This window comes from Streptococcus sp. HMSC057G03, assembly GCF_001808745.1.
GTDB classification, from domain to species: domain Bacteria; phylum Bacillota; class Bacilli; order Lactobacillales; family Streptococcaceae; genus Streptococcus; species Streptococcus parasanguinis_Z.
The window spans coordinates 224,623-282,293 of record NZ_KV794423.1 but is presented as its reverse complement, the minus strand read 5'-3'; the positions used below and the strand labels follow the sequence as shown (position 1 = coordinate 282,293).

Annotated in this window: 48 protein-coding genes, 1 tRNA gene, 1 other RNA gene and 1 pseudogene; 42 read left to right on the top strand and 9 right to left on the bottom strand. The window is 43.5% G+C overall.

All coding sequences use genetic code 11. The annotated features are described in order from the left end of the window. Positions 1-4: 4 nt before the first annotated feature. From nrdG to HMPREF2686_RS05195, 17 genes are all read left to right on the top strand, one after another. Positions 5-610 carry an anaerobic ribonucleoside-triphosphate reductase activating protein gene (nrdG, locus tag HMPREF2686_RS05275; protein ID WP_045760018.1) on the top strand — a complete coding sequence of 202 codons (606 nt, stop codon included), beginning with the start codon at positions 5-7 and terminating at the stop codon, positions 608-610. A gap of 187 nt (positions 611-797) precedes the next feature. Further along, entirely contained in the window at positions 798-2,267 is a 1,470-nt protein-coding gene (locus HMPREF2686_RS05270) for an LCP family glycopolymer transferase CpsA (protein ID WP_024055170.1), read from the top strand. After that, positions 2,264-2,995 (top strand): capsular polysaccharide biosynthesis protein Cps4B, encoded by a 732-nt coding sequence (gene cps4B, locus HMPREF2686_RS05265; protein ID WP_024055171.1) that lies wholly within the window; start codon positions 2,264-2,266, stop codon positions 2,993-2,995. The genes HMPREF2686_RS05270 and cps4B overlap by 4 nt, the downstream gene beginning before the upstream one ends. A gap of 44 nt (positions 2,996-3,039) precedes the next feature. After that, on the top strand, positions 3,040-3,735 hold the full coding sequence (locus HMPREF2686_RS05260) for a Wzz/FepE/Etk N-terminal domain-containing protein (protein ID WP_024055172.1): 696 nt from the start codon (positions 3,040-3,042) through the stop codon (positions 3,733-3,735). A 12-nt stretch (positions 3,736-3,747) separates the two neighbouring features. Further along, positions 3,748-4,440, top strand: coding sequence for a tyrosine-protein kinase (locus tag HMPREF2686_RS05255; RefSeq protein WP_023919867.1), 693 nt, complete (start codon positions 3,748-3,750; stop codon positions 4,438-4,440). Between the two features lie 19 nt (positions 4,441-4,459). Then, on the top strand, positions 4,460-5,836 hold the full coding sequence (locus tag HMPREF2686_RS05250; protein WP_024055173.1) for a sugar transferase: 1,377 nt from the start codon (positions 4,460-4,462) through the stop codon (positions 5,834-5,836). 38 nt (positions 5,837-5,874) lie between these two features. Beyond that, entirely contained in the window at positions 5,875-7,047 is a 1,173-nt protein-coding gene (gene cps2T / locus HMPREF2686_RS05245) for a beta 1-4 rhamnosyltransferase Cps2T (protein ID WP_024055174.1), read from the top strand. 2 nt (positions 7,048-7,049) lie between these two features. Next, positions 7,050-8,198: a glycosyltransferase family 4 protein gene (locus HMPREF2686_RS05240; protein WP_049474179.1), complete on the top strand. Its 1,149-nt coding sequence runs from the start codon at positions 7,050-7,052 to the stop codon at positions 8,196-8,198. Between the two features lies 1 nt (position 8,199). Next, positions 8,200-8,841: a DUF1919 domain-containing protein gene (locus HMPREF2686_RS05235; RefSeq protein ID WP_049506870.1), complete on the top strand. Its 642-nt coding sequence runs from the start codon at positions 8,200-8,202 to the stop codon at positions 8,839-8,841. Continuing rightward, a complete protein-coding gene (locus HMPREF2686_RS05230) occupies positions 8,838-9,809 on the top strand; it encodes a DUF6625 family protein (RefSeq protein ID WP_049496413.1) in 972 nt (323 codons plus the stop codon). Before HMPREF2686_RS05235 ends, HMPREF2686_RS05230 begins: the two co-directional genes overlap by 4 nt. Beyond that, complete coding sequence (locus tag HMPREF2686_RS05225) at positions 9,802-10,872, top strand: glycosyltransferase family 2 protein (protein WP_049506872.1); 1,071 nt, start codon at positions 9,802-9,804, stop codon at positions 10,870-10,872. The genes HMPREF2686_RS05230 and HMPREF2686_RS05225 overlap by 8 nt, the downstream gene beginning before the upstream one ends. Before the next feature lie 33 nt (positions 10,873-10,905). Continuing rightward, positions 10,906-12,054 carry a hypothetical protein gene (locus HMPREF2686_RS05220; RefSeq protein WP_049506873.1) on the top strand — a complete coding sequence of 383 codons (1,149 nt, stop codon included), beginning with the start codon at positions 10,906-10,908 and terminating at the stop codon, positions 12,052-12,054. 2 nt (positions 12,055-12,056) lie between these two features. Next, entirely contained in the window at positions 12,057-13,472 is a 1,416-nt protein-coding gene (locus HMPREF2686_RS05215) for a flippase (protein ID WP_049496502.1), read from the top strand. 10 nt (positions 13,473-13,482) lie between these two features. Beyond that, complete coding sequence (glf, locus tag HMPREF2686_RS05210) at positions 13,483-14,583, top strand: UDP-galactopyranose mutase (RefSeq protein WP_049506875.1); 1,101 nt, start codon at positions 13,483-13,485, stop codon at positions 14,581-14,583. Continuing rightward, entirely contained in the window at positions 14,580-15,572 is a 993-nt protein-coding gene (locus tag HMPREF2686_RS05205) for a stealth family protein (protein WP_049496403.1), read from the top strand. Before glf ends, HMPREF2686_RS05205 begins: the two co-directional genes overlap by 4 nt. Positions 15,573-15,582: 10 nt before the next feature. Continuing rightward, positions 15,583-16,635 (top strand): glycosyltransferase, encoded by a 1,053-nt coding sequence (locus HMPREF2686_RS05200; protein ID WP_049496400.1) that lies wholly within the window; start codon positions 15,583-15,585, stop codon positions 16,633-16,635. 142 nt (positions 16,636-16,777) lie between these two features. Continuing rightward, on the top strand, positions 16,778-19,540 hold the full coding sequence (locus HMPREF2686_RS05195; RefSeq protein WP_049506878.1) for a GBS Bsp-like repeat-containing protein: 2,763 nt from the start codon (positions 16,778-16,780) through the stop codon (positions 19,538-19,540). Between the two features lie 26 nt (positions 19,541-19,566). On the opposite strand, the gene HMPREF2686_RS05190 is transcribed toward HMPREF2686_RS05195, so the two are convergent. After that, entirely contained in the window at positions 19,567-20,430 is an 864-nt protein-coding gene (locus tag HMPREF2686_RS05190) for an RluA family pseudouridine synthase (protein WP_049506880.1), read from the bottom strand. 103 nt (positions 20,431-20,533) lie between these two features. Here HMPREF2686_RS05190 and pbp2a point away from each other — a divergent pair, with 103 nt between their 5' ends. Beyond that, entirely contained in the window at positions 20,534-22,768 is a 2,235-nt protein-coding gene (pbp2a, locus tag HMPREF2686_RS05185; protein WP_049514444.1) for a penicillin-binding protein PBP2A, read from the top strand. 40 nt (positions 22,769-22,808) lie between these two features. Here the strand turns inward: pbp2a and HMPREF2686_RS05180 are convergent, their stop codons facing one another. Continuing rightward, complete coding sequence (locus HMPREF2686_RS05180; RefSeq protein ID WP_049472712.1) at positions 22,809-23,723, bottom strand: KPN_02809 family neutral zinc metallopeptidase; 915 nt, start codon at positions 23,721-23,723, stop codon at positions 22,809-22,811. A gap of 144 nt (positions 23,724-23,867) precedes the next feature. Here HMPREF2686_RS05180 and rpmG point away from each other — a divergent pair, with 144 nt between their 5' ends. From rpmG to nusG, 3 genes are all read left to right on the top strand, one after another. Further along, a complete protein-coding gene (gene rpmG, locus HMPREF2686_RS10180; RefSeq protein WP_003009043.1) occupies positions 23,868-24,020 on the top strand; it encodes a 50S ribosomal protein L33 in 153 nt (50 codons plus the stop codon). A 9-nt stretch (positions 24,021-24,029) separates the two neighbouring features. Beyond that, positions 24,030-24,206, top strand: a complete 177-nt coding sequence (gene secE / locus HMPREF2686_RS05175) for a preprotein translocase subunit SecE (protein ID WP_003002261.1) — start codon at positions 24,030-24,032, stop codon at positions 24,204-24,206. Between the two features lie 187 nt (positions 24,207-24,393). After that, the gene (nusG, locus tag HMPREF2686_RS05170; protein ID WP_003002077.1) at positions 24,394-24,930 is read left to right on the top strand and encodes a transcription termination/antitermination protein NusG; all 537 of its coding nucleotides are present in this window, start codon (positions 24,394-24,396) and stop codon (positions 24,928-24,930) included. A 50-nt stretch (positions 24,931-24,980) separates the two neighbouring features. On the opposite strand, the gene HMPREF2686_RS05165 is transcribed toward nusG, so the two are convergent. Together HMPREF2686_RS05165 and HMPREF2686_RS05160 are read right to left on the bottom strand one after the other, a co-directional pair. Beyond that, positions 24,981-25,739 (bottom strand): hypothetical protein, encoded by a 759-nt coding sequence (locus tag HMPREF2686_RS05165; RefSeq protein ID WP_070449500.1) that lies wholly within the window; start codon positions 25,737-25,739, stop codon positions 24,981-24,983. 144 nt (positions 25,740-25,883) lie between these two features. Continuing rightward, positions 25,884-25,954, bottom strand: a tRNA-Cys gene (locus HMPREF2686_RS05160). A 253-nt stretch (positions 25,955-26,207) separates the two neighbouring features. Here HMPREF2686_RS05160 and rpsB point away from each other — a divergent pair. Together rpsB and tsf are read left to right on the top strand one after the other, a co-directional pair. Next, positions 26,208-26,990 carry a 30S ribosomal protein S2 gene (rpsB, locus tag HMPREF2686_RS05155; RefSeq protein WP_003002189.1) on the top strand — a complete coding sequence of 261 codons (783 nt, stop codon included), beginning with the start codon at positions 26,208-26,210 and terminating at the stop codon, positions 26,988-26,990. Between the two features lie 82 nt (positions 26,991-27,072). After that, positions 27,073-28,113, top strand: a complete 1,041-nt coding sequence (gene tsf / locus HMPREF2686_RS05150) for a translation elongation factor Ts (protein WP_070449498.1) — start codon at positions 27,073-27,075, stop codon at positions 28,111-28,113. 77 nt (positions 28,114-28,190) lie between these two features. On the opposite strand, the gene HMPREF2686_RS05145 is transcribed toward tsf, so the two are convergent. Beyond that, entirely contained in the window at positions 28,191-28,661 is a 471-nt protein-coding gene (locus HMPREF2686_RS05145; RefSeq protein ID WP_070449496.1) for a COG2426 family protein, read from the bottom strand. 169 nt (positions 28,662-28,830) lie between these two features. Between HMPREF2686_RS05145 and HMPREF2686_RS05140 the strand changes: the two genes are divergently transcribed. After that, on the top strand, positions 28,831-29,352 hold the full coding sequence (locus HMPREF2686_RS05140; RefSeq protein ID WP_003001978.1) for a Dps family protein: 522 nt from the start codon (positions 28,831-28,833) through the stop codon (positions 29,350-29,352). Between the two features lie 78 nt (positions 29,353-29,430). Here HMPREF2686_RS05140 and HMPREF2686_RS05135 read toward each other — a convergent pair whose 3' ends face one another. After that, on the bottom strand, positions 29,431-30,048 hold the full coding sequence (locus HMPREF2686_RS05135; RefSeq protein ID WP_049474192.1) for a hypothetical protein: 618 nt from the start codon (positions 30,046-30,048) through the stop codon (positions 29,431-29,433). A gap of 240 nt (positions 30,049-30,288) precedes the next feature. Here HMPREF2686_RS05135 and HMPREF2686_RS05130 point away from each other — a divergent pair, with 240 nt between their 5' ends. The 14 genes and pseudogenes from HMPREF2686_RS05130 (at position 30,289) to HMPREF2686_RS05065 (ending at position 50,274) form a co-directional block, all read left to right on the top strand. After that, positions 30,289-37,149, top strand: coding sequence for an Ig-like domain-containing protein (locus HMPREF2686_RS05130; RefSeq protein ID WP_070449494.1), 6,861 nt, complete (start codon positions 30,289-30,291; stop codon positions 37,147-37,149). 102 nt (positions 37,150-37,251) lie between these two features. Beyond that, positions 37,252-40,962, top strand: coding sequence for an alpha-L-fucosidase (locus HMPREF2686_RS05125; protein ID WP_070449492.1), 3,711 nt, complete (start codon positions 37,252-37,254; stop codon positions 40,960-40,962). A 216-nt stretch (positions 40,963-41,178) separates the two neighbouring features. Continuing rightward, entirely contained in the window at positions 41,179-41,643 is a 465-nt protein-coding gene (locus HMPREF2686_RS05120) for a CtsR family transcriptional regulator (protein ID WP_003009029.1), read from the top strand. Then, a complete protein-coding gene (locus HMPREF2686_RS05115) occupies positions 41,644-44,073 on the top strand; it encodes an ATP-dependent Clp protease ATP-binding subunit (RefSeq protein WP_070449490.1) in 2,430 nt (809 codons plus the stop codon). Positions 44,074-44,082: 9 nt separating this feature from the next. Continuing rightward, positions 44,083-44,571, top strand: a complete 489-nt coding sequence (locus HMPREF2686_RS05110) for a hypothetical protein (RefSeq protein ID WP_003002175.1) — start codon at positions 44,083-44,085, stop codon at positions 44,569-44,571. Beyond that, entirely contained in the window at positions 44,549-44,956 is a 408-nt protein-coding gene (locus tag HMPREF2686_RS05105) for a DUF4430 domain-containing protein (protein ID WP_024055408.1), read from the top strand. Before HMPREF2686_RS05110 ends, HMPREF2686_RS05105 begins: the two co-directional genes overlap by 23 nt. Before the next feature lie 164 nt (positions 44,957-45,120). Beyond that, positions 45,121-45,846 (top strand): hypothetical protein, encoded by a 726-nt coding sequence (locus HMPREF2686_RS05100; protein ID WP_037608145.1) that lies wholly within the window; start codon positions 45,121-45,123, stop codon positions 45,844-45,846. Between the two features lie 164 nt (positions 45,847-46,010). After that, entirely contained in the window at positions 46,011-47,072 is a 1,062-nt protein-coding gene (locus HMPREF2686_RS05095; RefSeq protein ID WP_070449487.1) for an AAA family ATPase, read from the top strand. A gap of 10 nt (positions 47,073-47,082) precedes the next feature. Next, positions 47,083-47,274 (top strand): annotated as a pseudogene (locus tag HMPREF2686_RS05090) (hypothetical protein); the annotation flags it as partial. 24 nt (positions 47,275-47,298) lie between these two features. After that, complete coding sequence (locus tag HMPREF2686_RS05085) at positions 47,299-48,075, top strand: NUDIX domain-containing protein (RefSeq protein WP_070449484.1); 777 nt, start codon at positions 47,299-47,301, stop codon at positions 48,073-48,075. Positions 48,076-48,244: 169 nt separating this feature from the next. After that, a complete protein-coding gene (locus HMPREF2686_RS05080) occupies positions 48,245-48,439 on the top strand; it encodes a helix-turn-helix transcriptional regulator (RefSeq protein ID WP_070449482.1) in 195 nt (64 codons plus the stop codon). 15 nt (positions 48,440-48,454) lie between these two features. Next, positions 48,455-48,997, top strand: a complete 543-nt coding sequence (locus tag HMPREF2686_RS05075; protein WP_070449480.1) for a DUF6773 family protein — start codon at positions 48,455-48,457, stop codon at positions 48,995-48,997. A gap of 10 nt (positions 48,998-49,007) precedes the next feature. Next, positions 49,008-49,343 (top strand): hypothetical protein, encoded by a 336-nt coding sequence (locus tag HMPREF2686_RS10685; RefSeq protein ID WP_045759986.1) that lies wholly within the window; start codon positions 49,008-49,010, stop codon positions 49,341-49,343. 244 nt (positions 49,344-49,587) lie between these two features. Beyond that, on the top strand, positions 49,588-50,274 hold the full coding sequence (locus HMPREF2686_RS05065; RefSeq protein WP_070449477.1) for a YoaK family protein: 687 nt from the start codon (positions 49,588-49,590) through the stop codon (positions 50,272-50,274). Between the two features lie 317 nt (positions 50,275-50,591). Here the strand turns inward: HMPREF2686_RS05065 and dusB are convergent, their stop codons facing one another. Continuing rightward, positions 50,592-51,569 (bottom strand): tRNA dihydrouridine synthase DusB, encoded by a 978-nt coding sequence (gene dusB, locus HMPREF2686_RS05060; RefSeq protein ID WP_049515988.1) that lies wholly within the window; start codon positions 51,567-51,569, stop codon positions 50,592-50,594. Continuing rightward, the gene (gene hslO, locus HMPREF2686_RS05055; protein WP_070449475.1) at positions 51,556-52,428 is read right to left on the bottom strand and encodes an Hsp33 family molecular chaperone HslO; all 873 of its coding nucleotides are present in this window, start codon (positions 52,426-52,428) and stop codon (positions 51,556-51,558) included. Before hslO ends, dusB begins: the two co-directional genes overlap by 14 nt. 111 nt (positions 52,429-52,539) lie before the next feature. Here hslO and HMPREF2686_RS10370 point away from each other — a divergent pair, with 111 nt between their 5' ends. Then, entirely contained in the window at positions 52,540-52,668 is a 129-nt protein-coding gene (locus HMPREF2686_RS10370) for a hypothetical protein (RefSeq protein WP_006595453.1), read from the top strand. Between the two features lie 252 nt (positions 52,669-52,920). On the opposite strand, the gene gshAB is transcribed toward HMPREF2686_RS10370, so the two are convergent. Beyond that, positions 52,921-55,176, bottom strand: a complete 2,256-nt coding sequence (gene gshAB, locus HMPREF2686_RS05045) for a bifunctional glutamate--cysteine ligase GshA/glutathione synthetase GshB (RefSeq protein WP_070449473.1) — start codon at positions 55,174-55,176, stop codon at positions 52,921-52,923. Positions 55,177-55,472: 296 nt separating this feature from the next. Here gshAB and HMPREF2686_RS05040 point away from each other — a divergent pair, with 296 nt between their 5' ends. From HMPREF2686_RS05040 to ffs, 3 genes are all read left to right on the top strand, one after another. Further along, positions 55,473-56,765 carry an adenylosuccinate synthase gene (locus tag HMPREF2686_RS05040; protein WP_021154044.1) on the top strand — a complete coding sequence of 431 codons (1,293 nt, stop codon included), beginning with the start codon at positions 55,473-55,475 and terminating at the stop codon, positions 56,763-56,765. A gap of 219 nt (positions 56,766-56,984) precedes the next feature. Then, a complete protein-coding gene (tadA, locus tag HMPREF2686_RS05035; RefSeq protein ID WP_049474207.1) occupies positions 56,985-57,497 on the top strand; it encodes a tRNA adenosine(34) deaminase TadA in 513 nt (170 codons plus the stop codon). Between the two features lie 39 nt (positions 57,498-57,536). After that, an RNA gene (gene ffs, locus HMPREF2686_RS05030) (signal recognition particle sRNA small type) lies at positions 57,537-57,632 on the top strand. Positions 57,633-57,671: the final 39 nt, after the last annotated feature.

Here is a 57,671-nt window from a genome sequence, read left to right as displayed (position 1 = left end):
AAGGATGACATGGAATACACCAAAACCAGGCGAATGGAAGAGTGAGGAACTGAGTCAAGGGCGCATCATTGATTACAAGGCTTTTAACTTTGTCGATGGCGAAGGGGTGCGCAATTCCCTTTATGTGGCCGGGTGCATGTTTCACTGTGAGGGTTGTTACAATGTAGCGACCTGGTCTTTCAATGCAGGCATTCCCTATACCCAAGAGTTAGAAGAGCAGATCATGGAAGATCTGGCCCAACCCTATGTCCAAGGCTTAACCTTGCTAGGAGGAGAGCCATTTCTTAATACAGGTATTCTTTTACCCCTTGTAAAACGTATTCGGAAAGAATTGCCGGAAAAAGATATCTGGTCATGGACGGGCTACACTTGGGAAGAAATGATGTTAGAAACGCCTGATAAACTGGAGCTCTTGTCGCTGATTGATATCTTGGTCGATGGACGGTATGATAAGAGCAAACGCAACCTCATGTTGCAGTTTCGTGGGTCTTCCAACCAGCGGATTATTGATGTTCAAAAATCATTGAAAGAAGGAAAGGTTGTCATCTGGGACAAGCTCAATGATGGCAAGGAAAGTTTTGAGCAAGTCAAGCGGGATGATCTTTTGTAGGATCTTCAAAAACCGGGTGTTTCACCCGGTTTTTTTGGATTCTCTGCATAAGTATACAAGGGATTTTGCTTATTTTAGAAAGCGCTTACTTCCCAAATGTCCATAACGGACAAAAAAGTGATAATTAATGCATTTTTTGCTAAAAATATGTTACAATAAATATGATTAGGACTAATTGGAGGTATTTATGTCACAAAGGAGACGGAGTCGTCGTTCAGAACATAAGTGGGGGCAATTGCGAATCATTAATTCCGTATTGCTTATTTTTTTGCTTATGACTGCAAGTTGGGCGACCTATACCATGTTGGCCAATAACATCTTGGCTTTTCGCTATGTCAATGTTCTCGTGATTGCACTACTAGCTCTTCTCTTGCTCTTGTCAGCTTGGTTTGTGATCAAAAATCAGGCCAAAAAGACAACTTTGGTCCTGCTTCTTGTCGGCTTATTGGCTAGTTCAGGAGTTTTGTTTGCTAGTCAACAGCTGCTAAATCTGACGAGCAATGTCAATGGCCATTCTAACTATACAGAGTTTGAGATGGCTGTCTATGTCAAGAAAGACAGTGACATCAAAGACATCAAAGAAATCAAGGAAGTGGTGGCACCAAAGGGCAACAATAATGAAGCCAATCTCACGGCCCTCTTGGACAATATCAAAAAGACCAAGGGTCAGGAAATTTCTGTAGTGGATGCACCGACTTATCTAGATGCCTATAAGAGCCTGCAAGAAGGGAATGCTTCTGCCATGGTGCTCAACAGTACCTTTGAAGATACTATCGCTGCTGAAGATGCCGACTATGCGAAGAAGTTGAAGAAAATCTATTCCTACAAGATTCGAAAAGAAGTGGCAGCAACGAGCAAGGTGTCTGCCAATGCGGATGTCTTTAACATCTATGTCAGCGGGATCGATACCTATGGCCCAGTAACTTCGGTTTCTCGATCAGATGTCAATATCATCATGACCGTCAATCGGAAGACCAAGCAAGTTCTGTTGACAACGACGCCGCGGGATGCCTATGTACCGATTGCAGATGGTGGTAACAACCAAAATGATAAGTTGACCCATGCGGGGATCTACGGTGTGGATGCTTCCATTCATACCCTTGAGAATCTCTATGATATCAAGCTCAACTACTATGTTCGTCTCAATTTCACGTCCTTCCTCAAGTTGATTGACCTTCTAGGGGGGATCGATGTGGAAAATGACCAAGAATTCACGAGTCTTCATGGCAAGTTCCATTTCCCAGTTGGAAAGGTTCATTTGAATTCAGAGCAAGCCCTCGGTTTTGTCCGAGAACGCTACTCTCTCCAAGGTGGCGACAATGATCGTGGGAAAAACCAAGAAAAAGTCATTGCGGCCATTATCAAAAAGTTGACCTCTACCAAGGTCTTAAGCAACTACAATGAGATTATCGGAAACCTCCAAGATTCTGTCCAAACCAACATGCAGTTGCCGACTATGATGAACTTGATCAATACCCAGTTAGAAACAGGTGGTTCTTATGAGGTGACTTCTCAAGCGATTACCGGTCAAGGACGAAATGACTTGCCGTCTTATGCTATGCCTGGTTACAACCTCTATGTCATGGAGTTGGATCAAGCCAGCTTGACCAAGGCTAAGGAAACCATTCAAAAAGTAATGGAAGGAAAAGAAAAATGATTGATATCCACTCGCACATCGTCTTTGATGTGGATGATGGACCAAAGACAAGAGAAGATACACGTGCCTTATTGGAAGAAAGCTATCGCCAAGGGGTACGGACCATTATCTCCACTTCTCATCGTCGCAAGGGGATGTTTGAAACTCCAGAAGAAAAAATTGCAGAAAATTTTCAAGAAGTGAAAAAAATTGCGGCAGAGGTCGCGCCAGATTTGACGATTCATTACGGGGCAGAGATCTACTTTACCAATGATGTCTTGAAAAAACTGGAAGAAAAGATCATTCCACGTTTGGCAGAGACGCGCTTTGCGCTGATTGAATTCAGCATGGGAACACCTTATAAGGAGATCCATACGGCCTTGGACCGTTTGCTCCATCTAGGTGTGACACCGGTGGTGGCCCATATCGAGCGCTACAAGTGCTTGGAGAAAAATGAGGAGCGCGTGCAAGAGATGATTGACATGGGCTGCTACATGCAGATCAATAGTTCCAGTGTTCTCAAGCCTCGCCTCTTTGGGGATGAACAAAAACAACTGAAAAAACGAGCTCGGTACTTCTTAGAAAAAGACTTAGTGCACTTTGTTGCCAGTGATATGCACAATGTGGATAAACGACCGCCTTATATGGCAGAAGCCTATCGCTTGATCAAGGAAGAATACGGAGAACAACGAGCACAAGCTCTCTTTGTCAGCAATCAAGAACTCTTGTTAGCGGATGAATTAATCTAACCAGAAAACAGGTGGAGAGATCCACATGAAGGAGTAATTAGGAAATGAACAATCAAGAAAATCAAGCAGTGGAAATTGATGTTTTCGCTATGCTGAAGACCCTATGGAAACGCAAGTTTTCGATCGTTTTGGTCGCTCTTGTCTTTGCCATTGCAGCATTTGGCTACAGTGCCTTTTTAGCCAAGAAAGAATACCAAAGTACTAGCCGAATCTACGTGGTCAGTCGCCAAAATCAAGACAACAATGCCTTGACAAACTCTGATTTGCAGGCGGGTTCTTACTTGGTTAAGGACTACCGTGAGATCATTCTTTCTCAAAATGTTTTGACGCAAGCCATCGAAGAATTGAAACTCGATATGACACCGGCTGAGTTGTCGAAAAAGATCAGTGTATCCGTTCCGACAGATACTCGTATCCTTTCGATCACGGCTAAGGACGGAGATCCAAAAGAAGCAGCTCGTATTGCCAATGGCCTTCGGAATGTAGCAGCTGAAAAGATCATTGCTGTGACCAAGGTGTCAGATGTTACGACCTTGGATGAAGCAGAAGTGCCTCAATCACCTTCTTCACCAAATATCCGACGCAATGTCCTTCTTGGCTTTATTGCTGGAGCAGGCCTCATGGTGGTTCTCATGGTCGTAGTAGAAGTCTTGGATGATCGTGTCAAGAGACCAGAAGATATCGAAGAGCTGATGGGCTTAACCTTACTTGGTATTGTGCCAGATATTAAGAAACTGTAGACTGGGGATCGCATGAATACGTTAGAAATTTCAAAAAATAAATTACAAGAAATTCGGAAGGCAGAAGAGTACTTCAATGCCCTAGCGACGAATATCCAATTGAGTGGGGTGGACTTAAAAGTCATCGCCATCTCATCTGTTCAAGAAAATGAAGGGAAATCAACCACTTCAACCAACTTGGCCGTTGCCTTTGCGCGTGCGGGTTACAAGACCCTCTTGGTCGACTGCGATATCCGGAACTCTGTCATGACAGGGGTTTTCCGTAGCCGGGATAAGATCCAAGGCTTGACCGACTTCTTATCTGGTCGTAGCCAATTGGACCAAATCTTGTATGCGACTGATTTTCCAAATTTGGATATCATCGAGTCTGGACAGGTAGCGCCAAACCCAACAGGTCTCTTGCAAAGCAAGAACTTCACTGTGATGATGGATGCCTTGCGTGAGCATTTTGACTACATCATTGTCGATACGCCTCCAATCGGGGTCGTGATTGATGCGGCCATTATCGCCCAACGCTGTGATGGAACTGTCTTGATCACAGAATCTGGTGCCAATGGACGCAAGGCTGTCCAAAAGGCTAAGGAACAATTAGAACAAACAGGCACCCCTTTCTTAGGAGTCGTGCTCAATAAATTTAACATTAAAGCTGCTGAGTATGGTTCATACGGTGGATATGGATCTTACGGAGAGTACGGGAAAAAGTAAAGAATAGGATCGAGGGAAAATGGGAGAAGAAAGAATCGAACTGGAAAAATTAAATATTGTTCTCTTTCAAAGTTTAGCTGTCCTATTTTCGGCTTACATTGTGAGTCTTTTTAAGGATGCAGAATACACGTCGCAGACAATTGCCATTCTCTATCTCTTGCATTTTGTATCCTTTTACATTAGCAATATTGCCTATCGTTTTTATAGCAGAGGCTATCTAGATGAGCTCTTTCAGGTCTTGAAATACAATGTATTTTTCGCTGTTGGGATCACCTTTACCTCTTTTATGCTCGATGGGGTCTTTTCCATCTCTCGTCGGGGGATGATCTACTTCTTTCTTTTCAATACGTTTTCCGTCTATATCATGGATCTCTTGCTCAAGAGATACCGGAAGTCTGTTTCACCACGGAGGAAAAGCTCGCGAAAGATTTTCCTGATTACAGCGACTAGCCGGATGGAAAAGGTATTTGATATTTTGCATTTGCCTAGCCTTTATCATGGAGAACTAATCGGTGTCACTGTCATGGATGATACGGATTTTACCCATTCGGGTGTACGGGTGGTGCAGCCGGATCAAATGATGAACTTTGTGACCAAGGAAGTGGTGGATGAAGTGTTTATCAATCTGCCAAGTGAGGACTACAATATTAGTGATTTCGTCTCGGAGTTTGAGAGTATGGGGATCGATGTATCGGTCAATCTCAATGCCTTTAACTTCGCTTCCTTGGGCAATAAACGGGTTCGAGAAGTCGGGGGACTAAGTGTCGTCACTTTCTCAACCAATTTCTATAAACCAAGTCACGTCTTTGCTAAACGTCTCTTAGATGTTGTAGGCGCCCTCTTTGGTCTCTTGATTTGTGGACTAGTGAGTATCGTTTTGGTCCCTCTAATCCGCAAAGATGGTGGACCTGCCTTCTTTGTACAGAAGCGGGTCGGAAAGAACGGACGGTATTTTAACTTCTATAAATTCCGCTCTATGCGCGTGGATGCCGAAGAGATTAAAAAAGATCTGATGGCGCAAAATACCATGACAGGTGGCATGTTTAAGATGGAAAACGATCCACGGGTAACACCAATCGGACGCTTTATCCGTAAGACCAGTCTGGATGAATTGCCACAATTTTACAATGTTCTGATCGGCGATATGAGTCTAGTCGGAACTCGTCCTCCAACGGTAGACGAATACCAAGACTATACGCCAGCCCAAAAACGCCGCCTCAGCTTCAAGCCCGGGATTACAGGCCTTTGGCAAGTGAGCGGACGCAGTGAGATTACAGATTTTGACGAAGTGGTCAAACTCGACGTTGCATACATGGATGGTTGGACGATCTGGAGAGATATTCAGATCCTGCTCAAGACCGTGAAGGTTGTACTTAGAAAAGAAGGAGCGAAGTAGGAAAATGCCTACTTCGTCCTTTCCATGTTAGGAGAAAAATGACACAATCAATTTATATCGTTGGTTCCAAAGGGATTCCAGCAAAATATGGTGGTTTTGAGACCTTTGTTGAAAAGTTGACAGAATTCCAACAAGATAAAGATATCCAGTATTATGTAGCTTGTATGCGGGAGAATTCAGCCAAATCAGGGATTACTGCAGATACTTTTGAACATAACGGTGCAATTTGCTACAACATTGATGTCCCTAATATTGGTCCTGCACGTGCCATTGCTTACGATATTGCAGCACTTAATAAGGCGATTGAAATCGCAAAGGAAAACAAGGACCAGGCACCAATCTTTTATGTCTTGGCTTGCCGGATTGGTCCTTTTATCTCAAAAATTAAAAAGAAAATCAAGGCGATCGGTGGGACCCTCATGGTCAATCCGGATGGTCATGAATGGCTTCGCGCGAAATGGAGTCTCCCAGTCCGTAAGTATTGGAAATTTTCTGAACAACTCATGGTCAAACATGCCGACCTGTTAATCTGCGATAGCAAGAATATTGAAGCCTATATCCAGAAGGATTACGCTAAGTATCAGCCACAGACGACCTATATCGCCTATGGAACGGATACAAGCAAGTCTAGCCTGAGTAGAGAAGATGAGAAAGTAGGGACTTGGTTTGCGGACAAGCAAGTCTCTGAAGGGAATTACTACCTTGTCGTAGGTCGCTTTGTACCCGAAAACAACTATGAGGCCATGATTCGTGGCTTTATGCAGTCCAGTTCCAAAAAAGATTTTGTCCTGATTACCAATGTAGAGCAAAACAAGTTCTATGAACAGTTGCGTAAAGATACAGGATTTGATCAAGACCCTCGAGTGAAGTTTGTCGGAACTGTTTATGATCAAGAATTGCTCAAATACATTCGTGAACATGCCTTCGCTTATTTCCATGGTCATGAGGTAGGTGGTACTAATCCATCCCTTCTTGAGGCGCTCGAGTCTACTAAACTCAACCTCTTGTTAGATGTTGGCTTTAACCGTGAAGTCGGTGAAGATGGTGCTCTCTATTGGAAGAAAGATCAATTGGCACATGTCATTAATCAGGCTGAACAATTGGATGAACAAGCTATCGAAGATCTTAATCAACAATCAAGTCAACGGATTGCGGATGCTTTCACTTGGGAAAAGATTGTCACAGACTACGAGAAAGTATTTAAAGGTTAGAAATGCAGAAAATATTATATCTTCACGCTGGTGCCGAAATGTATGGTGCTGACAAGGTGTTGTTGGAGCTTATTAAGGGTTTGGATAAAGATGCTTTTGAAGCACACGTTATCTTACCCAATGATGGTGTCTTAGTTGGTGCATTGGAAGAGGTTGGGGCTAAGGTAAAAGTCATCGACTATCCAATTTTGCGCCGGAAATATTTTAATCCAAAAGGGATTCTTGAGTACTTTGGCTCCTATAACCGTTACTCCAAACAAATTGCTCAGTATGCTAAAGAGAATGGGATTACTCTCATTCACAACAATACAACTGCGGTACTTGAGGGCATTTACCTCAAGCGGAAGTTAAAACTTCCTTTGATTTGGCATGTGCATGAAATTATCGTTAAACCTAAAGCGATTTCTGATTTCATCAACTTTTTGATGGGGCGCTATGCGGATACCATTGTGACCGTTTCAAATGCCGTTGCTAATCATGTCAAGCAGTCTCGTTTTGTCAAAAATGACCAGGTTCAAGTCATCTATAATGGGGTCGACAATGCCGTCTATCATGAAATCGATGCTGGCTCTGTCCGTGACCAATTTGGGATCGCACAGGATGCCTTGGTTATCGGTATGGTTGGTCGAGTGAATGCCTGGAAAGGTCAAGGCGACTTTTTAGAAGCTGTGACGCCAATCTTACAGGCCAATTCAAAAGCAGTAGCTTTTCTAGCAGGGAGTGCATTTGAAGGTGAAGAATGGCGCGTGGATGAGCTGGAAAAAGCTATTTCAGAGTCACCAGTAGCTAGCCAAATCAAGCGAATCGATTATTATAGTAAGACAACAGAACTCTATAATATGTTTGATATCTTTGTCTTGCCAAGTACCAATCCAGATCCTCTACCAACTGTAGTTCTCGAATCAATGGCTTGTGGCAAACCTGTAGTCGGCTACCGTCATGGCGGTGTCTGTGAAATGGTGCAGGAAGGTGAAAATGGCCTTCTTGCCACACGAAATCAGCCTGCAGAATTGTCTAAAGCTATTCAAGAATTGGCTGATAACACCGAGAAGAGAGAGCAATTTGGCAAGGCCTCTGTCAAACGCCAAAAAGAACTCTTTTCATTACAAAGTTATATTCGTAATTTCTCAGAACAATATAAGAAGTACTAATATGAACAGTGAAACACTAAAAAATAAATTAAAACCAATCGTTTATCCAATTATTAATTTTATTCCTCGGCGAAGACTCAAGAATAAAAACTTTACGATCATATGCGATAATTGTTGGGCTGGAAAAGTATATCAGGAGTTGGGCTTGCCTTATCAAACACCATTTGTAGGGATGTTTGTCTTTTCGCCTGATTATATCAAGATGCTCAAGAATTTAAAACACTATTTGAGTGGAAACATCCCCTTGAAATTTGTTCAGGAATCGAAATATATCAAAGACTTTGATAACGCCTACCCTCTTGCAATTCTTGATGATATTGAACTTCATTTTTTGCATTATGCAGATGAAGAAGAAGCAACTCAAAAATGGAACCGCCGTTTGAAGAGAATGCATTGGGATAATTTGTATTTCAAGTTCAATGACAATGATGCTTGTACTTATGAGCTGATGAAAGAGTTTGAAGAGCTTCCATACAAGAGTAAGGTGATTTTCTCTTCAAAGAATTATAGTGACCTACCTTCATTGGTCCACTTTAAATCAGCTGAAAAGCAAGGACACGTTGGCATCGATTTGAAAACGTACCACCGTTATTTTAATGCTGTTACTTGGTTGAATAAGGGTGGAGAGGATCTAACTAAATGAAAAGAATAAGACTTATTATTCCATATTTCGGAAGACTTCCAAAATTTTTCCCTTATTTTTTGTTAACCGCCAAACGTAATCAAAAGATTGATTTCTTAATTTATACGGATCAAAAGGTTGAACAATTTGACATTTTAAATGCTAAAAATATAGAATTTGTAACTCTTTCTTTTGATGAGTTAAGAGAGAAAGTTCAGTCTAAGTTTGATTTTAAAATCTCTCTTAAAACACCTTATAAATTATGTGACTATAAAGTTGCTTATGGGCTTATCTTTGAAGAAGAATTAAAGGGTTATGATTACTGGGGCTTTTGTGACACAGATGTTTTACTTGGAGATATTTACCAATTTCTAGAAGAGCATAGATTTTTTGAGAAAGATTATGCTCGATATGGTCTTTTAGGTCATTTACAAATATTTAAAAATACACAAGATGTTAATCATGTATTTATGTCTGGGCAAGGTTTAAACTATCGATTAGATTATCATAATGTCTTTACTAGTGAGCAAAATTTTATTTTTGATGAGGCAGAAGGTATCCAAAAGCTTTTTGAAAAAAGTCATTTCAAACAACTGCAAGATAAGTTTTTTGATGATATTGATATTAGTCATTTCTCATTTCGGGAATATGGTGAAAACGAACCGAAACGCTACTATTTTTGGTCAGAGGAAAATGGTTTGGAATCGATAAATTTAATCGATAGTGATATAGTGGTTAAGCGTCCTCTATATGCACATTTCCAAAAGAGGATGATCAAATGTCCTGAGTTTAAATTGGTTGATTCATTTTATGTTATACCAAATCAATTAGTTATTGGAGAGAAAATTTCTAAGCAAGAGCTAGTAGAGGTGACAAGAAATAAATTCTATTGGGAATATATTAGATCAACAATGTTAAAGAAATTAAAAAAAGAAAAATGGACACTAGAATTTATTCGTCATAAATTAAGGATGAAGAGTAATGAATAATATAGATTTGAGTATTATTGTTCCAGTATTTAATGTTGAAGGTTATTTAAAAAGAGCCCTAGATTCCATACTTATGCAATCGTCGCCAATCAATTATGAAATTGTGTTAATTGATGACGGTTCAAGTGATAATAGCGGTGCGATTTGTGATAAGTATCAAAATAATTTTTCTAACGTTTGTGTTAGGCATATTGAAAATAACGGAGTGTCAGAAGCTAGGAACTTAGGTATTTCTTTGTCGAGAGGTAATTATTTATTTTTTATGGATCCTGACGACTTCGTATCTGAGGATTTCTTTGAAAAAATATTTCCTACCCTCAATGATAAATGGGATGTTCTTTGTTTTGGCTACAATGAAATTAAAGAAAATAAGGACACTATTTTGTCTTGTCGCCCTCATTTGTATACGCGTTGTGGTCTTCTTGGAAAGAATGAATTTAGAAATGAATTTATAGAGTTATTCAAAACTGATATGATGTACAATGTTTGGTCAAGAATCTATAACAAGTCATTTATTTTAAAACACGATATTCAGTTTCCTAGTAAACCAATAGGAGAGGATACTTCATTCAATTTTCAAGTTTATCGACATTTAAATACCATTCAATTTATTGATTCGATTCTTTATAATTATATTGCTGGTAGAAGCGGTTCAGCATTGACCAGTTTTCATCCTAGAAGAATCGAAATACAATTAGATGAACTTCAAGCATTGCAAGAATTACTTGAAAAGTTCCAAATAGAAGATGCCACATTAATTCAGGAAATTAAGACAAAAATTATTGTAAGTGCAGCCTTTCAAATTTCTAATTTAAATGCGAGAAGGAAAGAAAAGATAGAATTACTGCAATCTGTTATTACTAATAAAGCTTTTGATCATATTTTTTCAGGAAATAGGAATCAAATGATTGGGTCTTATAAGACCTTATTAAGACAGCGAGATATTTCTTCTTTTCTTAGAAGATTGAGTATTGATCTTCTCACCCAAAAAAAATTTCGGACAGTCATCTTTATTGAAAAAATGAAAATGAATCCAATTTTACGTAAAATTGCTTTTAAATAGGTGTAGCTATTTTATTAAGAGTAAAAAGGTATTATGTTAAAAATTAAGTTTGAGAACCTTTTGGTTATTCTAGTATTGACTCTTATTGTTGGGTACGATACTCTTATGACAACAATGTTAAACAGAATAATCCCAAATCTTCCGGTTGTTTTATTAATCTGTTTTTCATTATTATTATGTTTTAGATTTTTGTATATAAAAAAATTCACGTTCTTTTATATCTTAACTGCTATTTTATTACTACTAACAAGTTCTATCGTATTCATGCATACGGGCGGGACTAATTTCCTACTTTATTCATTATTGATTTTGTTATTATATGATGCAGATATTGATGTTATCTTAAAAACATACGTTATTGTGTCAGGAACGATAGTGTTCGGAGTGTTCTTACTTTCAATTCTAGGAGTTATTCCTAATTTACAATTTGCTCAGGTCCGTTCGTCTGGCCTTGTGATTAGAAATTCCTTTGGTTTCATTTATCCAACTGACTTTGCGTCTCACTGTTTTTATTTATTTATTGCTTGGGGATATGTACTACGGAAAAAGTTCATCATACTACGAACCTTGGTAGGTATTAGTTTAGCATTTTTTATCATCAAATTTTGTGATGCTAGGTTAAATGCCCTTTCTGTACTTGTAGCAACTGTCATTTTTATTGTTATGTATGTTACTAAAGAAAGAAAATTTAAAATTTATGGGATCCTACCTTATTTTGCAGCTATATTTTCTTTCTTAATGTTTTACTTATCGTATTTCTTTACCTGGTCTTCTTCATTATTTGTGAGTTTGAACAACTTATTCAGTATGAGGTTATTTTTAGGGAAAAATGCAATAGAGACCTATGGATTACATTTGTTTGGAGCAACCGGGGTTAAGTTTATAGGATATGGCGGCACAACAGAATCAGTATACAGTTATAACTATGTAGATTCCTCTTATATTCAAATGTTATTTTACTACGGAGTTGTTCCTGTAGTATTACTGGTATTGATTTATGTACTTGCATCAAAGAGAATTTATAAACAGGGTATGTTCCTATTCTTAGCTTTATTATCGCTTATTACAATTAATTGTATGATAGAAGCTTTTTGGATAAGACCAGGATATAATATTTTTATTTTTACACTTTTTGCTAGCCTTGTGCCAGTTCAATACAAAATAAAAGATAGAATTGAATGATCATGAAAGTTCTTAAAAATTACGCCTATAATCTCTCCTACCAGTTACTGGTGATTATCTTGCCGATTATCACCACCCCTTATGTGACGCGGGTCTTTAGTTCAAATGACTTGGGGACCTATGGCTATTTCAACTCCATTGTTACTTATTTTCTCCTTTTGGCGACGCTAGGAGTGGCCAATTATGGAACTAAGGAGATTTCAGGACACCGGAAAGATATTCAAAAGAATTTCTGGGGGATTTATACCCTTCAGTTGGGGGCTACGATTTTATCCCTTACCCTCTATGTTCTTTTATGTCTAACCCTTCCTTCTATGCAAAACCCTGTGGCCTATATTTTGGGGCTCAGTTTAGTTTCAAAGGGACTAGACATCTCCTGGCTCTTTCAAGGATTGGAAGATTTCCGCAAGATTACGGTTCGAAATATCACGGTCAAACTGGTTGGAGTCATCTCCATCTTCTTGTTTGTCAAATCTGCTAATGATCTTTATCTCTATGTATTCTTACTCACCATCTTTGAACTGTTAGGTCAGCTTAGCATGTGGTTGCCCGCACGTGAATTTATTGGGAAAGTCCATTTTGATATGGCCTATGCACGGGTGCATTTAAAACCGGTCATTTTGCTCTTTTTACCTCAGATTGCCATTTCCCTCTATGTCACCTTGGACCGGACTATGCTTGGGGCTCTTGCCTCTACAAAGGATGTGGGGATCTATGACCAGGCCTTAAAATTGGTCAATATTTTGTTAACCTTGGTGACTTCACTGGGGAGTGTCATGTTGCCTCGGGTATCGAGCCTCTTATCCTCAGGGGACCACAAGGCTGTCAACAAGATGCACCAAATGTCTTTTTTGATTTACAATTTGGTCATTTTTCCGATTATTGCCGGCATGCTGATTATCAATGATGATTTTGTTCAATTCTTCCTAGGGAAGGATTTCCAAGATGCACGTTATGCCATTGCCATCATGATTTTTAGAATGTTCTTTATCGGATGGACCAATATCATGGGGATTCAAATTCTAATCCCTCACAATAAAAATAAAGAATTTATGATTTCGACTACTGTACCTGCCATTGTCAGTGTCGGATTGAATCTCATCTTCCTACCAAAACTGGGCTTTATTGGAGCTGCGATTGTGTCAGTGTTGACAGAAGCTTTGGTATGGGGGATTCAACTCTACTTCACACGAACTTATCTTAAAGAAGTGCCGATTATGGGCTCAATGATGAAGATTGTGTTCGCTTCAGGCCTCATGTATGGTCTTTTGCTACTAGTCAAGTTCATCGTCCACCTTTCGCCGACGCTGAATGTCGTTCTCTATGCTGGCCTAGGTGGGGTCATCTATGGGACCTTGATTTTGCTCCTCAAAATAGTGAATGTGAAAGAGTTGAAACAGCAATTAATAAAAAAATAGGGAGACAACTATGTACGATTATCTGATTGTTGGTGCTGGTCTATCGGGGGCAATTTTTGCTCATGAGGCAACCAAGCGTGGCAAAAAAGTAAAAGTGATTGATAAACGGGACCACATTGGTGGTAATATCTATTGTGAAGAAGTTGAAGGAATCAATGTTCATAAGTACGGTGCCCACATTTTCCATACCTCAAACAAAAAGGTTTGGGATTATGTCAACCAATTTGCTGAATTTAACAACTATATCAATTCACCGGTAGCTAATTACAAGGGCAGCCTCTACAATCTTCCCTTCAACATGAATACCTTCTATGCCATGTGGGGGACAAAGACTCCTCAAGAAGTCAAAAACAAGATTGCGGAGCAAACGGCGGATATGAAAGATGTTGAGCCTAAGAACTTGGAAGAACAAGCGATCAAGTTGATTGGTCCGGACATCTATGAAAAGTTGATCAAGGGCTATACAGAAAAACAATGGGGACGTTCTGCAACAGACCTTCCACCATTTATCATCAAACGTCTTCCAGTTCGCTTGACCTTTGATAACAACTACTTTAATGACCGTTACCAAGGGATTCCAATCGGTGGTTACAACGTCATCATTGAAAACATGCTGGGTGATATAGAAGTAGAACTTGGGGTTGATTTCTTTGCCAATCGTGAAGAGCTTGAAGCTTCAGCTGATAAAGTTGTCTTTACAGGGATGATTGACCAGTACTTTGATTACAAACATGGTGAGTTGGAGTATCGCAGTCTTCGTTTTGAACACGAAGTCTTGGACGAGGAAAACCATCAAGGGAATGCGGTCGTCAACTATACAGAGCGTGAGATTCCTTATACTCGAATCATTGAGCATAAGCACTTCGAGTATGGTACACAACCGAAGACGGTGATTACCCGTGAATACCCAGCTGATTGGAAACGAGGCGATGAGCCCTACTATCCAATCAATGATGAAAAGAATAATGCGATGTTTGCCAAGTACCAAGAAGAAGCTGAGAAAAATGACAAGGTTATCTTCTGTGGACGCCTAGCAGACTATAAATACTACGATATGCATGTGGTTATTGAGCGTGCTCTAGAAGTCGTTGAGAAAGAATTTATTAAATGACACAAGAAAAAATTGATATCGTGGTTCTTTGGGTCGACGGAAGTGATACGGAGTTTATCCGCGAGAAACAAGCCGTGACAGGTCAAATGTCAAAAATAGACCAAGAAATCGACGGAGAGCAACGTTATCGTGATTACGGTATTTTTAATTACTGGTTTCGAATGATTGAAAAGCATGCTCCTTGGGTGAATAATGTTTATCTAATTACCAATGGGCAAAAGCCTGACTGGTTAAATTTGGAGCATCCAAAACTTAAGTTGATCACTCATAGGGAATTTATGCCTGAAGCTTACCTTCCTTCATATAATTCAGCAGCAATTGAGCTAAATCTTCATCGTATTGAGGGCTTATCAGAACATTTTATCTACTTCAATGATGATATGTTCATGATAAAGGATACTCAACCTTCCGATTTTTATAAGAATGGACAACCCAAGCTTTTAGCAGTATACGATGCTTTAGTTCCATGGTCACCATTTACAAATACTTATCACAATAATGTTGAGTTGATTTATCGCCATTTTCCTAATAAGAAGGCTATGAAATCCTCTCCTTGGAAATTTTTTAATTTTCGTTATGGTTCCTTGGTTTTGAAAAACTTGTTACTCTTACCATGGGGACCGACGGGTTATGTGAATCAGCATTTGCCTGTACCGATGAAGAAGAGTACTTTGTCACATTTGTGGGACATCGAAGGTGAAACTTTGGATAGAACATCCAGAAATAAGATTAGAGATTATGGGGTAGATGTCAATCAATACGTTTGTTCTAACTGGCAAATTGAAAGTAATCAGTTTTATCCTATGTCTAAAAATTTCGGAGAAACAATTGGTTTAAATCAAGTGGATAAGCTGGAATCTATCTTTACAGATAGACGTAAAAAACTGCTTTGTGTCAATGATGATGGTGACTTTAGGGAAGAAAACATCATTCATTTCAAGCAAATTTTAAATGAATATTATCCTAAAAAATCAGCGTATGAAAAATGAGAAGTAAGAGATGAAATACTATTTAAAAGAAGAATTTTTACACGACAATAATGCTAAAAATGCGGGAAATAAAGCACGTAATGACGTTGAAGCAATTTTAAATAAATTAGGTTATTCTCCGTTGAAAGTTTTGGTGGATGACTGGTATCAAATGAATGTTCTTAGGGCACAGATTCATAAATATAGAGCTCTCTTTAGAGCTTTCAAAGACCTAAAGAAAAATGATGAGATCATAATTCAATTTCCTTTGTTACATCATTCTTTGTTTCTTAACCATTTACTAAAAAAACTTAAAAACAGGGGTACGGACGTCTATTTTTTAGTTCATGATTTGGAAACACTGCGTTTTGTGAATGATAAAACCTTACCATTTAGAATGAAGTTACGGATGAAACTAACTGAAAGTGATACGTTCCGTAGTGTTACAGGAATTATTGCTCACAACCCGGTTATGAAATCTGTTTTAGTGGATAAGGGGGTTGTAGAAGATAAGATTGTCAGCCTTGGTATTTTTGACTATTTGATTCCAGATTTTCAAGAAAAGAGTGGCCAAACAAAAGACCAGCCGATAATTGTGGCAGGTAATTTGGCCAAGGAAAAAGCTGGTTATCTTTATACTCTTCCAGAAGCACCGTCTTATAACCTTTATGGTGTAGGTTTTGACGAGAGTAGGGCACTAGAAAATGAGACTTACTTTGGTTCCTTCTTACCGGATGAACTGCCTGCAGCCCTTGAGGGTGGTTTTGGACTGGTCTGGGATGGGGATAGTTCGGAAACTTGTAGTGGCGTCTTTGGTGAGTACCTTCGCTACAACAACTCTCACAAGGCGTCTCTTTACTTGGCATCGGGCTTCCCGCTTGTGGTTTGGAAACAGTCAGCCTTGTCTCATTTTGTGCTTGAGAAGGGCTGTGGGATTGCAGTAGAGTCGCTTCATGACTTGAAGGAGACAATCGACAATCTTTCAGATGCTGATTACCAAGACTTGGTGGACAATGCCAAGCGTGTCGGTCAGGAAATCCGAGAGGGTCACTATTTAAAGACAGCTTTAGAGCATTTAGCATAAGGTCAGAAGAAGTCAGAAGGACTTCTTTTTTGTGTTTCAAAAAAAATCACTAATTTTAAAAATTTGCCATTTAAAACTTTTCATCTCTGAAACCGTGTGGTAAAATGATTAAAGTATAAAATTTGTATAAAGGGAAGTTTATATGAAAAAGAAAGATCTTATTTTTTATGCGAGTGCAACGGTACTATTGGCCTTTTCAACGCAACAGGTCAAGGCTGATGAACAAACTTCATCTGACCAAACATTTGAAAAAACTGCCACAATCGTTTTAAAGGCAGAAACCTCGTCAAATACAGAGAATACAGGAATACATGCTGAAAGATCAGTGGCAATAGAGAAAAAGGCTGATACAGAAGCATACCGGAACGAAACTGCTAAAAATAACGCTGAATTTGCGGAATATGTTGCTGAAGAAAAGATCGAAACAGAATCTCCATCTTCCGCTGTGTTTACAAGTCTCTCTTCCAATAGAAAAGAAGAACATACAAGTGCTACAACAAGTGGAACGATTCCCACTACAGAAGCAAAAGCCAGTGGGACACTTTTAATCGAGAATAACAATCCGGTGGCAGGAACGTTTGACGCAGTTGTTCGTGATATTGAAGCCCCAAATGGTTTGAAAGAAGTTCTTGTTCCAACATGGAGCCTTGAAAACGGTCAAGATGATCTGATATGGCATAAAGCTATGAGAGAGCCTGACGGCTCTTATCGTGCGAAAATTAAAGCCTCCGATCACAAAGATTCCACTGGGAATTACCGGGCAGATGCTTATGTAATTGATAAAAAAGGGAGAGCCCAGTATCTATCTCAAAAGATTGTTGCTGTTGATTATGCACGACCAAGTGGTGCCCTTTCAATTGAGAATAACAATACTGTAGCAGGGACATTTGATGCGGTTATTCGAAACATTGTCGCTCCAAATGGTGTGAAAGAGGTATTGGTTCCGTCATGGAGTTTAGAGAATGGTCAAGAAGACCTCATTTGGCATAAAGCAACTAAGCAAAGTGATGGTAGCTATCGTGTCACCATTAAGGCAACCGAACATAAAGGGAATAAAGGGAAATACCGAGCAGATGCTTATGTTGTAGACAACTCAAATAATCGTCACTACATTGCTGAAAAAGTAGTAGCTGTTGATTACACACGGCCAAGAGGTGTCCTTTCAATTGAAAACAACGATACTGTAGCAGGGACATTTGATGCAGTTGTTCGTGACATTGTTGCGCCAAATGGCGTTAAAGACATCTTGGTTCCATCATGGAGTCTTGCTGGTGGTCAGGACGACCTCATCTGGCATAAGGCTACTCGTCAAGCCGATGGTTCTTACCGCGTGACGATTAAGGCAACAGATCATAAGAACTCTACAGGGAGATATCGTGCTGATGCTTATCTTGTAGATAATTCTAATACTCCTTTTTATCTAACGGAAAAAGTGGTAGAAGTTACCCAAACTCGTCCGACTGCAAGTCTCATTATTGAAAATAATAATGCTGAATTGGGAACTTTTGATGCAGTTGTTCGTAATATTTCCGCTCCAAATGGGATTAAAGAAGTCTTAGTTCCATCGTGGAGTCTTGTGAATGGCCAAGATGATCTTATTTGGCACAAAGCGACTCGACAACCAGACGGTAGCTATCGTGTTACCATCAAGTCCGATGAGCACAAGAATTCGCTTGGCAATTATCGTGCTGACCTCTATATCGTTGATAACAAAAATCAACACCATTATATCACTGAAACGGTGGTGGATGTTAAGCATAACAAACCAATTGGTACGATTTCAATAGTTAACAACAACAAAGATACGGGAACTTTTGACGTCATTATTAAAGATGTCTACAGCCCTAAAGGCGTGCGAACAGTTCAAGTCCCAACTTGGTCTGACAAGGATGGTCAGGACGATCTTCGTTGGTACGAAGCAACTCGCCAAGCGAACGGAGACTACAAGGTTTCTGTGAAGGTTAGTGACCATAAAAATTCTACTGGGAAGTACTTTGTTCACCTATACTACATTCAGAATGATGGCACACGAGTCGGTGTTGGTGGGACAACTACAGACGTCGAATTCCGTAATGCTAAGACAAAAACACAGGCCTACATCAAGAATGTCAATTCTGGTGCTGGAACCTATACGGTAACAGTGGATCAAGCGCCTCAGGGACGTCGGATTAAGAACATCCGTGTCGCAGCCTGGTCTCAAGCGCACCAAGAAAATCTTTTCTGGTATTCAACAGCACCTTCTGGTATGCATACAGAAGTGCAGGTCTCTGCAGCAAATCACCAGTACCAATCAGGTAACTATACCACTCACGTCTATGTGGATTATGTCGATGGTGGCGTTGAAGGCTTTAACCTTGGTCAAACAGCCCTTCATCCCCGTGCGACAGTAGATCAAACTGCTTTTAGTCCTCGTGTAACGAATGGACAACGGGACCGTGTCTTACGGGCAGCAGCTAGTCTAGTGGGCGTTCGTGGCGGCACTGCAGCTCACCAACAATTGATCAATGATTATAACAGTGTTAAACCACTTCCAGTTGGTTATGCAGTGAAGACGACCGATGACTGGTGTGATATCTTTGTCACAACAGTCTTCCAGCGGGAAGGTTTGAGCGGTTTGATTGGCCGTGAATGTGGAGTCGAACGTCACATCCAGATTTTCAAACGCTTGGGTATTTGGAATGAGGATGGTACCACTACACCAAAAGCAGGGGACATCATCACCTTTAACTGGGATCAAAATAGCCAACAAAACAATGGCTTTGCGGATCACATCGGAATTGTCGAAAGCGTCTCAAACGGAATCATTCATACCATTGAAGGAAACTCCAACAACCAAGTCCGTCGTAATACCTATCGGATCGGACATGGCAATATCCGTGGATTTGCAACTCCTCGCTATCAATAAAAAAAAGAAGCCGCAGGCTTCTTTTCTTATTTTTTCAACCCTTCTTCGAAACTCTTGGAAGGGGCCTCGACTTGGATGGTTTCAAGGGTTAATGGATTGGTGAAGGTCAAGCGGTGAGCATGGAGCATGAGTCGCTCTCCGCGTGCAGGGTTATAGAGAGGATCCCCGACAATCGGGTGGCCATGATGGGAGAGATGAACCCGGATCTGATGGGTACGCCCCGTTTTGAGCTGGCATTTGACCAGGCTGTTTCGTCCGATTTTTTTCAGTTGCGTCACCTGAGTTTCTGCATACTGTCCCTTGCGTGGATCGACCAGGCGCTTGCGCCGATCGTGGCGATCGCGTCCGATTTTATCCTTGTAGACGATAGTTTTTTGTGCTAAGCTGCCTTGGATAAAGGCCCAGTACTCGCGTTGGATGTTTTTATCTTCTAAAATGCGGTTGAGAATGGGCAGGATAAAAGGATTTTTGGCAAATAAAATCGCTCCGCTGGTTTCCTTGTCTAAGCGGTGCACGACGTAGCAGGTAGATCCAACATAGCTGGAAACATGGTTGAGAAGAGCAATTTCTGTCGGCTCATTGGCATGGGTTTTCATGCCTTCAAGCTTATTGACGATGATGACATGCTCATCCTGATAGAGTTCTTCGACCAGACTCGGGTCTCCGGCTGGGAGCTCTTTTTCAGGGTAATCGTCTGCGTCAAAGATCAGCTGGATCTGGTCTCCTTTTTGAACGGGGCTCTGCCAGTTGATGGTCTCGCCATTGACCAAGACGTGTTTCTTGGTTCGTAAAAAATGCCGGATCTTACGGGGAATGAGGAAGTAGTCCTCAAGCAACTCTTTCACAGTCATCTGGGGAAAGGATTGTGGAATGGTAAATTGATAGTTCATGACCCTATTGTAGCAAAATCTAAGCTTAAAGAAAACTAAATGGGAGAAGGGGATGAGCTATCTTTTCTTGCTAGGACAAGGATAAGGTGTTACAATAACAGGTATGAATAGAATAAAAGAATTATTTGAAAACCTGATCACTTTTTTTAGAAAGGATCATCCGCCCAAAGCGGTGGCAGAAGAAGTGCCAGACACGGAACTACCGGAAGAGACAGTGGAGCCAACCTATAGTCGCTCAGGCAAGCACAGAAGCAAGCCTCTCTCTCAGCATCCCTTCCGTCGTTTTTGGCGCCGCTTCCATTTGACCAAGATCCTCCTAATCATTGGGCTAGGCTTTAGCCTCTTGACAGGGGGCTATCTCTTCTATCTTGCTAAGACGACCAACGTCAAGGATTTGCAGAATGCACTCAAGGCGACCACTATTATCTATGATAAGAATGGGGACCAGGCTGGAAGTTTGACCGGGCAAAAAGGAACCTACGTCGAACTCGATGCTATTAGTGAGAATCTGCAAAATGCCGTGGTCGCAACAGAGGACCGGAGCTTTTACAAGAATAGCGGGATCAACTATGGTCGCTTCTTTTTAGCGATTTTGACCCTGGGTCGCTCAGGTGGTGGGTCGACCATCACCCAGCAGCTAGCCAAGAATGCTTACCTGTCTCAGGACCAGACGGTGGAGCGTAAGGCCAAGGAATTCTTCCTGGCGCTTGAAATCAATAAGAAATACAGTAAAAAAGAAATCCTCACCATGTACCTCAACAATGCCTATTTTGGAAATGGGGTTTGGGGAATTGAGGATGCTTCCAAGAAGTATTTTGGGGTTTCAGCCAGTCAATTAAGCCTAGATCAGTCAGCGGTTCTCGCAGGCATGCTCAAGGGACCGGAGATCTATAACCCGCTCTATTCAGTAGAGAATGCGACCAACCGCCGCAATACAGTCCTTCAAAATATGGTAGCGGCCGGCTATATTGACCAGGCAACAGCCGATCAATCTGCTGCTGTTGATATCCATGGCCAGCTAGTCGATGCCTATGAAGGCAAGTCAGAGGACTACCGCTACCCATCCTATTTTGATGCGGTCATCAATGAAGCGGTCAACGAATACGGTCTCACCGAAGAAGACATTGTCAAAAATGGCTACCGGATCTACACCGAGCTGGATCAAAATTACCAAGCAAGCATGCAGGTAATCTATGACAATACAGCCCTCTTCCCGGTAGCGGAAGACGGCACGCGCGCAGAGTCTGGTAGTGTGGCCCTCGATCCTAAGACCGGAGGGGTTCGGGCTCTCGTAGGACGCGTCGGAAGCGATCAAAATCCAGGTTTCCGTACTTACAACTATGCCACCCAGGCTGCCCGTAGTCCGGGATCAACCATCAAACCTTTGGTGGTCTATAGCCCAGCTGTTGCAGAAGGTTGGTCGACCAATAAGGAACTGGATAATAGTACCACCCAATACGGAAGTTATGAAGTCAATAACTATGCAGGAATTCAGTCGAGCCCAACGGTACCGATGTACCAGGCCTTGGCAGAATCCCTCAACCTTCCAGCAGTAGCGACCGCTAATGAATTGGGCCTCAATACGGTCTTTGAGTACGGAAAAAAATTCGGTCTCAACATGGATAAGGTGGACAAATCGCTTGCTGTTGCCTTGGGAGCTGGTGTGACAACCAATCCGATGCAGATGGCCCAAGCCTATGGAACCTTCGCCAATGGCGGGGTCATGAATGATGCTCACCTCATTACCAAGATCGAAAATGCCAGTGGCCAAGTGGTCAAGAGCCACAGTCAGAAATCAACCCGGGTGCTTAGTGGATCCACAACGGATAAGATGACCAATATGATGCTGGGAACCTTTAGTAATGGTACGGGGGTTAACGCTGCGCCTTATGGCTATACTATGGCAGGGAAAACAGGTACGACAGAGACCAGCTTTAACAAGGACCTCTCTGGAGATCAATGGGTGATCGGCTACACGCCAGATGTGGTCATCAGTCAATGGCTTGGTTTCCCAACGACCGATGAAGGTCATTACCTGACCGATAGTAGTGCCGGAACGGCGTCAGAGATCTTCCGCAATGTTGCCAACAGTGTCCTGCCTTATACAGACGGTACCCAGTTTGATTCGGTGAAGAACTCTTATGCTGAAAATGGCATTGCGCCAGTCGGAGAAGAAACGACAGAAACAGACAGCAAAGAAGACAAAGGTTTCTTTGAGGATGTCAAAGAAAAGGCGTCGAATATGGTCGATGATGCGAAAAAAGCAATCGACGAGGCCGATATTCCAGGAAAAGCGAAAAACGCCTGGGATACCTTTAAAGGTTGGCTTGGTTTCTAATCAAAAAAACGATTCAGAAATTCTTCTGAATCGTTTTTAATTAGAGTTCACTATCTGACAAGCTAAAGGTATCGCCGTGTTGGAGATCCCCGTACTGGTAGCCTCGTTTGAACCAGCGCATGCGTTGCTCGGAGGTTCCGTGGGTAAAGCTATCTGGCACCGAGTAGCCGTAGGCTTGCTCCTGGAGTGTGTCGTCACCGACCGCATGAGCTGCATTCATGGCTTCTTCGATATCGCCGATATCCAAAAGGTTTCGGTCTTGAATGGAGCGGGCCCAGACACCGGCTAGGTAATCGGCTTGTAGCTCGATGCGGACACTGATAGCATTTCGTTCCTTTTCAGAAAGACCTTGTTGCATCCGATGGTATTTGCCAAGGATTCCCAGCTCGTTTTGTACGTGGTGGCCGACTTCGTGAGCGATCACGTAGGCCATGGCGAAGTCACCGCTAGCCTTGTATTTGGTTGTTAATTCCTTGTAGAAGCTCATATCCAAATAAATCTTTTTGTCGGTTGGACAGTAGAAAGGACCAGCCGATGCTTGCCCAACCCCACAGCCTGTCTGTGTCCGTCCGGTATAGAAGACTAGTTTGGGCTCATGGTAAGTACGTCCTTCAGCTTGAAAGACCTTGTGCCAATGATCTTCTGTTGTTCCAAGGACCTTGCTGACGAACTCGGCATCTGCATCGTCGACATGGGTCTTGTTGGTGCGCGTGACTTGGGTGGATTGGTAAGGTTGAGAAGAAGTCCCATTTCCAAAGAGACCCCCAAGGCTAGCGCCACCACCTCCTAGAAGAACCAGAAGAAGGATGAGGACGATCTTACTTTTGAAGCTCCCCGGCGATAGTAAGATCTGTAAAATGCCTCCGCCAAGATTACTATTGCCTGAAGACTGGGAGTAGCTTTGCCCTCGGCGGTCTTCGATATTTCTACTTTCTTTTAGATGATCACTTTTCATATTCGTCTCCTTTTGTTTTATTTTACCAAAAATGAGGAGAAAACCAGAGTGATAACGCTTTAGATTTGCTTTTTTCTTGACAGGAGATTTTCTGTTCTTGTCAAAACGTGGAAAACTTGCTATAATGGGGTGAACGGAGGCGTTATGGCATTAAAAAAAGCAAGTCTAGCGTGTACGGTTTGTGGGTCACGCAATTACTCCATTAAGTTGAGTGGGACGCCAAAACCAACACGTCTAGAAGTCAATAAATTCTGCAAACATTGCAGTAAGTATACCATCCATAAAGAAACACGATAGGAGAGAGTTGTGAAATTCATTAAAGATATTTTCGTCTTACTAAAAGATACAACTTGGCCAAATCGCAAGGAAAGATGGAAAAACTTTATCTCAGTGATTGAGTACACCGCTTTCTTTGTTGCATTGATTTATTTGTTCGACAAAGTCATTGCACGTGGCCTATTGCACATGATCAATTTCTTTTAAGAAAAGAAGCCAGGTGGGACCCTCTGGGTCCCATTTTTTATTGCCTTTTCTTAAAAATAAATCAGCAAACCTCTTTGCATTCCTGCAAAATGTGGTATAATGAAGCTAGGAAAAGGAAAGCCAAGAGGCTTTTTTTAGTATGTTCACAAAAGCTCGAGCAGGCTAAACAGAAAGAAAGGATGCCCAAATGGACAGTTTTGATAAAGGCTGGTTTGTACTACAAACCTACTCAGGATATGAAAACAAGGTAAAAGAGAATCTTTTGCAACGTGCGCAAACTTACAATATGTTAGAAAACATCTTGCGCGTAGAGATTCCAACTCAAACCGTACAAGTTGAGAAAAACGGTAAAACCAAAGAAATCGAAGAAAACCGCTTCCCAGGTTATGTCTTGGTTGAAATGGTCATGACAGATGAAGCTTGGTTTGTCGTTCGGAATACACCGAACGTTACTGGTTTCGTCGGATCACACGGGAACCGTTCAAAACCAACTCCATTGTTGGAAGAAGAAATCCGCAGCATCTTGCTCTCTATGGGTCAAACCGTTCAAGAGTTTGATTTGGATGTCAAGGTGGGCGATACGGTTCGTATCATCGACGGTGCCTTCACAGACTATACTGGTAAGATCACTGAAATTGATAACAACAAGGTGAAAATGGTCATTTCTATGTTCGGTAACGATACGGTTGCAGAAGTGAATTTGAACCAAATTGCTGAATTGTAAGAAAAAAAGAACCCTCCAAGAAAAACTTGGAGGGTTCTTTGTATGGATCGTTATTGATTTTTATCCAGGCCAGTGATCTTTTTTAACTGCTTGGTTTCTGCAGCAGACGTGACATTGAAGATCTTATTTCCTTGTGTAGAAAAGCTAGATTCATCTCCGTTGCTATCTTTATAGACATAGCTGGTCCCATTTTCTGAACGCATAATGGTATAGGGTTTTCCGAGACGTTCGAGGGCCGTTTTTGGTGTATCGGATTTGGAAATGCTGCTAGTAGACTGGTGGTTGGCATCGCCCCCTCTTAGTCGGAAGGTGATATCTGTTAACACATTATTGCGGAAGAAAGCCATGATATCGCCATTGTCTGTTGCCCAAACATTGACTCCATCACCAGGATTCGCACTGTCTGTACTACTTACGGGTTGACCAAAGGCTGCAACTACGTCATCGTAACTGCTTCTTTCTTTTGGCCCACCAACCTCTTGTCCATCTTCGGTTCTCAATACAAAACCGGTGGTAGGGTGGAGGTTCTTGAGCTTTTCGATCTCAGGAATGGATGCAGCTCCTGGCACATATTGGAGAGATGCGCCATCATCTGGATCCAAGCTGAAGCGACCTGAAAAATCATCTGAGCTACTGCTGTATGAAGAAGTGCTTGACGATTTACTAGATGATGTTTTGGTAGAAGATTGTTTGATCGGTTTTCTAGAGCTAGAAGCTGTTTTTGCTTGTTGCGCAGAATTGGCAGGTGAGCAAGCGGCTAGTGTCACTAGTGAAAGAAGACCGATCGTAAAGAAATGAATGTTTTTCATAAATACCCTTTCTAATGTGCTTCGCCGATCAGGCGAGGTTTTATTATATCAATAATCAAGGAATGGAGCAAATGGCAACAAAAAAACCCCCTATTGCTAGGGGAATTTTTAAAAGATAAAAGATGATAAAAAATTTTATTATCAAGGCGGTAGACGGATTTGAACCGACGATCAAGCTTTTGCAGAGCCGTGCCTTACCACTTGGCTATACCGCCATAACATATAATATTGTAACCTAAAAATAAAGATAGGTCAAGAAAAACTTTTTGCTTCAAATCATTGCAGATGGGGAATGCTGAAAAAATCTCTCAAATAGCTTGCGAATTCTAGTGATTTCTGCTATACTTATAGAGTTGTCTAAGACAGCAAATACTCATCTCGGATCCATTGTGGCACCGTTGCCCTTGTGGTTGTGCTGCAAGTTGACGTCTGAGAGAGGAGAAAAAAACAAAAAAGGAGAAACTACTCATGGCAGTAATTTCAATGAAACAACTTCTTGAGGCTGGTGTACACTTCGGTCACCAAACTCGTCGCTGGAACCCTAAGATGGCTAAGTACATCTTCACAGAACGTAACGGAATCCACGTGATCGACTTGCAACAAACTGTAAAATACGCAGACCAAGCATACGACTTCATGCGTGATGCAGCTGCAAACGATGCAGTGATCTTGTTCGTAGGTACTAAGAAACAAGCTGCTGATGCTGTTGCAGAAGAAGCTGTTCGTGCAGGTCAATACTTTATCAACCACCGTTGGTTGGGTGGAACTCTTACTAACTGGGGAACAATCCAAAAACGTATCGCTCGTTTGAAAGAAATCAAACGCATGGAAGAAGATGGAACTTTTGAAGTTCTTCCTAAGAAAGAAGTTGCATTGTTGAACAAACAACGCGCTCGTCTTGAAAAATTCTTGGGCGGTATCGAAGACATGCCTCGTATCCCAGACGTAATGTACGTTGTGGATCCACATAAAGAACAAATCGCTGTTAAAGAAGCTAAGAAATTGGGTATCCCAGTTGTAGCGATGGTCGACACAAACACTGACCCAGATGATATCGATGTTATCATCCCAGCGAACGATGACGCTATCCGTGCTGTTAAATTGATCACTGCGAAAATGGCTGACGCTGTTATCGAAGGACGTCAAGGTGAAGACAGTGTTGCTACAGTAGAAGCTGAATTGGCAGCTACTGAAGGTCAAGCTGATTCAATCGAAGAAATCGTTGAAGTTGTAGAAGGCGACAACGCTTAATTTCATTCAATAAGTAACGAACCTAAGAGGGCAGGGCTCAGCCCGACCCTCTTATTTTATTAAAAAATATAGGAGAACAAAAATGGCAGAAATTACAGCTAAGCTTGTAAAAGAATTGCGTGAAAAATCTGGTGCCGGTGTCATGGACGCTAAAAAGGCATTGGTTGAAGTTGAAGGTGATATCGAAAAAGCGATCGAATTGCTTCGCGAAAAAGGTATGGCTAAAGCAGCTAAGAAAGCTGACCGTGTTGCCGCTGAAGGTTTGACTGGTGTTTATGTCAATGGTAACGTTGCAGCAGTAGTTGAAGTAAATGCTGAAACTGACTTCGTTGCGAAAAACGCTCAATTCGTTGAATTGGTAAACGCAACAGCGAAAGTGATCGCTGAAGGTAAACCAGCTAACAACGAAGAAGCTCTTGCTTTGACAATGCCTTCAGGTGAAACTCTTGAAGCTGCATATGTATCTGCAACAGCTACAATCGGTGAAAAGATTTCATTCCGTCGTTTTGCTTTGCTTGAAAAAACAGATGCACAACACTTCGGTGCTTACCAACACAACGGTGGACGTATCGGTGTTATCTCTGTGATCGAAGGTGGAGACGAAGTACTTGCTAAACAAATCTCAATGCACATCGCTGCAATGAAACCAACTGTTCTTTCATACAAAGAATTGGATGAACAATTCGTGAAAGATGAATTGGCACAATTGAACCACGTCATCGACCAAGATAACGAAAGCCGTGCAATGGTTGGTAAACCAGCTCTTCCACACTTGAAATTCGGTTCAAAAGCACAATTGACTGACGAAGTGGTTGCTCAAGCTGAAGAAGATATCAAAGCTGAATTGGCAGCTGAAGGTAAACCAGAAAAAATCTGGGATAAAATCATCCCAGGTAAAATGGATCGCTTCTTCTTGGACAACACAAAAGTTGACCAAGCCTACACTCTTCTTGCACAAGTCTACATCATGGATGACAGCAAGACAGTTGAAGCTTACCTTGAATCAGTAAATGCTTCAGTTATCGAATTCGTTCGTTTTGAAGTTGGTGAAGGTATTGAAAAAGCTTCAAATGACTTTGAAGCAGAAGTTGCAGCTACAATGGCAGCAGCTCTTAACAACTAAGAATAAAAAAATAAGAGGTTTCGAAGGGAACCTCTTTTTTGTGTGGAAAAACTGAAGCCGTTGCTTCAGCCTTTTGCTTAATGTGCGAAGGTATCGATTCCTAGAAGCAGGGACAGGGTCCCCATGATGAGGCCGGCTAGGATCACTCCGAGCATGACTGCGAGGCTACTGCGTTTGAAGTCCCAGTCAAGGATGGAGGCCGCAAGAGCTCCGGTCCAGGCACCAGTTCCCGGAAGAGGGATTCCCACAAAGAGCAATAAGGCCCAGAAGATTCCCTTGTCTCCTGCAGCTTTTTCTAATTTCTGTCCGCCTCTATGGCCCTTATTGAGACACCAGCTAAAAAAGCCTCCGATGATCGTTTTTTTTGCCCCCCAAGTGAGGATATGGCGGGCGAAGAAGAAGATCAGAGGGACAGGGAGAAGATTTCCGATCACTCCGATCAGGAGCGCTGTCCATAAGGGAATACCATTTGCAATGGCAAAAGGGATGGCCCCGCGCAATTCAACAAGGGGAACCATGGAGATCAGGAAGGTAAAGATATATTTCATTAGTCAAGCCTTTCGATTAGTCTTCTTCATTCTATCGTATCTTCCTTCAATTGACAACTATTCCAGCTTTGGAATGAACTTTTTAAATCTTTTATCTTGACTTTCTGAATGAGGAAGCATATAATAGAGACATAGTTAATTAGAATCATTATAAAAAAGGAGAAACGATATGACAACTATGAAACATGAAGCAGCTACTGATGTAGCAACTTTTGCACCTTCTAATAAAGAAACTCTTCCAGAAACAAAAGCCCTCTTGAACCAAGTCGTAGCAGATCTCTACGTCGCTCACATTGCCCTTCACCAAGTACACTGGTATATGCGTGGACGTGGCTTTATGGTTTGGCATCCAAAGATGGACGAATACATGGACAGCTTGGATGCAACCTTGGATGAAGTGAGCGAACGCTTGATCACTCTTGGTGGCGCGCCATATTCTAGCATGACTGAATTTTTGGAACACAGCAATATTGAAGAACGCCGTGGAACATTTACGAAAAATGTAGAAGAAAGCTTGACACGTGTTCTTGAAATCTTTCATTACCTTGACGGCCTTTACCAAAAAGCTTTGGATGTTACCGACGCTGAAGGCGACGATGTAACCAACGATATCTTTGTTGGGGCTAAAGCAGAACTTGAAAAGAACATTTGGATGGTGGCAGCTGAACTTGGTCAAGAACCAGGATTATAAGATCATAAAAAAAATAGAAGCCATTGGCTTCTATTTTTTTGGTGTTTTTTCTAGTGGGAAAAATTAGTAGAAATTTATTTAGGAAGGATAAATCCATTCGATGTGAGGTGCGCGTTCTTTAATTTGCTTTTGTATTGTATTAAAATCGGCTCCTTCTGCATTTGAAAAATTCACCTTGTCGAGTAGTTTGTCCTTCTTATCATAAAAATAAAGAAAGCGATCTGTATAAGTAACATCGTTAGCGGAGCTAGTTTTTATTTTGTATTCTATTTTATGGATGTCGCTATATTTCATCTGTAACTGGTTTCGATATGCATTTCCAATAGTATAGATAGCATCATCAGTGATAGTGAGGAGGGGAGGCTCAATTGCTGTCATCCCATTGTAGCAGGCGATAAGTAAGAAGGAAGCGATAGAAAATCCGGTGAATACAAGAAAAAGAAAAAGAAAATCATCATTATTTCTTGAACTTGAAAGCTGAGAGGCTTCGGTATTCCTTGCGGACGTGATTTGATTCTGGGTTGAAGAGTAGTGAAGTTCTTGCCTTGAACTAGAGAAGGTCCCTTGGGGAGTTGATTTTACTTGAGAACCTGATTGGATTGCTTGAAATAGAAAAATTAAAATCATCACGATTATAGGAACGATAGAATAGGAATAAGAAATTTTTTCTTTTTTATATTCTATTTTTTCACTCATAGGTAAACCTCATTTTTTTATATTAGTTGAATCATTTTATCATATTTTTATTACGGGTAGGTAACAAAAAAAGCTTGTTTGTACTAATTAAAGGAATTCTTAATCTAACTATAGTTGGAGCGAAATCGAGGCCTATCGCTCCTATTTTTTTGGTATAGTTAATATGTGATTTTCTGTAAGCATTCGCAGGCATAAGAAAGCGCTTACAAATTGAATAGTTAATCCTAAGAGGAGGTTTTTATGGGAAAGTCTTTTTTTGAAAAGCGTCCTGTTTTTAGTATTCGTAAGCTCTCAGTTGGAGCTTGTTCTGTTGTGATTGGGATTTCTGCCTTGGGACTTTCAAGGGTCCATGCGGAAGAAAAGCCAGCCCTCGAAAGTGAACCGACTTCGATGGAGACACCAAGTGTTGTGACGGAAAACTCAGAAGCGGAAGTTCCTGGAGCTGGTGCAAGAGTTTCAGAAGCTCCAGCTGTCATCACCCCTACCAGAGCTGAGGAAAAGCCAGCCCCTCAAGGAGAGGGCCAGCCTGTTTCTACTTCATCTGAGCGTGCTACAGGAACGGAAGAAACTGCTGCTCCAGATCAAAATCGTGTAGCGGAGGATATTGTGCAAGATCGAGAACGTGATTTTAATAAAGATTGGTATTTTAAATTAAATGCAGCTCCTGGTGCAGAAGGGCGTCAAGTGGATGTCAAGGATTGGAAAAAATTAGATCTTCCTCATGACTGGTCTATTTTCTTTGATTTCGATCACAACTCTCCTGCTCAAAATGAAGGCGGTCAATTAAACGGTGGGGATGCTTGGTACCGTAAGACCTTCCGGTTGGACGACAAGGATCTAGATAAGAAGGTCCGCTTGGAATTTGGCGGGGTTTATATGGATTCCAAAGTCTATGTAAACGGACAATTCGTCGGTCATTATCCAAATGGCTACAATGCCTTTTCTTATGATATTACTCCTTATTTGAATGCGGATGGAAGCGAGAATACCATCGCCGTTCATGTGGTCAATCAACAACCAAGTAGCCGTTGGTATTCTGGTAGCGGAATTTACCGGGATGTTAAGCTGAGTGTAACGGACAAGGTTCATTTAGCGCAGTATGGGACTACGATTACGACCCCTCAATTAGAAAAACAGCAAAATGGGGCAGTAGATACAGTGGTGAAGAGCCGCATTGTCAACCAAGATGATCAAGCTCATAGTATTTATGCGGAATATGAAATTGTCGATCAAAATGGCCAAGTGGTGAGCGAAAAAACGCGCAGTGAAGCACAAGCTGTTCTAGCAGGTCAAGCGATCAACCTTTCTCAAACCTTGCATGTTGAAAAACCAACCCTCTGGGATGTGAAAACGGATCATCCAGCTCTCTATACCTTGTATACGCGGGTTTATCGGGATTCGCAGTTGGTCGATGTGCAAAAGGAACGCTTTGGTTATCGCTATCTCAACTGGACGCCAGAAGGTGGCTTCTTCCTCAATGGGGTGGCGACGAAATTCCACGGAGTATCCCTTCACCATGACCACGGGGCTCTTGGAGCTGAGGAAAATTACAAGGCTGAATACCGTCGTCTCAAACAGATGAAAGACATGGGGGTCAATGCGATTCGGACGACCCACAACCCAGCCAGTGAACAAACCTTAAAAATTGCTGCTGAGTTGGGCTTGATGGTCCAAGAAGAAGCCTTTGATACCTGGTATGGTGGTAAGAAACAATACGATTATGGTCGTTTCTTTGAAAAAGATGCCACTCACCCAGAAGCTCGTAAGGGGGATACTTGGTCCGATTACGATCTACGAACCATGGTAGAGCGGGGCAAGAACAATCCAGCCATTGTCATGTGGTCAATCGGTAACGAAGTCGGTGAAGCAGATGGTTCAGACAAATCTGTCGCAACTGTTCGTCGCTTGGTCAAGACCATCAAGGACGTGGATGCAACCCGCTATGTCACCATGGGAGCTGATAAATTCCGCTTTGGTGATGGATCAGGAGGCCATGAAAAGGTAGCAGCAGAGCTTGATGCGGTTGGATTTAACTATTCAGAAGCCAACTATGAAAGCTTACGGGCGAAACATCCAAACTGGCTCATTTATGGTTCTGAAACCTCTTCTGCAACGCGGACACGGGGCTCATACTATCACCCTGAAAGAGAATGGGTCGGTAGTAACCAAGAAGACCGCCATTATGAACAATCAGACTACGGCAATGACCGGGTTGGTTGGGGTCGGACTGCAACCGCCTCTTGGACCTTTGACCGCGATCATGCCGGCTATGCAGGGCAATTTATTTGGACTGGTACGGACTATATCGGTGAGCCAACCCCATGGCACAACCAAAATGATACACCTGTGAAAAGTTCTTATTTCGGTATTGTCGATACTGCCGGCCTTCCAAAGAATGATTTTTACCTTTACCAAAGTCAATGGGTATCGGCTGAGAAACATCCGATGGTCCATCTCTTGCCGCATTGGAACTGGGACAATCCAGAATTAGCCAATCGTGTCATGGATGAAGAAGGACGGATTCCTGTTCGGACCTTCTCCAATGCCCACAGTGTGGAATTGATTGTCAATGGGGAATCACAAGGAGTGAAGACCTTTACCAAGAAGACCACAGCTGATGGCCGGACCTATCAAGAAGGGGCAAATCCGGATGAACTTTATCTAGAGTGGTTGGTCCCATATGTACCAGGTAAGGTGGAAGCTATTGCGCGCAACGAAGCGGGAGAAGTGATTGCGAAAGATCAAGTCGAAACAGCCGGCAAGGCTGCGGGTGTTCGTTTGTTGAAAGAAGAACACGCGATCGCAGCGGACGGTAAGGATTTGACCTATATTACCTATGAAATCGTCGATGAAGAAGGTCGTGTCGTACCAACTGCCAATAATTTGGTGCATTTCCATTTGCATGGACAAGGCCAAATTGTCGGTGTCGATAATGGGGAGCAAGCCAGCCGTGAACGCTACAAAGCGCAGGAAGATGGCTCATGGCAACGCAAAGCCTTCAACGGCAAAGGGGTTGTGATTGTCAAATCAACTGAGCAGGCAGGTGCCTTTACTCTGTATGCAGACTCAGATCGCTTGCAATCAGACCAAGTCAGCCTCTTTACAGGTAAGAAGGACCAAGCAGAACGCACTGTATTAGGTGTGGAACCTGTTCGACAAAGTGCTTATCTAGGAGAAGAGCCAACCTTGCCAAGTAAGGTCAATGTGGTCTATAGCGATGGCAAGGCCCAAGAAGAAGCCGTTGAATGGGATGCAGCAGACTATAGTCGTGCTGGCCAAGTCCGTGTGACAGGTCATGTTCAAGGACGCACGGTCGAAGCTCTGGTCGATGTGATCGGCGTGGAACAAGTACTTCCAGTCATCAAACAAATCCCACAGGGAGCAGATCTAGCAACAGTGGATAAGGCTGTGCAATTAGTCTTCACTGATGGGACCACTGCCCACTATGAGGTCGATCAATGGACCTTGGAAGCTGGTCAAGAAGATCAATTGTCTACACCGGGAGCACGCTTGAAGGCGACAGGACTCCTAGGCAATGGGGAAACGGTCCAAGCGACACTAGTGGTTGCAGGAGGAGATGTAGCCAAGGCTAAGAAACCAATGGTTCAGATAGATGGGGTAGCCCTTCCAAAATTTGGTAGTGGCAACCATACCATTTTCCGTTCCCTCGCTTATGGTCAAGAGCCAGGTCAAGTCACAGCTAGTGCAGAAAATGCTCAAGTGACGGTCCTACAAGCTAATCGCGAAAATGGTTTGAAAGCCCAAATCTTTGTGACTGCTAAGGATACGGGAGCTGTACAGACCTATGTGGTCCAATTCCAAGAAGAAAGTCCACAGATCGAGCGCTTGGAATTGCGTCTGCCAGAAGGACAGGAACTCAAGGAAGACCAAACGGTACCACTTGAAGTCATTGCCCATTACCAAGATGGCAGCCAGGCAAGTCTCAAAGCAGATCAAATCGATGTGAAGACAAGAGCTGGTAGCCAAGGAAAAGCCGTCGCAACCAATAAAGGTTTAGAATTGCGGGAAGCAGGATTGGTTCATTTAGAAGCTAACTTCCAAGGACAAACGGGAGAAGTCAGCTTTACCATCACGCCAAATCCAGAAGAAAAGACGGTTGTGAAGGTACGTCCTGTACGGATTAGTACGGATCGAAACGTTTTGCCAGCTCTTCCAGAGACCGTCTTGGTCGAGTATGACAAGGGATTCCCTAAAGAAAAACGCGTGACCTGGGATGCTGTGACCGCAGATCAAGTCAAGGATTACCATAGCTTTACAGTCACAGGTCATGTAGAGGGTGTGGAAAAAGAAGCCCAAGCTCAAGTGACGGTTGAAGGTATTATCGCTGTAGAAGAAGTCAGCACCACCACTCCAGTCGGCGAAAAACCAGCTCTTCCAGAAAGCGTGCGGACCTATCACTCTAATGGTAAGACCTATACTGCTAAGGTGGCCTGGGATGCGGTCGATCCGCAACTCTTGGCCAAAGAAGGAGAAGTTGTCCTAGCCGGTCGTGTAGAAGGAACGGATCTTCCAACACGTCTTCATATTCGTGTTTCTGCAAATACAGTTAAGGGTGCTAACGTTGCAGAGCAATGGACAGGATCTGTCTTGCCACTCGCTTTTGCAAGTGACTCTAACGATGCAGATCCAGTTGCTAAGGTCAATGATAAGGTCATCTCCTTTACCGATGCTCCAGCTAACCGTTGGACCAACTGGGGTCGTAACAATGCGGAAGATTCGGTTGGGATCTTGTTTGGGGATTCTGGTATCTTGACCAAGCGAGCAGTGGATAACCTCCATGTTGGTTTCCACGAAGACCACGGTGTTGGGGCTCCAAGTGAATATGTGATTGAGTACTATACAGGGGAACAAATCCCAACGGTTCCAAGCAATCCAAATCGTGTCAAAGACGAAACAGACCATCCATTTAACAATCCAGCCAACTGGAAAGAAGTTAGCAACCTAACCGTTGAAAAACCGGTAGCAGCTGGTAAGATGAATCATTTCAGTTTTGATAAAGTCGACACCTATGCTGTTCGTATCCGTATGAAGACGCCAGAAGGCAAGCGTGGAAGCTCTATTTCAGAGATTCAGATATTTGCCAATAAGGTTGCGGCAGAAGAGAAGAGCCAGTTGACCATTCGTGTTAATGGCGATGTCTTGCCAGGTGTCAACCCAAGTGTGACCGATTACTACATCGATGCGCGTGATCGGGCTTATCCACAAGTGGAAGCGACAGCCAGCCATCACGGTCTTGCAACGGTTGTGCCAAGTGTCCATGAAGGGGAGCCAATCCGTGTCATCCATAAAGCGGAAGATGGTACCATCTTACAAGAATATCGCCTCCATCTCACAAGTGATGCAGAAAAACTGAAACAAGCTGCCCCAGTAGCAGTGGAAGCAGGTAGCCGCTTTGTGAAAGTCGGTCAAGATCTGGTTCTACCATCTACCGTAGGTGTCTACTTCAAAGGGGATACAGGCTATGAACGCAAGGAGCTTACGGTGGATTGGCAGGCTGTCCCAGCTGATGCGCTTTCTCATGAAGGAAGCTTCACGCTGGAAGGAAAAGTCATTGGCTATGATCTGAGAGCTCAGCTGACCGTCCGGGTGTCAGAAAAGACAGGAGAAAACCTTTCTGTAAACCGTGATTACAATGCAGATGATACCAGGGCATTTGCCAGTGAAACCAATGATCTCGATCCAAATCAAATCGACTATATCGATTACATCAACGATGGTGGCTACAACGAGTATTACCGTTGGACCAACTGGAAGAGAGAACCGGATCAAACCGAAGCCTTTGCTGGTCTCATCTTCAAGAAAAATGGCCAGGTAACAGAGCGTTTGGTCAATAAAGTAGCGGTCGACTTCTTTGCGGATCAAGAAACAGGCTTGCCAACGAAAACCGTTCTTGAACGCTACATTGGTCCAGACTTTGAGGTTCCGGATGATTATGGCAATCTGAAGAATCTTCCAGATCATCCATTTAACCAAGCCTCTAACTGGGAAGAAATTCCTTATAGCTTGGATTATGACTTTGAAGCTGGCTATATCTCTAACCTCAGCTTCAATGAAACTAGAACCAAAGCCATCCGTTTAAGAATGGTTCGTGATGAAAATCTTAAAGGAATTGGAATCATTGAATTGAGCGCCTATGCTCCAACAGAAGCGGCCCAGGCAACAACTGACGTTACGATCCAAGTGAATGGCAAAGACCTAGAAGGTTTTAAACCAGATGTGACAGATTATCATCTAGAGTATGAGGGAGAACGTCCAATCGTTTCAGCACAAGGCAAGAATGGAACAGCCGTTACGGTCATCGATGCTAAAAGTGCCAATGCCCCTGTTCTTGTCAAGGTTGTCTCAGAAGATGGCAAGCTCGAAAAAGTATATCAACTTTCTCTCTCCGCAAAAGCACCTACAGGCTCAGCCATTCCTGAAGAAGGGGTTAAGAATCTGGTCCATACCAAACCAGAGTTGGTGATTGAGCCAGAAGAGATGGACTTTGAACGCCTAGAACGTCCAAATGCGGATCTTCCAAAAGGTGAGAAACGTGTGGTTCAAGAAGGTCAAAAAGGCCGTAAATTACGCTTGGTGGAAGTTTCTCAAGAAAATGGTGTGGAAAGCCGGAAGGAACTAGATGCCTTTGTAGAGCTAGATCCAGTGGCAGAAATCACAGAGGTAGGCACGAAAGAGGTACTTCCAGACACTCCACAACCAGAGCCACAGCCGCAACCACAGCCGCAACCGCAACCGCAGCCAGAGCCACAGCCAGAACCGCAACCAGAACCGCAACCAGAACCACAACCGCTTCCGAACCCAGAGCGCCCTCATGTTTCAGAAGGACCAGTAGCTACCCCAACTCCTCAAGCATCTCTTGAGGTCAAAGCAGTGCGTCAGGAAGGGATAGATGCAGTAGTGAAGGAAGTCGAGAAAGAAACTCAAACACCAGCAGTTTCAGCTGCTCCAGTTTCCGAAGGTAGATTACCAAATACAGGAACGGAAGAAAGCGTCGCAAGCCTCGTTGCTGGAATCTTAGCGGCAGGCCTTGCCAGTGCTGTGCTGGACGATCAGAAAAAAAGAGCCAATAAGGCCAAGTAAAAAGCTGGATAAGCCAGCAAAATACGGTGAAAAGTTCACAGGTAACAGAAAGAGGATGGGGAAACCCCACCCTCTTTACCTGGTGACATAAAGGAATGGAATATGGGAAAAAGATTAGTTGATCAGAGAAATCGATTTGGCATTCGTAAACTCTCGGTAGGCGTCTGCTCGGTAGTCGTAGCGACTTGTTTTTTAGGAGCTACTACCAGTTACGCAGAGGAACAAGCTGAGAATAGTGAACCGCGTGAAGAACGGGTTGAAACGAGCAATACAGGAGATCAAGGAAAGGAGGAGAAAACTGTGAACGAGCACCAAGAAGAATCAGAGCATGCCTCAGTAGCTACTAGCGAGAAAGAAAATCGCACAGTCAGTCAAGGGACAGAAGCAAGCCAACCAGCCACTTCTCTAGATGAGGAGACTGAGATTGCGGATTACGGACCACTTCCAAGCAAGGCTCAGATGCAATACCACCGCGAAGAGCTAGCAGCTTTCATCCACTTTGGGATGAATACTTACTACGATCGTGAGTGGGGAGATGGGCAAGAAGATCCTTATTATTTCTATCCAGAGCATCTGGATACCGATCAGTGGATCAAAACCCTGAAAGAGGCGGGCTTCAAACGGACCATCATGGTCGTCAAGCACCACGATGGCTTCCTCTTGTACCCTTCTAAATACACCGACCATACCATTGCTAAAAGTGGTTGGAAGGATGGAAAAGGCGATGTTCTAGCCGAGGTTTCTGCTTCTGCCAGCAAGTATGACATGGACATGGGGGTCTATCTCTCACCTTGGGATGCTCACAGCCCTCTCTACCATGTGGATACAGAGGACCAATACAATGAATACTACCTCAACCAGCTCAAAGAAATCCTTGAAGATCCTAAATATGGAAACAAAGGCAAGTTCGTAGAAGTCTGGATGGATGGTGCGCGTGGCGATGGGGCTCAAAAAGTCACCTATACCTTTGACAAGTGGTTTGAAGCCATTCGCAAGGCCCAAGGGGATATTGCCATCTTCTCAGCTGAGCCGACCAATGTTCGTTGGATTGGAAATGAAAAGGGGATTGCCGGAGATCCTGTTTGGCAAAAGGTCAATCCAGATAAGATCCGCAACAATCCATCCAATAGCTACCTCAATCACGGGGATCCGGAAGGGAAGCAATACTCAGTGGGAGAAGCCGATGTCTCTATCCGCTCCGGCTGGTTCTACCATGACAATCAAGAACCTAAGTCCTTGCGCGAATTGATGGACATTTACTTCAAATCGGTCGGCCGTGGCACCCCGCTTCTGCTTAATATTCCACCCAATCAAGACGGAAAATTTGCGGAGGCCGATGTAGCCCGTTTGAAAGAATTCCGCCAGACCTTGGACCAACTCTACAGTGTGAACTATGCGGCAGGAGCTTTGGTCGAAGCTGACTCGACACGACGCAATTCTCTCTACAAGGCTAGCCATTTGACAGATGGCGATGAAAAGACCAGTTGGGCCCCGGCTGATGATGCCAAGACCGGATCTTTTGTCCTGGATCTTGGAAAAGAGCAACACTTTGATGTGGTAGAGCTCAAAGAAACCATCGAGAAAGGCCAACGGATTTCTGGCTTCACCATTGATGTGGCAGTGAATGGGCAATGGGTTCCTTATGGAGCTGGCTCAACTGTGGGATACCGCCGATTAATCAAAGGGCAACCAGTTGATAGTCGCTATATCCGGGTGTCCATCACTGATGCCCAAGCCACTCCAATCTTGAACGGAGTCTCTGTCTATAAGACGCCAGCTAGCATTGAAGAAACTGATGGATATCCGCTTGGTTTGACTTATCATTCTGACCGGACTGCTGACCGGGCCAATGGTCAGTGGAATGAAGAGGGAGAAGGCGTTCGAGGTACCTCTATGTGGACCAAGGAAAAGGGAGCTTCGGTGACCTATCAGTTTGAAGGCACTAAGGCATATGTGGTTGCAACTGTCGACCCTGGTCATGGGGAAATGGATGTCTATGTCGATGGACAAAAGCTAGCGACCGTCAATACCCAAAGCCCAAGCCGCAAACGTAGCCAAAAGGTCTATGAAACACCGGACTTGGCAGCAGGATCTCATACCTTGACCTTGGTCAATAGCAAGGGAGATGCGATCGCAACGGAAGGGATTTATGCCCTCAATAACCAAGAAAAGGGTCTCTTTGAGTTTGCTCAGCCAACTCTAGCTGTTAAGAAAGGCGACCCAGCGCAAATCCTCGTCAAGAGAAAAGGTGGCTCTAAAGGAAGTGCCAGTCTTAAATTAATCACAGAACCAGGAACAGGGGTTCATGGCAAGGTCTACAAAGATACCAACGTCACCCTTGAGTTCGCAGATGGCGAGACAGAAAAAACAGTCCAAGTTCCAACCCTTGATTTTGCAGGGAAAGCGACCGATGTCTATGACTTTAAGGTCAAATTGTTGCATCCAGATCAAGGAAGTCTGGTCGGCTTTATTCCGGAACTGACAGTCCAAGTAATGAACGAGGACCTGCTTCCAGAAAATCGCAAAGAAGTGGATGATCAAGATCCAAAACTGCATTACAGTGAGGGTTGGCACCATGAGACGGACAACAAAGACTTCTCAAATGGCACAGAATCTTGGTCCAGCTTTAACCAAGTGACCGATGAGGAAGGCAAGAAACACATTGAAGTGACCATTACCTTTAAGGGCACTGGTGTGGAGGTCCGAGGAGTAGTCGACCCAAGTCATGGTCTCTACAGCGTCACCCTGGATGGAAAAGAAATGGCCTTCGAAGAAGGTCGGGGCCATGATTATGAGATCGAAGGCGATCATTATTTCAGTGGCTATGGAGACCAACGCAAGCTCGACCAGAGTTTGGTCAATCTACAAGGTCTAGCAAAAGGCTACCACCAGCTACGCCTGCATCTGGATCCGGCTCTCAATGATCCTCAGTCATCCAGAGCCATCCAGGTGGACCGATTTGTCCTCTCAGGGAAAGATAGCCAGTTGCTCAGTCAAGAAGAGCTGCAACAGATCATCAGAGAAGGAGTAGAAAAGATCAAAGCTACTTCTCTCGATCGCTTGAAAGCAGACCTCAAACCGACGGTTCAAGGACAATTGACGGACTTGACTCAGTTGTTGGATCAAGAGCGACCAGATTTGGTTGCTGCAGCTAATCAAGTCGAAGCCCTTGAAACCATCTTAGAAGATACTCACAATTATGAACCGCTGACGCAGACACGCCCAGATCAAGGTGTTCGGGATTTGATTCTTGAAAAACCTGAACTTCTCATCGAAGCAGAGGAGATTCCATTTGAGAGTCAAACACGTGAGAACAAGGGCTTGGCTAAGGGCGAAAGCCGGATCCTTCAAGCAGGGAAGGTCGGACGCCGCTTGAAATTAATCGAGGTTCGACAAGAAGAAGGCAAAGAAATTCGGACAGAAGTCGATGCCTTTGTCGAAGTGGAGGCTCAGGACCAGATCACAGAAGTCGGAACGAAGGAAGCGGAAGAAAGTCCGTTGATAGCTGATATGCCGACTCCAACCACTCCTGTCACTCCAAGTAAGGAGCAGCCAGAAGTTGCGACTCTTTCTCAAGCAGAAGACAAAAAAGAAAAAGAAAGACCAGTCCACTTCCAACCGAAAACCCCAGAAGCAGTTTCTGTTTTGACTTCAGACCATCCGGAAAAAGAAGTGGTTGAAAGTCCTTCTCTACAATCGGAAGGAAAACTACCTCAAACCGGTACAAAAGAAGGTGGTTTCTTTGCTTGGTTAGGCCTTCTTGGTCTAGGTTTCTTGGGCGGAGGCGCCAAATTCGCTCGTCGCAAAGAGTAGTTCATTCTTTGCATAAGAGGTTAGTTCTCACTAGCCTCTTTTGCTTTGTATTCTTAAGAGATTCCTATTTCCATGGAGTCTTTGCTTTATTTACAGCCGTAAAAATTGTATAATAGTCAAATAAGGTCAATGATGAGAAGGAACACTCCAAGGCCATTTTTTATGGGCCAAGAACAGAGCATCCATCTAGAAATAAACAAGCCAGAAAGGAGCATCATGGCAAATAAGAACACATCTGATAGCATTGAAGCTTATATCAAGGCCTTGCTGGCTCAAGCTGGCATGGCAGAGCTCAAAAGAAGTGAGTTAGCCGATGTCTTTCAGGTCGTACCCAGTCAGATTAACTATGTCATTAAGACCCGCTTTACCGAGAGCCGAGGCTATATTGTAGAGAGCAAGCGCGGTGGTGGGGGCTATATCCGCATTGGCAAGGTCCAGTTTTCAGATCATCATCAGATGCTCCAAGACTTGGCAGCCAATATTGGAGAGACCATCAGCCAGCAGGTCTTTAATGATATCCTCCAGATGCTCTATGAAGAAAAATTATTGACACAACGTGAGACTCAGCTCTTGCTTGCGACGACCTCCGATGAGGTCCTAGGTCGAGATGCTCTCATCCTACGAGCAAGTATGCTGAAAAAAATCATTCAACAAGTAGATAGAAAAGGAAATACCGACTAGATGAACTATTCAACAGCACTGTTAGAAAGTATAGAAGCGGCCCAAATACTAGCAGGCCACTATCAGGGGCATACCTTAGATACTTGGCATCTCCTGACGGCTATGGCCAATAATCCCTATAGCGTGGCAGGTTCTGTACTGAACGATTATCCTATGCAGATCGATGAGTTTCAGGATGCAGCGGAGCATATTACAGGCCAAGCTTTTCAAAGCGACAATCGGTATGAAATCTTCCCATTTTCTTATCGGATGGAAGCCATTATGAAACACGCAAGAGAGATTGCCCAGGTCCTTCATGCCAAGACCTTGGGAACAGAGCATGTGCTCCTCTCTCTTCTAGCAGACCGTGGGACCTTGGCGATCCAAGTCATGGAGTTTGCCGGCTTTGCCTTTACAGAGCAAGACAAGGGAGTTCCTATTGCCTCCCTTCGAAAGAATCTTGAAGACAAGGCAGGCTGGGACAAGAATGATATCAAAGCCATCCGGAGTCTTTATCGGGCTCAAAACCCTAACCGCCAAACCATGGGAAATATGATGGGTATGCCACCAAGCACCAGTGGAGGTCTTGAAGATTATACCCGTGATTTGACAGAAATGGCGCGTGCAGGCCAGCTTGAACCTGTGATCGGCCGGGATGCAGAGATTTCACGCATGATCCAAATCCTCAGCCGCAAGACGAAGAACAATCCTGTATTGGTGGGAGAAGCAGGGGTCGGAAAAACCGCCCTTGCCTTAGGTCTGGCTCAGCGTGTCGCTAGTGGCAATGTTCCAGCTGAAATCGCACAGATGCGTGTCTTAGAATTGGATCTCATGAATGTCGTTGCAGGGACGCGCTTCCGTGGGGACTTTGAAGAACGGATGAACAATATCATCCAGGACATCGAAGAAGACGGTCACGTGATTCTCTTTATCGATGAACTGCATACCATTATGGGGTCAGGATCCGGTATTGATTCGACCTTAGACGCAGCCAATATTCTAAAACCAGCCCTGGCACGGGGAACCTTGCGTACAGTTGGAGCAACGACTCAAGATGAGTACCAAAAGCATATCGAAAAAGATGCAGCCCTTTCTCGGCGTTTTGCGAAAGTCACCATTGAAGAGCCAAGTGTTGCAGATAGCATCCAAATTCTCCAAGGCTTGAAAGAAACCTACCAGGACCACCATCATGTGACCATTACCGATGAAGCGATCGAAACAGCTGTCAAATATGCTCACCGCTATTTGACCAGCCGTCAATTGCCAGATTCAGCCATTGATCTCTTGGATGAAGCGGCAGCTACTGTACAAAACCGCGATTCCAACGGTCACGTAAAAGAAGAGTTGACCGCCTTGGATCGGGCCTTGATGGACGGCAAGTGGAAGAAAGCAGCCCAACTCTTACAAGTAGAGGCCGCTCCCATTGTCTACAAAAAAGAAGTCACTGACCAAGATGTCTTAGTGACCTTGAGCCAATTATCTGGTATTCCAACTCAAAAACTGACTCAAACCGATGCCAAGAAGTACCTCAACTTAGAAACAGAATTGCACAAGCGCGTGATTGGTCAAGACCAAGCCGTTTCGAGTATCAGTCGGGCTATTCGACGCAATCAATCAGGTATCCGTAGCAACAAGCGTCCGATCGGTTCTTTCATGTTCCTGGGACCTACCGGTGTCGGAAAAACAGAGCTAGCCAAAGCTTTGGCGGAAGTTCTGTTTGATGATGAATCGGCCCTCATCCGTTTTGATATGAGTGAGTATATGGAAAAATTCGCAGCGAGCCGCCTCAACGGTGCCCCTCCAGGCTATGTGGGCTACGAAGAAGGAGGCGAGTTGACCGAGAAAGTCCGCAACAAACCGTATTCGGTCCTCTTATTTGATGAGGTGGAAAAAGCCCATCCAGATATTTTCAATGTCCTTTTGCAAGTCTTGGATGACGGAGTCTTAACCGATAGTAAAGGCCGGAAGATTGACTTCTCCAATACCATTATCATCATGACCTCAAACCTGGGAGCAACAGCCCTTCGGGATGATAAGACAGTTGGCTTTGGTGCCAAAGATATCCGCTTTGATCAAGCTAATATGGAAAAACGCATGTTTGAAGAGTTGAAGAAGACCTATCGTCCAGAGTTTATCAACCGGATTGATGAAAAGGTGGTCTTCCATAGCCTATCCAGCGAGGACATGCAGCAGGTGGTGAAAGTCATGGTCAAACCGCTCATCGCGACCTTGGCCGAACAAGGCATGACCCTCAAATTCCAGCCTTCAGCGCTCAAGTTGCTAGCAACCAAAGGCTACGATCCAGAAATGGGAGCTCGCCCACTGCGTCGTGTCTTGCAGACCGAAGTGGAAGATCAACTAGCAGAGCTATTGCTGAAAGGCCAAGCCCAAGAAGGACAAACGATCAAGGTTGGAACGACAGCCGGAACGATCAAGTTTGAGATTGTCTAGGAGGATGTCATGACGCTTCAGCGATTAACCCGTATTTCGCTTTTGGCGGCCCTTTGTGTCGCTCTACGTCAGGCTTTTGCCCCTTTCCCAAATGTCCAACCTATTTCTGCCATCTTTTTTCTCTTGGTGATATTTGAAGGGTATAGCTTTGCTTTTCTTGTGATGATGATCACCATGTTTGTCTCCGCCTTTTTCCTGGGGATGAGCCTGATTGTGTTCTTTCAGATTGTTGCCTTTGGCTGTTTGATGCTCATTTGGCGCATCAGTTACAAGTGGTTGCCCTTTGTCCTTCAGATCCTTTTTGTAGGCCTACTGTCCTTTGCTTATGGGGTCTTGATCGATAGTGTTTATGCCTTGATATACCATATTCCTTGGTGGACCTATGCTTTGGTCAATGGTTTTAGTTTTAACCTTGCCCATGCTCTGTCGACGATCATTTTCTATCCCATTATCTATCAAATCTTTAGGAGATTTTATGTTGAAAAAAACCATTTCTAGCTTGATGACCTTACTTGCAGCTCTTCTTTTAGCGAGTTGCGCTCCGTCTCATAGCACAAACAATCAAACAAGTGCTTCTAGCACAGAAGTTGCCAAGAAAAACGAAATTTCGATTACGATTAGCGTGACGCCAGAAGGTCAAAAAGCGCAATCGAAAACCTTGAAAGTAGCAGAAGAGAGCAACCTCATGAAAGTGCTCAAAGCCAACTACAAGATTGAAGAAAAAAATGGCATGATCACCTCGATTGACGGTCACAGCCAAGATGAAGCCAAAGGTCTTTACTGGATGTACAAGATCAATGGCGAAATGGCTCCAAAAGGTGCTGCTGAAACCACCGTTAAAAAAGGGGACAAGATCGAATTCTATCAAGAAGTGTATAAATAAGAAAAGCTGGACAGTATGTCCGGCTTTTTTTTGCAAAGTTTAGGAACTTACCTAAAATTTCTTTCAAATTAGAAAAATATTTGAGAAACTATTGACAGCCTCATATAACAGTGTTACAATAATGTTACAAAATATTACAAATGTTACAAAAAAGAGGTTCTGTTATGAAAAACAAAAAAATCATTTCCCTAGCAGCCCTAGCTTTGACAGCTAGTCTTTTCCTAGGAGCTTGTGGCGGGAATAAAGAAGAAAAAACTTCAGAAGCAAGCAGTTCAAAGACCAGTCTGGTTAAACAAACCAGCTCTTCTTCTAAGAAAAAAGTGATCACTAGTAAAGATCCGATTGCCTCTTCATCCTCTGATAGCAAATCAGAAGAAAGTCATACTGTTGGTAGCAAAAATAACCAAGCAGCAGCTAGTCAAACACCTGCTCCAGCTAAAGAAGCGACACCAGCAGCACCCGTAACAAAAGAAACAAAAGAAGTAGCCACTCCAGCAACACCAGCGAAAGCAAAATTGCCAAGTCTAGAAGACGGCCATGCCCAGGCTAAGAAGCAAGCTTCTGCGACGGAGAATGCCCAATACAAGGGAGTCTATTCTGTGGCAGCAGGGGATTTCTCTGCAGCAGCTGGGAATTGGTCTGACAAACGCGACACTGGAGTCACTATTGGCCAAGGTGGTCAAGTGACCATCCAACTTCCTGGGGGCCAACCCGTAGCCTATGGTATCAGCGCTTATAACTATACCTTGGATGATGGTCATTACCATGCTAATCTCTCAGCAGGCGATGGGTCTGCGGCGACTCTAGATATCGTAGTTGGAAAAGATGGCTCTGTATCTAGTGTGACGGTTCTTAAAGACGGTGTTAGCCACTCCCTCACTCGTGAATAAAATTCGAAAGATCTGAAAGGATAAGCTTCTCTTTTCAGATCTTTTTTTGTTGATTTGAAGAAAAATATATTTTTTTATAAAAAACTACTGACAGATAGAAAATATAGTTTATAATAAAAATATAAAGGAAATCTATTTATAAAAAATTATAAAAAGGAGTTCATATGAAAAAAGAAAGAATTGCCCTGGTTTTTGGAACCTTTGCGCCTCTTCATCAAGGGCATATTGACCTGATCCAGCGGGCCAAGCGTCAGTGTGATCGCGTTCGTGTCATTGTATCTGGTTATGAAGGGGATCGTGGTGAAGAAGTGGGACTGACCTTACAAAAACGCTTCCGTTATATCCGTGAAGCCTTCTCAAATGATGAGTTGACCCAAGTCTATAAGTTAGATGAGACAGAACTTCCTCGTTATCCCTTGGGCTGGGAGCCTTGGTTACAGACAGCCCTAAACACCATCCAGTATCAAACAGAGACAGAAGAGTTGATCTTTTATGTAGGGGAGAAAGCCTACAAGGAAGAGTTGGAAGCTAGAAGGTTTGAAGTTCACTTAGAAGAGCGTCGCTTCGGGATCTCTGCTACCATGATCCGGGAAAATCCCAGCAAATACTGGAAATACATTGCCCAGCCCTTCCGTCGCCAGTTCACGAAAAAAGTCTTGATCATGGGGAGCGCCAGCAACGGGAAAACGACCCTTGCAAAGGACTTGGCTCGCTTTTACGATGCACCTGTTAGTCTTGAGTATGCCCGTGAATACCAGATCAAGAACAATGTGCGGGATGATGAACTCACGCCAAAAGATTACTATTACCTACTCTTAGGACAGTATGATCAAACCTCTAAGCTCATCGATAGTAGTGCCAATCGAGGCCTTGTCATCGCAGATACCAATTCCCTGGTGACCAAGGGTTATTACGACTACTATATGGAAGTCGAAGGCCAAGATACCAGCATGACCGATACCTTCGACAACCTCTTTGTCAGTATTCTCTCCAAAGAAAAATGGGATTTGATCCTCTTTGTACAGCCGATCGGCTCTTATGTCAATGATGGTTTCCGAGATATGACCATGGCTGACGAAGAGATCCGCACCAGCTTTTCAAATTACCTAGACCAATTGCGCCAGCAATACCTAGGAAACATTCCGACCACTTTCCTCGCATCAGACTACCTCGGCAACTACGAAGAAGCCAAGAAGGTGATCGATGCCATTTACCAAGCCGACTAAGGAGCAGCTTATGAAAAATCTATCTGAAAAATTAGCAACTTTTAGCCAAGACTTTAAAAATGTTCACCAAGAAGCGAAAAAGCAAGGCTTTGTCAATATTATGAAACTCCTGTGGAAGGACCTTTTTGTAGGCCGCACAGCCTTTCAATGGATCTATCTCCTGCTTCTTTCCAGCGTTCCCTTCTTCTTAGAATGGACCAAAGCCCTCAAGAAGGAGGTGGCTTAGATGGCAAGTCTCTCAATTCCAGCAGGAATGACGGAGAAAGAGTATTTTGAGACGATCGCTAGTGAAGCGGACTTTCTCAAGTGGTACAAGGAGCAAGACCTGCCAACTTATGAAACCCCCAGTGTCACAGCCGATATGGTGGCCTACTGTTTTGTTGAAGGCAAGCTCAAGCTTTTAGCCATTCGCCGCAAAGCCCACCCTTATCAACATCGTCTAGCTTTGGTGGGGGGCTTTGTGAACAAGGATGAAGATGCGACCCATGCCTGCATTCGAGAGGTTAAAGAAGAAGTTGGGCTCGATCTGCCAGTGAATAAGGTGGAGCAGCTCATGACAGTTTCCACCCCTGGGCGGGACCCCAGAGGCTGGGTCATTACCATTGCCCATCTGGTCTATCTGCCAGCAGAAGCAGTAGACTTAGCTCATGCAGGTGACGATGCCAAGGAAGTCGTTTTTCTCGATGTCGATTTCAAAAAGTCCCAGTGTTTGCTCGATGGAGAACCCTTAGCTGCTTCTGATTTTGCCTTTGACCACTACCAGATAATTCAAGAATCGATCAAGCGGATTCAGGGGCGTCTGGACTGGAATCCAACCTTCCTCTATCTGTTAGAGGAGCCCTTCACCGTTTATGAAGCAACTGAGTTGGTCAATCTGATCAATCCCGGACGTCCCATCGTTAGCAATAACTTCCTCGTAAAATTCGGAGAATTCGTGGAAGAAGTGGGTGTCAAGCGAGTGCCTAAGAAAAAACCACGCAAGACCTATCGCCTAAAACAGTAGATCGAGCAGGGTTCTTTCAGGAAATCTCTCCAGTTACTATTAGTAGCTGGAGGGATTTTTTTGTTCTGGTAAGAAATATTTAAAAATATGTCAAAAATAGTTGACATTTTATGTTCATAATACTATACTATAGTCAAATATATACGACATTCATTTAATAGGAGGAAACATGAACCGTGTGAAAGAATTCCGCAAGGAATTGGGCATGTCTCAACTCGAACTTGCTAAGGATATCGGTGTCTCGAGGCAAACCATCAATATGATTGAAAACGACAAGTACAATCCGAGCCTGGAACTCTGTCTCAATCTCGCTCGTAGCCTCCAAACGGACCTCAACAGTCTTTTTTGGGAAGATGATTTTTAACAAAAGGAGAAAAAAATGGAAAAAGAAACCTTTACTGAAAAACTGATTAAACGCACATATGGCATTTCTGGACCACTTGATGAACACAAACGACGCGAGGCGGATCGCATTGGAAATAAAGTCTTTATGGTCCTCTTTTACCTGATGATATTTGGCAATCTTATTCCCTTTATCCTTGCTTATAAATATCCCCAAGTTGTCGCTTTTGGTTATCCAATCATTATCTTTCTGGTTTCTATGGTTTGTGCTATCTATGTCAGCACTCAAACTAAAAAAACAGGTATTACTGCTATCGATCCTGATATGTTAAGCCAAAAAGAAAGCAAACAGCTACGCTATCCTGGCATTAAAGCTGGTCTGCTCTATGGAGTTTTTATGTTCTTTGGAATACCACTTCTCAATGTCTTAACGGATAATAGCAAAAACTTTTTCACCTCTCTTTTCAATCTAGGTCATTTTATATCAATCCTTTTCGCAGCTTTCTTCTTCGGATTGGTGATGCAAATTATCGTCTGGCTTCGCATTCGAAAAGCCAAGGAAGATCAGGACGACGATTAGGAGGAAGCTTATGAAATCATTACAAACTTTAATTTTCAGTCATATTTTAGTTAGCATCTTTGTTACCTTTTTCCTAGTCTATGGCCAAGTTACGCGTCCTTTTCTGATCATTTTCCTTTTAGTTCTTCCAGTCTTGAATAAGGGACAAAGATTTCAGAAAATCACATCAAAAAAAATACGCTTCTTGAACGCATCTCTCTGCTTTATCCTCGTATCTCTCCCACAACTGATAACGAATTCTATGGATTGGAGATATCTCCTATTTCTAACCATCTGTATTATTTTTAGTCTCATTTATATCTATACTCTCTATCAACTCTTTAAAGAAGGCAAACAATGTTTTTAAGAGGTCACTACCATGAAAAAAGAAAACAGGATAACTGAATTATTTTGAACTTTCTTTCAGGAATCACGAAGGTTATTAATATGATTCTCTTAGCACTATACAGTGATAGGGAAATTCTAATTATCTAGAATCATAGTCCTGACGTAAACCACTTGTTTGATGAGTGGTTATGATTGATTTTCAATACTCAGCTCTGGTGCAAAGTGGTATAATAATCATAATTGAAATCAAAAGAGACAAGACTATGGAAGAAAAAATAATTTTACCACAAAATACACGACTGATGGGGGCTCTGCTTGGTTTTATCGGAGGGGGCCTCGATGTTTTTTGCCACATGCATTACCGGAGTTTGGTCGCGACCCAAACGGGGAACCTCCTGCTTCTCATCGCTGATTGGCACGATCCCCGTATCGAAAATACCATCATGCGTTTTTCATCTATTTTATTTTTCTCGATCGGCTTTGTGGTTGCCCTCCATATCAAAGAGTATCGCAAGACAGCCTTTTGGCGGACCAAGATGTTGCTTCCTTTGTTTGTGGTGACACTCCTGATTCCCTTGGTGTCTGTCATGCCACCTGTAGAAGTTCCCTTTATTGCTTTTGGGACAGGGATGATGATGTTGACCTTTACAGGGAGCCTCATCGAAAATCACCCTTATGTGATCTTTATGACTTCCGGAAATTATCGCAAGATGCTGACGGCTTTGTACCGAATCGCTCGAGGTGAAGGAGATTTGGTCGAGTATCGGCGTCAGGCCATGAACTACGGGATTGTCGTTGGAAGTTTTGTCGCGGGAGCTATTAGCGTGGCCATCCTCATGCATTTCATCCACCAATGGTCCATCTGGCTGATCACAGCCAACCTCTTTTTGATCATGACTTACTACACCGCTAGAGTCAAACAACTCGGCCTGCAAACAGATAATCTATAATAGGACCTCACATGAGATCCTATATAGATTGTAGACAAATTGTTTTTAATATTAAGCAATCTAGGTGATGCAAAAAAATTAAACTGATATATACTATTAGGATTGTTCAAATATACACTGAAACTTTCCGCCGTGAGAAAAGTGTCTGAAACACAATTGTTTCAGACACTCGGGAGTTTTGGAACCTTAGGCCCAAAACTAAGTCATGGAACTTCTTCGAAGTTCGCTGACGTCCGTACTCACCTGAGGAAAGTTTCTAAGATGACTTTGTCATAATTCTAAACAGGACCTCATGTGAGGTCCTGCTTTTATTATTTCTATGCGTTTAATTGTAAGAGTTCTTCAATCTCTGCCAGGGTGCTAGCTTGGGAGATGGCGCCACGGAGTTTGGCTGCACCTGAGGTACCACGGAGGTAGTGAGGGGCGAGGCCACGGAATTCACGAACGGCAATGTGCTCACCTTTGAGATCGATCAAGCGTTTCAAGTGTTCGTAAGCAATTTTCATCTTGTCTTCAAAAGTCAAATCAGGCAGGATTTCTCCTGTTTCAAAGTAGTGATTGATTTGGTTGAAGAGATAAGGATTGCCCATAGCAGCGCGACCAATCATGACCGCATCAGCACCGACTTCTTCAATGCGTTGCTTCGCATCTTGAACCGTACGGATATCTCCGTTTGCGATAAATGGAATCTTAGTCAGAGCTTGTGCAACCTTGTGAAGGGTCTCAAGATCCGCATGCCCCGTATACATTTGCTCCCGAGTTCGTCCATGCATAGCGAGGGCAGAGACACCTGCAGCTTCAGCAGCGAGGGCGTTCTCAACTGCTAGAGAAGGATCCGACCAACCCGTCCGCATTTTAACAGTGAGGGGGATATCAAGGACGGATTGAACCTTGTTGATGATGGAGTATATCTTGTCTGGGTCCTTGAGCCACATCGCACCAGCCTCGTTCTTGACGATTTTATTCACCGGGCAGCCCATGTTGATATCGACGATATCGGTCTTGGTATTTTCTTGGATAAATTCAGCTGCGCGTGCGAGGCTATCTTCGTCACTTCCAAAGAGTTGGATCGATACAGGATTTTCTCCTTCATCGATATGGAGCATGTGAAGCGTCTTTTCATTGTTGTACTGGATTCCCTTGTCAGAGACCATTTCCATCACAACGAGCCCTGCCCCTAGTTCTTTGGCAATGGTACGGAAAGCTGAGTTGGTCACTCCGGCCATTGGGGCTAGGACGGTACGGTTAGGGATTTCGACATCCCCGATCATAAATGGCGTATTAAGATTTGTCACGAATGAGTTCCTCCAAGTCATTTTCGTCAAAGTGGTAGTGTGTTTGGCAGAATTGGCAGGTAATCTCTGCACCGTGATCTTCATCTTTCATCTCTTTCAGATCACTAGCTGGCAGACTTGCTAAAGCGTTCAAGAAACGCTCACGGCTGCAGTCGCACTGGAAGCGAAGTTCTTCTTCAGAGAGGCGTTTGAAAGGTTCATCCCCATAGATAGCGGTAAGAAGAGCTTCAATATGGTCTTCGGACTCCAACAGTGTGGAGATGGCAGGCATTTCTTGGATGCGTTTTTCAAAGCGCGCGATTTCTTCTTCCTTGGCATTTGGCAAGACCTGGAGCAAGAAGCCACCCGCCACCTTGACCTTGTCTTCGTCATCCAAAAGGACATTGAGTCCAACTGCAGAAGGTGTTTGTTGGCTTTCCGTCAGATAAAAGGCCAGGTCTTCTCCGATTTCACCGGTCACAAGGGGGGTCATGGAGTTATAAGGATTTCCCGTACCATAGTCAGTGATGACCAGGAATTCTCCGTTTCCGACAAATGGTCCCACCAGGACTTCACCAGTTGCCGTCTTCTTGATATCCACTCCAGGATTTTGTACGTAGCCTTTAACATTTCCCTTGGTATCTGCCACGGTGATGATGGCTCCAAGTGAGCTAGTCCCAAGGACTTTGACCGTAATTTTAGTATCTCCTTTCTCGTTTGCTGCCAAGATTTGACTGGCAATGAGGGTACGGCCAAGTGCGACCGTGGAGCTAGCTTGTGTATGATGTTTTTCTTGGGCTGTTCGTACGGTTTCTGTACTGTCTAGTACATAGGCACGAAAAGCGCCGCTTTCTGAGATAGTTTTAATAATTTTGTCCATACCTACTATTTTAGCATAAAATAGAAAAACAAGCGCGGGCCTGCGCTTGTTTTTGGGGATTAGGAAGAATTTTAAGACCAAAAATAGTATAATAAAACAAAGGAGGCTAACATGAACCAATCTTTGAAAACGGCAGTCTATGGTTTGGCGGTAGCTGATGCATTAGGGGTTCCGTATGAATTTTTAACCCGAGGCAGTTTTAAAGCGGTTGAGATGGTGGGCTATGGAAGCCAACAGTAACTGGCTGGAACTTGTTCAGATGATACTAGCCTTGTATTCGCGACCTATGATTCTTTTTAGGAAAAAGGGAAGATTTCCTCTGCTATATGCAGGAGAGGTTTGAAATTTGCTTGTTAGAGGATGATTTTACAGCAAATGACTTGCTATTTTAAACTTGTAGGAGGACCATGCTTAATCTTTTTAGGTTATCATCTAAAACTCTACCTCGGTTACAAAACAAAAACGCAGAGACATCTTCTGCGTTTTCTTACTTTATAGGTCCATTTCTGGGAAAAGTTTAGCTAGTATTTTCGGAGTAATGCTTTGTCCCGGCCCCTCAGCACAATAGGTGTGCATATACATAGAAGGATTGAAGTTGAGCTCGATGCAGGTACAGTTGGGATTTTCCTTTGTGGAAATAGCAGAGCTGTCAGGGATGATGAGATCAACGCCACAGGCCCAGGCTCCCATAGCCTTTGCCGTGTCCGCAGCGAGTTCCTTATAAGATGGGTGCATGCTGTCTGTGACATCAATCGAGTCTCCGCCAGTAGAAATGTTGGAATTGCGCCGCAAGTCAACCTTGACTCCAGCAGGCAGGATATCATCTGGTCCATAGCCTTGCTGGTCCAGCATGAGCAGTTCAATGTCCCCCAGTTCAATGATTTCAAGCGGTGAACGATGATCTCGGCCCCGCAGAGGATTGTCATTTTTGATGGCAATCAATTCTCTCACGGTATGCTGACCGTCTCCGACGACATTGGCCGCCACTCGCAAGAGGACTGCTTGGCATTGTCCGTCTAAGACAAAGAAACGGTACTCCGTTCCAGCGATAAATTCCTCCACTAAGACGGCGACATCTTCTGAAAAAGCAATCTCCAGAGCCTTGTGATAAGCTTCCAGGCTAGCTGGCTCTTGGAAGATAGAGATGCCCAGTCCGAAGTTGGTTGACTTGGGTTTGACAACAATTTCTCGGTTCTTAATCAAAGGGTAGTAGGCCAGTCCCTCTTCAAGAGAAGAAAATTCTGCTCCAGCCGGAACGGGAAAGTCAGCTGCTGCCAAAATCTTTTTGGTGACTGTTTTATTGGCCATAGCCAAAGGGATGACATAGTTATCCTTGGAGGTCATATTGCCGTTCTTGACATATTCTACATGACTACCATGCCAAAGCTTGAGAAATTGGTCCTTTTCATCTAAAATTTCAACATTCAGCCCCTTTTGAATAGCATCAAAGAGCAGCATCTGGGTGGACAGTTCCATATTTTCGTAGCCTTTGAGGGCATAAGGAGCAGTCCAGGCATAGCGGTGGTATTCTTCTGCTTTTTCTAGACCAAAAGCTGTTAAGGAATCTTGCTGGATATGGGGCAGGAGCTGTCCTGACAGTGTCAGCTGAGGATGTAAGAGAGCCTCTCTCATCTGGTCCAGCAAAGTTTGATAGTAAGTTGGCAGTTCAAAATGCTGGATGAGCTCTTCCATGGCTTGGAGAAGGGCTGAGCTGTCTGCCTCATCTGGCAGGGCAGTCAGCGGGTGGCTACAAGCAATTTTCTGGTTCAAATCATGGGCAGCTTTTAATACTGCATCAACATTTTCTACATCATCTAGCCAGAGCAGGCCCAGTAAAAAGAGATGGACAGTATCTAAGGTCTCTTGGCTAATGCCCAAATGGTCAAAAGGATTGAGATCGAAGCAGCGGAATTCCAGATAGGTGATACCCTGCTCCAGATAGGCGCGATTGTGCTTCTGTCCACGGAAGCGAACGGCTGAGTAAAATTCTTTTTCAGCACTGAGCTCGCCAGACTGAACGTAGTTGTCAATATCGGTTACATATTGCTCCAAAGAAGTGTAGGACACCTGAATATTCTCGTCATTGACATAGCCATAGTTGCTGTTGCGAAAAGAGCGGATAGGCTGCGGGTATTCCTGACTGTAGAAGCCGGCTTCTGCCAGAGGAGCAGCACCGTAGAGATAGGTTAAGAGCCATCGGAAACGCAGAAAGTTTCGAGCCAGTTTGAGATAGAGGTCATTTTTAAAGTCCTTGAGTAAATGATAGGAGCTGACTTGAAAGAGAGCAGCGACCAGATCTTTCCCTAGCTCCATGTTGTAGTGGATGCCAGAGATGGCCTGTAGTTTTTTGCCATATTTTTTCGCTAAACCCTCTCGGTAGTGGCGTTCGTATTCGTTTTCCAGACGGGCGATGATAATATCTTCTTCAGTCAGCTGCGGTGGCATGGACAGAGGCCACAGGCATTCACTCTGGTCAATTGAGCGGCCTGCCACATCGCTGATAGCTCCCAGTAAGCGCCGCGCTTCCTTAGTAGAGTGAGCAATAGGTGTAATTAGTTCCAGTTGTTGTTCGCTGAAGTCTGTTTGGATGGTCGGGTGGAAATTGCGGGAACCAAGCTGACTCGGATGAGCAGTTTGAGCTAAGTGTCCATCAGTTGTAACTCGCAGATTTTCCCTCTCCAGACCAAAGGTCGCTTGGAGAATAGGGCTTGATGTATCCAGTTTCTGCAGTAATTGATTAATCGTCATCGTTTCACCGTCCTATGGTAGTTATTTTAGTCTATTACAAACGGAAAAAGAAAGCAAATTTCCGCTACGATTTTACAAAAATTCCGAACTTTTATTTTAAATTAAGTACTAAAATTCAGAAAATACATATTTTGTAAAAATGTAATTCGTCTACATAAGAGAAAAAACAAATGAAATGATGAACCCTCCTTGAAAAATTGTCAAATTTTTCATATAATGAGGTATAAAACATAATCGCAGGTGAGATTCCTGCCTGCTTTTCAAGAAAGGACGAGCTATATAGCTCAGACAAAGATATGACATCAGTAGTTGTTGTAGGAACCCAGTGGGGAGATGAAGGAAAAGGGAAGATTACAGACTTCCTATCAGCCAATGCAGAAGTCATTGCTCGCTACCAAGGTGGGGACAATGCCGGTCACACCATCGTGATTGATGGCAAAAAGTTCAAGTTGCACTTGATTCCTTCAGGTATCTTCTTCCCTGAAAAGATTTCTGTCATCGGAAACGGCGTGGTGATCAATCCTAAATCATTGGTCAAAGAGTTGGCTTATCTTCATGAAGAAGGTGTGACAACAGACAGTTTGCGCATTTCAGACCGCGCCCATGTCATCCTCCCTTACCATATCGAATTAGACCGTCTCCAAGAAGAGTCTAAGGGAGACAACAAGATCGGAACGACGATTAAAGGGATTGGACCAGCCTACATGGACAAGGCTGCGCGTGTGGGAATCCGGATTGCGGACCTTTTGGACCGCGACGTCTTCGCAGAACGCCTTCGCATCAACTTGGAAGAAAAGAACCGTCAATTTACCAAACTCTATGATGCAGAGCCTCTTTCATTTGACGATATCTTCGAAGAATACTATGAATATGGTCAACAAATCAAACAATATGTAACCGATACTTCTGTTATCTTGAACGATGCTTTGGATAACGGCAAGCGCGTGCTCTTTGAAGGAGCACAAGGGGTTATGTTGGATATCGACCAAGGAACTTATCCATTTGTAACCTCTTCAAACCCTGTTGCAGGTGGAGTGACCATCGGATCAGGTGTCGGCCCAAGCAAGATCGACAAGGTTGTCGGTGTATGTAAAGCCTATACCAGCCGTGTCGGTGACGGACCATTCCCTACAGAACTCTTTGATGAAGTGGGTGATCGGATCCGTGAAGTCGGCCATGAGTATGGGACAACAACCGGTCGTCCACGTCGTGTCGGTTGGTTTGACTCAGTTGTCATGCGCCATAGCCGTCGTGTGTCAGGAATTACCAACCTCAGCTTGAACTCCATCGACGTTCTGTCAGGTTTGGATACAGTGAAGATCTGTGTGGCTTACGACTTGGATGGAGAACGCATTGACCACTACCCAGCAAGCTTGGAGCAACTCAAACGTTGCAAACCAATCTATGAAGAATTACCAGGTTGGTCAGAAGACATCACCGGTGTCCGTCACTTGGATGAGCTTCCAGAAAATGCCCGCAATTATGTTCGCCGGATCGGTGAGTTGGTTGGTGTGCGCATTTCAACCTTCTCAGTCGGACCAGATCGTGACCAAACCAATATCCTGGAAAGTGTCTGGTCAAGTAAATAATTCAATAAAAGTTGGGAGTCTCTCTCAACTTTTTTGAGTCTTAAGAATACTTTAAGCCCTGTGGTCTATACTAAGACCATAAACAAAGACCTCCCAACTTTGTTTAGAATCCAAACTTTTTTTCATAATATCTCCCTATAAGAAGTCACCCATTGGTGGCTTTTTTTCTGGCTTCATCATATAATAGAACAAGAACATAAAAAGTAAGTGAGTGTACAAGTGAGAGACTATACCCTAGAAGAGAAAGAAGCTTTTATGCGAGAGGCTTTAAAAGAGGCAGAGATCGCCTTGGCCCATGAGGAAATACCCATTGGCTGTGTCATTGTCAAAGACGGCGAGATCATTGGACGTGGGCACAACGCGCGAGAAGAATTGCAGCGAGCGGTCATGCATGCGGAGGTAATGGCGATCGAAGAAGCCAATCAGCACGAAGAGAGCTGGCGTTTGCTGGATACCACCCTATTTGTGACCATTGAACCCTGTGTCATGTGCAGTGGTGCCATCGGGCTGGCCCGGATCCCTCAGGTAGTCTACGGTGCGACCAATCAGAAGTTTGGTGGAGCAGGGAGTCTCTACGACATTTTGACAGATGAACGTCTCAATCACCGGGTGGAAGTAGAAACAGGAATCTTGGAAGCAGAATGTGCAGCCATTATGCAGACCTTTTTCCGCCAAGGCCGAGAACGAAAAAAACAAGCCAAGCTCGCAGCCAAGGCCGAAACACAAGAATAAAAACCGGACCTTTGCAAAATCCACAAATTATGATATAATACCTATCGGAGCAACAGTTCTGCGTGAAGCGGGTCAGGGGAGGAATCCAGCAGCCCTAAGCGAAGTGAACTGTGTGCTCTTTTTTCTATAGCTCTTAGTGAGGTAAGCCTGTAAGGCGCAACCGAGCTTAGAGAT

Excerpts from the sequence above, each read along its gene's own strand:
- nrdG (WP_045760018.1), top strand. The coding sequence starts at position 5 with ATGACATGGAATACACCAAAACCAGGCGAATGGAAGAGTGAGGAACTG.
- HMPREF2686_RS05270 (WP_024055170.1), top strand. The coding sequence starts at position 798 with ATGTCACAAAGGAGACGGAGTCGTCGTTCAGAACATAAGTGGGGGCAA.
- cps4B (WP_024055171.1), top strand. The coding sequence starts at position 2,264 with ATGATTGATATCCACTCGCACATCGTCTTTGATGTGGATGATGGACCA.
- HMPREF2686_RS05260 (WP_024055172.1), top strand. The coding sequence starts at position 3,040 with ATGAACAATCAAGAAAATCAAGCAGTGGAAATTGATGTTTTCGCTATG.
- HMPREF2686_RS05255 (WP_023919867.1), top strand. The coding sequence starts at position 3,748 with ATGAATACGTTAGAAATTTCAAAAAATAAATTACAAGAAATTCGGAAG.
- HMPREF2686_RS05250 (WP_024055173.1), top strand. The coding sequence starts at position 4,460 with ATGGGAGAAGAAAGAATCGAACTGGAAAAATTAAATATTGTTCTCTTT.
- cps2T (WP_024055174.1), top strand. The coding sequence starts at position 5,875 with ATGACACAATCAATTTATATCGTTGGTTCCAAAGGGATTCCAGCAAAA.
- HMPREF2686_RS05240 (WP_049474179.1), top strand. The coding sequence starts at position 7,050 with ATGCAGAAAATATTATATCTTCACGCTGGTGCCGAAATGTATGGTGCT.
- HMPREF2686_RS05235 (WP_049506870.1), top strand. The coding sequence starts at position 8,200 with ATGAACAGTGAAACACTAAAAAATAAATTAAAACCAATCGTTTATCCA.
- HMPREF2686_RS05230 (WP_049496413.1), top strand. The coding sequence starts at position 8,838 with ATGAAAAGAATAAGACTTATTATTCCATATTTCGGAAGACTTCCAAAA.
- HMPREF2686_RS05225 (WP_049506872.1), top strand. The coding sequence starts at position 9,802 with ATGAATAATATAGATTTGAGTATTATTGTTCCAGTATTTAATGTTGAA.
- HMPREF2686_RS05220 (WP_049506873.1), top strand. The coding sequence starts at position 10,906 with ATGTTAAAAATTAAGTTTGAGAACCTTTTGGTTATTCTAGTATTGACT.
- HMPREF2686_RS05215 (WP_049496502.1), top strand. The coding sequence starts at position 12,057 with ATGAAAGTTCTTAAAAATTACGCCTATAATCTCTCCTACCAGTTACTG.
- glf (WP_049506875.1), top strand. The coding sequence starts at position 13,483 with ATGTACGATTATCTGATTGTTGGTGCTGGTCTATCGGGGGCAATTTTT.
- HMPREF2686_RS05205 (WP_049496403.1), top strand. The coding sequence starts at position 14,580 with ATGACACAAGAAAAAATTGATATCGTGGTTCTTTGGGTCGACGGAAGT.
- HMPREF2686_RS05200 (WP_049496400.1), top strand. The coding sequence starts at position 15,583 with ATGAAATACTATTTAAAAGAAGAATTTTTACACGACAATAATGCTAAA.
- HMPREF2686_RS05195 (WP_049506878.1), top strand. The coding sequence starts at position 16,778 with ATGAAAAAGAAAGATCTTATTTTTTATGCGAGTGCAACGGTACTATTG.
- HMPREF2686_RS05190 (WP_049506880.1), bottom strand. The coding sequence starts at position 20,430 with ATGAACTATCAATTTACCATTCCACAATCCTTTCCCCAGATGACTGTG.
- pbp2a (WP_049514444.1), top strand. The coding sequence starts at position 20,534 with ATGAATAGAATAAAAGAATTATTTGAAAACCTGATCACTTTTTTTAGA.
- HMPREF2686_RS05180 (WP_049472712.1), bottom strand. The coding sequence starts at position 23,723 with ATGAAAAGTGATCATCTAAAAGAAAGTAGAAATATCGAAGACCGCCGA.
- rpmG (WP_003009043.1), top strand. The coding sequence starts at position 23,868 with ATGGCATTAAAAAAAGCAAGTCTAGCGTGTACGGTTTGTGGGTCACGC.
- nusG (WP_003002077.1), top strand. The coding sequence starts at position 24,394 with ATGGACAGTTTTGATAAAGGCTGGTTTGTACTACAAACCTACTCAGGA.
- HMPREF2686_RS05165 (WP_070449500.1), bottom strand. The coding sequence starts at position 25,739 with ATGAAAAACATTCATTTCTTTACGATCGGTCTTCTTTCACTAGTGACA.
- rpsB (WP_003002189.1), top strand. The coding sequence starts at position 26,208 with ATGGCAGTAATTTCAATGAAACAACTTCTTGAGGCTGGTGTACACTTC.
- tsf (WP_070449498.1), top strand. The coding sequence starts at position 27,073 with ATGGCAGAAATTACAGCTAAGCTTGTAAAAGAATTGCGTGAAAAATCT.
- HMPREF2686_RS05145 (WP_070449496.1), bottom strand. The coding sequence starts at position 28,661 with ATGAAATATATCTTTACCTTCCTGATCTCCATGGTTCCCCTTGTTGAA.
- HMPREF2686_RS05140 (WP_003001978.1), top strand. The coding sequence starts at position 28,831 with ATGACAACTATGAAACATGAAGCAGCTACTGATGTAGCAACTTTTGCA.
- HMPREF2686_RS05135 (WP_049474192.1), bottom strand. The coding sequence starts at position 30,048 with ATGAGTGAAAAAATAGAATATAAAAAAGAAAAAATTTCTTATTCCTAT.
- HMPREF2686_RS05130 (WP_070449494.1), top strand. The coding sequence starts at position 30,289 with ATGGGAAAGTCTTTTTTTGAAAAGCGTCCTGTTTTTAGTATTCGTAAG.
- HMPREF2686_RS05125 (WP_070449492.1), top strand. The coding sequence starts at position 37,252 with ATGGGAAAAAGATTAGTTGATCAGAGAAATCGATTTGGCATTCGTAAA.
- HMPREF2686_RS05120 (WP_003009029.1), top strand. The coding sequence starts at position 41,179 with ATGGCAAATAAGAACACATCTGATAGCATTGAAGCTTATATCAAGGCC.
- HMPREF2686_RS05115 (WP_070449490.1), top strand. The coding sequence starts at position 41,644 with ATGAACTATTCAACAGCACTGTTAGAAAGTATAGAAGCGGCCCAAATA.
- HMPREF2686_RS05110 (WP_003002175.1), top strand. The coding sequence starts at position 44,083 with ATGACGCTTCAGCGATTAACCCGTATTTCGCTTTTGGCGGCCCTTTGT.
- HMPREF2686_RS05105 (WP_024055408.1), top strand. The coding sequence starts at position 44,549 with ATGTTGAAAAAAACCATTTCTAGCTTGATGACCTTACTTGCAGCTCTT.
- HMPREF2686_RS05100 (WP_037608145.1), top strand. The coding sequence starts at position 45,121 with ATGAAAAACAAAAAAATCATTTCCCTAGCAGCCCTAGCTTTGACAGCT.
- HMPREF2686_RS05095 (WP_070449487.1), top strand. The coding sequence starts at position 46,011 with ATGAAAAAAGAAAGAATTGCCCTGGTTTTTGGAACCTTTGCGCCTCTT.
- HMPREF2686_RS05085 (WP_070449484.1), top strand. The coding sequence starts at position 47,299 with ATGGCAAGTCTCTCAATTCCAGCAGGAATGACGGAGAAAGAGTATTTT.
- HMPREF2686_RS05080 (WP_070449482.1), top strand. The coding sequence starts at position 48,245 with ATGAACCGTGTGAAAGAATTCCGCAAGGAATTGGGCATGTCTCAACTC.
- HMPREF2686_RS05075 (WP_070449480.1), top strand. The coding sequence starts at position 48,455 with ATGGAAAAAGAAACCTTTACTGAAAAACTGATTAAACGCACATATGGC.
- HMPREF2686_RS10685 (WP_045759986.1), top strand. The coding sequence starts at position 49,008 with ATGAAATCATTACAAACTTTAATTTTCAGTCATATTTTAGTTAGCATC.
- HMPREF2686_RS05065 (WP_070449477.1), top strand. The coding sequence starts at position 49,588 with ATGGAAGAAAAAATAATTTTACCACAAAATACACGACTGATGGGGGCT.
- hslO (WP_070449475.1), bottom strand. The coding sequence starts at position 52,428 with ATGGACAAAATTATTAAAACTATCTCAGAAAGCGGCGCTTTTCGTGCC.
- HMPREF2686_RS10370 (WP_006595453.1), top strand. The coding sequence starts at position 52,540 with ATGAACCAATCTTTGAAAACGGCAGTCTATGGTTTGGCGGTAGCTGAT.
- gshAB (WP_070449473.1), bottom strand. The coding sequence starts at position 55,176 with ATGACGATTAATCAATTACTGCAGAAACTGGATACATCAAGCCCTATT.
- HMPREF2686_RS05040 (WP_021154044.1), top strand. The coding sequence starts at position 55,473 with ATGACATCAGTAGTTGTTGTAGGAACCCAGTGGGGAGATGAAGGAAAA.